The sequence below is a fragment of the Klebsiella sp. HC6 genome (assembly GCF_022605325.1).
GTDB classification, from domain to species: Bacteria; Pseudomonadota; Gammaproteobacteria; order Enterobacterales; family Enterobacteriaceae; genus Klebsiella; species Klebsiella terrigena.
On sequence record NZ_CP093276.1, the window covers coordinates 4,660,564 to 4,717,473 of the forward strand.

Here is a 56,910-nt window from a genome sequence, read left to right on the forward strand (position 1 = left end):
CCGCAGCGACGCCAGACCTATTTAATTGTTCATTTTAATGGAGAACATTCATGCACTCTCATGGTACTGAATCTAAAGTCGATTCATCATCGCAGACGCACCACGCCGCTCATCATCGAGGTAGCAATATTTCTCAAGCGCGAGCGGTTGCCGCCATACTCGCATTGAGCATGGGCTGCTTTACCTTTGTCAGCACCGAACTCATGCCTGTCGGCGTATTGCCGGCAATGGCTGAGGGTTTGCATGTATCGCTCGGAGCAGCGGGCTATCTTGTGACGATATTTGCCTTCATGGTGGCCCTCACGGCCGCGCCGCTCACCAGCATATTGGCTGGATTCAACCGTAAAGCGCTAATGGCCGGTTTGCTGGCCGCGTGCTGCGTCGGCAACCTGGTCACCTTTCTGGCGCCGGGCTACTTTGTCGTCTTTCTGGGGCGTATTCTTGTCGCAGCCGCGATTGGGGTATTTTGGTCTACCGCTGTTGTCACGGCGGTACATATGGTTTCTGCCCGTCATGCAGTGAGGGCCACTGCCATCGTTTTTGGCGGCGTCTCTCTGGCAGCAGTGCTCGGGGTTCCTGTCGGGACGATGTTGGGCGATCTGTATAATTGGCGCGCAGTATTCGCCGCGCTCTCCGCGCTGAGCCTGTTAGTTTTCACGCTTATTGTCTGGTCGGTACCCGCCGTTCGCATTTCCAAAGCCGCCAGGCGTGGTGCAATGTCGTCCGTGCTGAAAAACGGGCCGCTGCTTGCCGTATTCGCTATCACCGCCCTGGTCGTGACCGGCAATTTCCTGGCATATACCTACATCTCGCCCTACCTGGAGCAGATCGCAGGACAAAGCCCTGCGCAGATCGGCATGCTGCTTCTCATCTACGGCGCTGCTGGCGTGGTCACCAACTTTGCCATCGGTCCCTTTGCCTCCAGCGCCCCGCGTACAAGCCTTGGCCTGGTCACGGCCCTCTTCATGCTGAGTCTGGCATGTCTGAATTCGGCTGCGGCCAGCACGGCCGCGTTGTTTATTACATTGGCGGCATGGGGAGCCGCATATGGGGCACTGCCCGTTCTGCTGCAAACGCTGGTGTTCCGGGAAGCGTCCCGGATTCCGGGAGCCGCTGACGCCGCGACCTCCATCAATGTCTCGGTATTCAACGCAGCGATCGGTCTCGGCTCTTTGCTTGGCGGAATGTTGATTAACCTGGCCGGTCCGCATCCCATTCCCTATCTGTCTGCATGCTTTGGCCTGGCAGGATTAGGGGCCATTTTTATCAGCCGTGAAGGCAGGTCACGCCAGCATTAAGTTAATCGCATCGAGCGAAGAAAAGAGGATGAATATCAACGTACCGGGGGGAAGTGCGAGGGGAAAACGCTAGCAGAATTGGGTGGGGGCCCTGCCAGCTACATCCCGGCACACACGTCGTCTGCTCTGGCTGCTTCCTTCCGGATCTGACCTGGTAAACAGAGTAGCGTTGCGGGAGAACCAACAGAGCCCCCATTGAGAGCGTTGTTAACCAACGCGCCGGCGCATTATCCCCACTGCGGCGCTGAATTGCAAGCTGGCGTCGCTCGGATGCTGGTTTATTGCGCAAAGCCGCCAATAAGCTGGCTAAAAGCCGCCGTCGTGCGGGCTGTTAATTTTCGAAACAATCCTTCCGGGACAATACGAGGGATTGCGAGCGCCGTCGCGGCAGGATGCTTCATGCTCATCCATACTTTATCAGATACCGAAGCCCTCTTTTTAATCAATATCTTATCAGTATGGGGAATCCATGAGTGAATCACCGCGTTTGACGTCAACTCTGGCGATGCCGGCGATTGACGGCGTGACCGTATCCTTCAAGGGCTTGCACTACCTGCGCCCGGAGCTGGTGCTGGATTTTATCACCATCAGCAGCGGCACGATGCTGGCGGTGACGCCGGTTGCGCTGCTCTACTCCACCGTCGGCGTGCTGCAAAGCGTCGAGTTACGCAGGCTGCCTATCGCGGTCTGCGGGCGCGTGGTTTACCCCATCACCTCGCAGAAGCTCCCTGCCCTGCGCGCAAAGCTGATTATTAACGCTCAGTCGCGGCGGCTTAAGTTTCTCGAAAGCCTGATGGCTTTGACTCCGCATGACAACATACACGGGATGCAGACCCTCGGCCTGGCGCTGGAATTTACCCTTGCGCATTCCGCTTAAACCGCGGGCTGTACAGCCCGTTATCCAGCGCTTATCCTGAACCTTTCCCGGCAACAGGGCGCCTCATGGATCCTCAAGACACATTTCCTCAGCGGGTATGGCAGATTATCGCCTCTATACCGGAAGGCTATGTCGCCACCTACGGCGACGTCGCGCTGCTGGCAGGCTCGCCGCGCGCGGCCCGCCAGGTGGGCGGCGTGCTCAAGCGTCTGCCGGAAGGCTCCGCTCTGCCGTGGCATCGGGTGGTGAATCGGCACGGCGATATTTCCCTGACCGGGCCGGACCTGCAGCGTCAGCGCCAGGCGCTGCTGGCCGAGGGGGTACAGGTCTCCGGCAGCGGGCATATCGACCTGCAGCACTATCGATGGATTTATTAAAAAAAATGCCCCTGAACAGGGGCATGTGAGGTCTTATTGCGCGACGGCCGGCGTGTTCGCCGCTGCGCCATCGCCGGCGACAGGTACCGCGGTTTGCTGTACCGGTACCAGCAGCAGATCGGCACGACTGCCGCCACCGTTGACCACCGTCTGGACCGTATCGGTGATAAACATCAGCTGCCCATTGACCGTAATGGCCGAGCTCAGCAGGATACGCGCGTTAGGCTTTATATCCGCCTGGTTGTACGGCAGAACAAAGTTATACGGCGGCTGCTGGCCTTCGGTACGTACGGCTTTCTGCGCCAGCACGCGCGACGGCGCGTCGGCCAGTGAAGCATCAGACAAGGTCACGGTCAGTACCGCATCCGGCGGCAGGGCAACTTTCTGCCGAATAGAGATAGTCCCGGAAACGTTAGGCTGTTGCTGCGAGGACGTCAGTGACGCGATGCCGTAAGGATCGGCGGCAGCCGCGTTATTTTTCGCACTGTCGCTGTGATTATTGGCACAGGCGGTCAATGCGGTGGCAACGGCTAAAGCACTTAACATATAGGCAAATTTCATGTTGTTCTCCTTTTCATCCCTATATACACAGGAGCATGTCCTACCGACTGAATGGCATGAACATTTGTATCGTGCATAAGTGTGGCACAGATCTCAGATCTCTTCCTGCAAACGACCCCTTATTCAGATTATTACACCCATCGGACCACTTGCGATTCCAGGTTATACTTTGCCTCAATACGCGCCGCGAGAAGCGGTTATCACCGATTGAGGGTAAATATGAGTCAGGCACTAACCAATCTGCTGGCATTGTTAAATCTGGAAAAAATTGAAGAGGGGCTGTTCCGCGGGCAGAGCGAAGATCTGGGGCTGCGTCAGGTTTTTGGCGGCCAGGTCGTCGGCCAGGCGCTGTACGCGGCGAAAGAAACCGTGCCTGCCGAGCGTCTGATCCACTCGTTCCATAGCTACTTCCTGCGCCCCGGCGATAGCCAGAAGCCGATAATTTATGACGTCGAAGTCCTGCGCGATGGCAACAGCTTCAGCGCGCGCCGGGTGGCCGCGATTCAAAACGGCAAGCCGATTTTCTATATGACCGCCTCTTTCCAGGCCCCGGAGCCGGGCTACGAGCATCAAAAAACGATGCCAGCGGCCCCGGCGCCGGACTCTCTGCCTTCAGAGACCGATATTGCCCGTAAGCTGGCGCACCTGCTGCCGCCGCAGGTCAAAGATAAGTTCCTCTGCGATAAGCCGCTGGAGATCCGCCCGGTTGAGTTCCATAACCCGCTAAAAGGCCACGCCGCGGAGCCGACCCGCCAGGTATGGATCCGCGCCAACGGCGCCGTCCCGCAGGACATCCGCATCCATCAATACCTGCTGGGCTACGCCTCGGACTTTAACTTCCTGCCGGTCGCGCTGCAGCCGCACGGCGTGGGCTTCCTTGAGCCCGGAATGCAGGTGGCCACGATCGATCACTCGATGTGGTTCCATCGTCCGTTCAACATTAATGAGTGGCTGCTGTACAGCGTTGAGAGCACCTCAGCCTCCAGCGCCAGAGGATTCGTGCGCGGCGAGTTCTATACCCAGGACGGCATCCTGGTGGCCTCAACGGTGCAGGAAGGCGTGATGCGCAACCGCAATGCATAGGGCGTAACGGCATAAAAAAAGCCTCCCGAGGGAGGCTTTGCTGCTACTGGAGATAACACAAGGATTCAGGCGTTGTAGGCGTTTTCGCCGTGGCTGTTGACGTCCAGACCTTCGCGCTCCTGCTCTTCCGGTACGCGCAGACCGACGGTCATATCAGCAACTTTATAGCCGATCCAGGCGACGATGCCGGACCAGACGATGGTGATGCCGATACTTTCCAGCTGCACCAGCAGCTGATGCCCCATGGTGACGCCTTCTGCGTAACCCACACCGCCCAGAGAAGTCGCGGCAAAGATGCCGGTCAGGATACAGCCGACAATCCCACAGACGCCGTGCACGCCGAACACATCGCACGGGTCGTCAACGCGCAGCCAGCGCTTCAGGACGGTCACGCCCCACAGACCCGCCAGACCGGCAGCAAGACCGACAATCAGTGAACCACCCACGCCGACGTAACCACAGGCTGGCGTAATGCCGACCAGACCGGCAATCGCCCCGGAGCAGGCGCCCAGCAGGGACGGCTTACCGCGGGTCACCCATTCGCCGAAGGTCCAGGCCAGAATCGCAGCGGCAGTCGCCACGACGGTATTCACAAATGCCAGGGCCGCAATTTCGTTCGCCGCGCTCGCAGAACCGGCGTTGAAGCCAAACCAGCCAACGTACAGGATCGCGGTGCCGGTGAAGACCATCGGCAGGTTATGCGGTTTGAACGCCTCTTTGCCAAAGCCCACGCGTTTGCCCATCATGTAGGCACCCACCAGCCCGGCAACCGCGGCGTTGATATGCACGACGGTACCGCCGGCAAAATCCAGCGCGCCGTGCGTCGCCAGCAGACCGCCGCCCCATACCATATGGGCAATCGGGACATAGGAGAGCGTCATCCACACCACCACGAAGATCAGCACCGCGGAGAAGCGAATACGCTCCGCCAGCGCGCCGACGATGAGGCCGACGGTGATACAGGCGAAGGAGCCCTGGAAAGCAACGTGAATGTACTGATAGAAGGAGCCCATCAGCGCTTTCAGCTCAATATTCTTCAATAATACCCAGTCAAAGTTGCCGAAGAAGCTGCCGCCGGTGCCGAACGCCAGCGTGTAGCCGTAGACCACCCACAGAACGCACACCAGAGCAAAGGTGACAATCACCTGAGTCAGCATCGAAAGCACGTTTTTGCCGCGAATCAGGCCGCCGTAAAACAGCGCGATGCCCGGAATAGTCATAAACAGCACCAGCGCGGTGCAAATCATCATAAAGGCGTTGTCGGCTTTATCCGCCACCGCCGGTGCGGCCATGGCCAATCCCGGGAGAAGCGCCAGCGCACCCAGACCTGTTTTCATTGTTGTTGCTATTTTCATCTTCTCAATCCCCATCACTGTGTGGTCTGGTCGTTACAGTGCCGCTTCGTCGGCTTCGCCGGTGCGGATGCGAATAACGCGCTGCAGCTCGGCGACAAAAATTTTGCCATCGCCAATTTTCCCGGTGTATGCCGCTTTACTGATGACGTCGACGACCTCATCCAGCTGATCGTCGGCAATCGCCACGTCAATTTTTACCTTCGGCAAAAAGTTAACGCTGTATTCGGCGCCACGGTACAGCTCAGCATGGCCTTTCTGGCGGCCAAACCCTTTCACTTCAGTGACCGTCAGGCCCTGAATGCCGATGGAAGATAACGCTTCGCGAACGTCTTCCAGTTTAAACGGTTTGATTACCACGGTAACCAGCTTCATAAGTCCCCTCCGATCAGAATTCGTAATGGCAGCAGCTAACACACAGGGAATAAAGCAAAGGCTATGCCAGAAATGAAAAAGGACCGCTAAGCGGCCCTTTTGATGGAGAAAAGCGAGAAACGCCCCGGGAACGCGGGGGAAAGCGCCCGGGAGCGGCTAAAAACGCACCATTTTAGTGCGTGAGAGGTTGCATTTTTGCACCACGCTATATCGCCGCAGAATCACTGCCTGCTTATAGTGCATCAGGCAATCAGGGACTCTTCCTGCGAACTGGCCGCCAGCTCCTCGCCGGCCAGCTGCAGCTGGTACATCTGCCAGTAGCGCCCTTTTGCCGCCAGCAGCTGCTGATGGTTGCCGCGCTCAACCGCCTGGCCGCGATGAAGCACCAGAATCGTATCCGCTTCGACTATCGTCGACAGGCGGTGGGCAATCACAATCAGCGTGGTGTTCTGACGAACCTTTGCCAGCGCCTGCTGGATCGCCTGCTCGGTGCCGGAGTCAATATTGGCCGTCGCCTCGTCGAGGATCAGTATCTGCGGCGTATCGACCAGCACCCTGGCCAGCGCCAGCAGCTGCTTCTGGCCCACCGAGAGGTTGTTGCCCTGCTCGCCCAGCTGGGTATAAAGCCCGCCCTCCATGCCGCGTGCCAGCTCGGCCAGCTGAACGGCTTCCAGCGCGTCCCAGACCTGCGCCTCGCTAATATCGCGGCCGAGAGTGACGTTGGCGTAGAAGGTATCGGCCAGCACCACCGGATCCTGCTGCACCATTGCGACGCCCTGGCGTAATGCGCTGTGGCTTAAAGAAGAGAGCGGCCGGCCGTCAATACGGATCTCGCCTTTGCTCAGCGGGTAGTAGCCCATCATCAGGCTGGCAAGCGTACTTTTACCGCTGCCGGTATGGCCAACCAGCGCCACAAAGCTGCGGGACGGAATTTCAAGGTTGATATCCTGCAGCACCAGCCGATCGCCGCGGTAGGCGAAAGAGAGATCCTCGATCGATACCGTCCCGCTGCGCAGCGGGGCATCGTCCTGCCCCCACGCCTGCCGCGGCCGATCCATCAGCTCGAAGACCCGCTCGCCGGCCACCACCGCCTGCTGCAGCATCGACTGCTGCGTAGTCAGCTCAATCAGCGGCTCGTTCAGCCGACCGAGATAGCTGATAAAGGCGTACAGCACCCCCACCTCAATGGTTCCCGAGGCGCTGAAGCCAAAGAGCATCAGCAGCCCGCACAGCACCAGCGTCGAGAAGAGGCTGAGCAGCGGACGCAGCAGGAAGCCGTCGAGACGCAGCGTTTGCATGCGCGCCAAATAGTGGGCATAGCTGGCCTCGCGCATCCGCTCGCCGAACCGCGCCTGCTGGCGGAACTGCTGGATAACGCCCATACCGTTAATCACTTCATTAAAGCCGTCGTTGATATCCGCCAGCCAGGCGCGCACCCGCCGGACGATAGGCGTGCTGTAGCGCTGATAGATCATCATGACGATCAGCACCGCCGGGAAAATCGCCAGCGCCACCAGCGCCATGCGCCAGTCGAGGCTGAACATCGCCACCAGCATGGCGCCAATCAGCGCCGCGCTGCGCAGCACCGTCGCCACCACGGTAACGTAGAGATCGCGGATCACCTCGGTGTCGTTAGTCACCCGGGAGATAAGCTGCCCGACCGGCTGCGTATCAAATTCGCTCAGCGGCTGGCGCAGCGCGGCATCCATCACGTCGCTACGCAGCTGCTGAACGACGCCGACGGCGGCGCGGTTAAACAGCAGTGACTGGTTGTAGTGCAGCGTCGCCGCGAGGATCTGCAGGCCAAGATAGGCCACCGCGAGCCCGCTAACCAGCTTCAGCGGCAGCGAATTCTTCGCCACCATATTGTCGATAAAGTAGCTGATCAGCAGCGGGCCGCTGACTTCAGCGGCGGCCGCAACCCACATCATTCCGACCGCAATCAGCAGCGGCCTGCGCCACGGCGAGCCGTAGGCCAGCAGGCGTTTTAAGGTCGGCCAGAGTTCGGTAAAACTACGCATCGGCAGCCTCCTCAAGTTCATGAGGGGCATCATCCAGCGCCGCCTCCAGCTGCTGATAGCGGTACATATCGCGATACCAGCCCGGCTGCGCTGCCAGCACGTCATGGCGGCCGCGCTGGGCAATATGGCCATGCTGCATCACCAGAATTTCGCTGGCTTCCGTCAACGCCGATAGACGATGGGCGCTGATGATTACCGTCCGGCCTTCTCCCCACTGCCGCAGGTTATAGAGTATCTGGTGCTCAGTGCGGCCATCTACCGCCGACAGGGCATCGTCAAGAATCAGGATCTCCGCCTCCAGCAGCAGCGCGCGGGCAATGGAGATGCGCTGTTTCTGTCCACCGGAGAGCATCACGCCGCGTTCGCCCACCTCGGTCTCGTAGCCCTGAGGCAGGCGCAGAATATCCTCGTGAACGCTGGCAAGGCGCGCCACCCGCTCAATTTGCTCGGCCGTCGCGTCGGGCCTGCCGAGCGCGATGTTGTTTGCCACGGTGTCGGAAAACAGGAACGGCGTCTGATTGACCACCGCCAGCCGGCCGCGCCAGCTGTCGAGCTGTAGCCGGGTTAGAGGAATATCGTGAAAACGAATATCTCCCTGGGTGACGTCGAAGTGGCGCTGTATCAGCGCCAGAATCGTGCTTTTCCCCGAGCCGGTTGGCCCGCAGATGCCGAGCATTTGCCCCGGCTGCAGCACAAAATTGACCTTCTCCAGCGACGCTTTGTTGGCCTGAGGATAGATAAATTCGCGCACGGCGACGCTAAGCGTTCCGCGCCCTTCCGGCGCCGCTTCGCTGCCGTCTTTGACCGCCGGCGCCTCTTCCAGCATCGTGCGAATTCGGCTGTAGGCCGCGCTGCCGCGCTCAACGATATTAAACATCCACGCCAGCGCCAGCATCGGCCAAATCATCAGCCCCAGATACATGACAAAGCTGGTGAGCTGGCCCAGGGTCATGCTGCCCTGCAGCACCATCCAGCTCCCGCCGCCGATCGCCAGCAGGTTGGCGGTGCCGATAGCGATATAAATCGTCGGGTCAAAGCGCGCGTCGATGCGCGCCACGCGCATGTTTTTCTTACCGGTATCCTGCGCATCGGCCGCGAACTGCGCCGACTGCCGGTCTTCCAGGCCAAAGGCTTTAATCATGCGGATACTGGTCAGGCTTTCCTGGGTTCGGTCGTTGAGGCTTGAGAACGCCGCCTGCGCCACGCGAAAACGCTCGTGCAGCGCATCGCCGTTGCGCTTAATCACCAGCGCCATCACCGGCATCGGCAGCAGCGCCAGCAGCGTGAGCTGCCAGCTGATTTGCGTTGACATGACGATCAGCACCGCGCAGCCCATCACCAGCGAGTCCACCAGCGTCAGCACGCCCTCCCCCGCCGCGAAGACCACCCGGTCAACGTCGTTGGTGGCGCGGGCGATCAGGTCGCCGGTGCGATGGCGCAGGTAGAAGGCCGGATGCTGGCGGCTCAGCTGGCGATAGAAATCTTCCCGCAGCTCAACGGCCAGCTGATAAGAGGCGCCAAACAGCAGCACGCGCCAGACGTAGCGCAGCAGGTAAACCATTATCGCGATAAGTACCAGCACGCCAATCCACATCCACACCTTTTCCGCGGTGTAATGTTCTTTGGTGACGCCATCAACCACAATCCCCACCACCTTAGGTGGGATCAGCTGTAGGACGGCGATAATGGCCAGCAGAGCAATAGCGCCGAGATAACGGCGCCACTCCCGGCGGAAGTACCAGCTAAGTTGAGCAAATAATCGCAAGCAGTTAAATCCTGAGTGTATAAATCGTCGCGGCAAACGCCGTTAATCAATCGGTAAGGCCGTGGTGTATTTTATCTGTTCCATGGCAAAACTCGAAGTCACATCGGAGAGTCCCGGAACGCTGTTCACCAGCCGTTTATAAAAATCGTCGTAGCGCTTCATATCCGCGACCTGGACCCGCAGCAGGTAATCATACTCCCCCGCCATGCGCCAGAAGCCGAGAACTTCCGCCATTTGCGTCACCTCGCTTACGAAGCGGCAGTACCAGTCGCTGCTGTGATGCTGGGTCTTGATCAGCACGAAGGCCGTCAGGCTAAGACCGAGCTTTTCGGCATCAAGCAGCGCGACCCGCTCGCGCAGGATACCCTCATCTTCCAGCCGCTTCAGCCGTTTCCAGCAGGGCGTGGTGGTCAGATTAACGGCATCAGCCAACGCCTGCAAAGAGAGGGTGCAGTCCCTCTGCAGTAAAGAAAGCAGCTTGCGGTCAATTTTATCTAACATAGGTCACCAATAGAGAAAATTTTACTCCTTTTATTGTAATTCAAAGGCTAAATAGCAACAATTTTTCCTTCGACTTCCTTTAAGCTGGGCACAAAATGACAAACAGGAAATGAAGATGAACAGCGCCTGGGTAAAACACGCCATTAGCGAAATCAACGCCGACTATCAGCGCTCCGCCGACACGCACCTTATTCGCCTTGCGCTGCCCGGGTTCCCAGGGATCCAGATCTACCTGAAGGATGAAAGTACCCATCCCACCGGCAGCCTGAAGCATCGCCTGGCGCGCTCGCTCTTCCTTTATGGTCTGTGCAACGGCTGGATTAAAGAAGGGACGACGATTATCGAGTCGTCTTCGGGCTCCACCGCGGTGTCCGAGGCCTACTTCGCGCGCCTGCTGGGCCTGCCGTTTATTGCCGTGATGCCTTCCTGCACGGCGAAGCGCAAAATCGAGCAGATCGAGTTTTACGGCGGTCGCTGCCATTTCGTGGACAGCGCCTGCGAAATCTACGCCGCCTCCGAAACCCTGGCTCGCGAACTGAACGGCCACTATATGGATCAGTTTACCTTTGCCGAGCGGGCGACCGACTGGCGAGGAAACAATAATATTGCCGACAGCATCTTCCGTCAGATGACCCATGAGCCGCATCCGCAGCCGTCGTATATCGTGATGAGCGCGGGAACCGGCGGGACCTCGGCAACCATCGGCCGCTATATCCGCAGCCAGGGCTACGATACTCAGCTGATGGTGGTTGACCCGCAAAACTCGGTGTTTCTCGACTACTGGCAGAGCCGCGACGCCGGCCTGCGCAGTCCGGTCGGCAGCAAAATAGAAGGTATCGGCCGCCCGCGCGTCGAGCCGTCATTTATTCCGGATGTGGTTGATGAAATGCTGCGCGTGCCCGATGCCGCCAGCGTCGCAACCGCCCTGTGGCTGGAGACGCTGCTGGGCCGTAAGGTCGGAGCCTCAACCGGTACCAATATGTGGGGCGTGCTGGAGCTTGCCGTCCGCATGCGCGCCGAAGGGCGGACCGGCTCGATTGTGACCCTGCTCTGCGACAGCGGCGAGCGCTACCTCGAAAGCTATTACAATCCGCAGTGGGTAACGGCCAATATCGGCGACATCGCGCCGTGGCAGGCGCAAATTGCGGCAAGAGTGGCAAGAGTGGCAGCGCAATAAAAAAAGCCAGGCTTAATGCATCATCGCGATGCCCGGCCTGGCTTGCTGGAATGGTCTGATTATTCGGGGGAATAAGGAAGATCGGGTGTATCCAGCCAATGCGTTAAAAAGTGGGAAACGGCCTGGTTGCGGCAGTCTCCGATAACCGGTAAATGCGGCAGTTCAGCCTTGAGCTGCGCCATTGCATTGCCCATAATCACCCCGCGCCCGACGCTGCCCAGCATCTCGCGGTCGTTCATCGCGTCACCAAACGCCATACAATCCTGCAGCGTCAGGCCAAGATGCTGGCTAAGCACCGCCAGCGCCGCGCCCTTATTACAGCCGTTCGGCAGCACTTCCAGGCACTCAATGGCCGAGAAGCATATATGCGCGCGATCGCCCAGGGCTTCAGTAAGCTGGACTTTCAGCCGCTGGAGATCCTGATAATCGCCGCAGAAGCACACTTTAGTGACCTCGTGCGCCGACATGCGTTTTAAATCACGGATGTGGTAGCGGAAGCCGCTAAAGATATGCGCCTGCAGCAGCTCGGGGATCGCCTGCCCGGTAAACCAACCGCCGTCGTTAAATACGTGCATGCTGGCCGCCGTATCCCAGGCGCCGTGCAGGACGAGTTCAGCGACGCCCGGATCGAGATCGCATTGATGCAGAACCTCCCCCTCCAGGGAGTGGATGCGCGTGCCGTTGCCGGTGATCAGGAACGCGTCGAGCGCGAACTCGCCGATCACGTGGCGCATTTCCAGAGCATGGCGCCCGGTGGCAAAGGTCAGGGTTATATCGCGCTCGCGCAGACGTTTCAGGGCCGAAAGCGTGCGCTCTCCCAGACGATGGTCCGGCATTAACAGCGTACCGTCCATATCAAATGCAGCGAGTCTTGCCATGTTTTGCTCCCGGAGGTGAGGTGGGTTTTGCTTGTGTTCCAGTATTGCCTGAGATATACGGAAGTAATAGTGAATAGATATTTTTTGTTGTTCCGGGTTTATAAGCGGCGCATGAGCTGGCCTCAAACGGACGCAATGCAGCCACTACAAGCGCCAGTGATTGTCTTGTCAGGTAAAGTAGGTATACACAAAATCATTCGACCTGCATCAAGGCGGCAAGTGCGCGAATCCCCGGGAGCTTACACCAGTAAGTGCCTGGGGTGAGCAAGCGCGGCCAACTCAAGCAACTCAAGAAACTCAAGCAACACAGAGACAGCCTTGTCAGGTGAGGTGGATATACACAAAATCATTCGACCTGCATCAAGGCGGCAAGGGCGCGAATCCCCAGGAGCTTACGCCAGTAAGTGACTGGGGTGAGCAAGCGCGGCCAACGCAGAGGCAGGTTGAAGGATGAAGTGTATATGAGATTACTGAACAGGCTGAACCAGTACCAGCGCCTCTGGCTGCCTTCTTCCGGCGCTCCGCAGCAGGTTACCGTGGGCGAGCTGGCTGAGCGCTGTTTTTGCAGCGAACGTCATATCCGCACGCTGTTACGCCAGGCGCAGGAGGCCGGCTGGCTGAGCTGGCAGGCCAGTTCCGGTCGCGGCAAGCGCGGCACTCTTCTTTTTCACACTTCGCCTGAGATGCTGCGTAATGAGATGATGGAGCTGGCGCTCAATAGCGGGCAGCAGAAAAATGCGCTGGAGCTGGCCCAGCTGGCGCCGGTCGATCTTAAAGCGCTGCTGTCGCCGTTCCTCGGCGGTCAGTGGCAGAACAATACGCCGACCCTGCGGATCCCCTACTATCGCCCGCTCGAACCGCTGCGGCCCGGCTTTTTACCCGGCCGGGCGGAGCAGCACCTCGCCGGGCAGATATTTTCCGGCCTGCTGCGTTTTGATGCGCAAAGTACCTGCCCGATGGGGGACCTGGCCCACCACTGGCAGGTCTCGTCGGACGGATTACGCTGGCATTTTTACATCCGCTCGACGCTGTTCTGGCACAACGGCGACCCGATAGAGACGCCTCAGCTACGCCAGCGTCTGCTGATGCTGCTCACTATACCGGCGCTGCGTACGCTCTTCGCCAGCATCAGCCGGATTGATGTTACCCACGCCCAGCGTCTGACTATTACGCTGCATCGTCCGGACTACTGGCTGCCGTTTCGCCTTGCCAGCTATTGCAGCGTCCTCGCGCATCCAGACGATCCGACGATCGGCAGCGGCCCGTTTCGCCTCAAGCTGTTGAGCCCCGAGCTGGTGCGGCTGGAGAATCATCCCCGTTATCATCTGAATCATCCGCTCATCCAGGCCGTCGAATATTGGATAACCCCGCAGCTTTTCGAGCAGGATTTAGGCACCAGCTGCCGTCATCCGGTGCAGATAACGATTGGCGATGCCGACGAGCTGGCCCATCTTCGTCAGGTCAGCAATAGCATTAGCCTCGGCTTTTGCTACCTGACGCTGCGCCAAAGCCCTCGTCTAAGCAAAGCTCAGGCCCAGCGGCTGGTGGCGCTTATTCACCGCTCTTCGCTGCTGGAAACGCTGCCGCTCGACGAAGATCTGATTACTCCCAGCAACGAAGTGCTTCCCGGATGGTCAATTCCGCAGGAGCCTGAAGATCGGCAGGTAGCGCTGCCCGAGCGGCTAACCCTGCTCTACCATCTGCCGGTTGAGCTGCATACCATGGCCGAACAGCTACGGCAGCGGCTAAGCGAGCTCGGCTGTTGCCTGACGCTTATTTTTCACGATGCCAAAAACTGGGACGGCTGCCAGGCACTGGCGCAGGCAGATTTGATCATGGGCGATCGCCTGATCGGCGAGGCGCCGGAATATACTCTTGAGCAGTGGCTACGCTGCGACGCCATGTGGCCAAATTTACTGACCGGGGCACAGTATGCTCATCTGCAGGCCACGCTTGATGCGGTCCAAACGCAGCCGGATGAGCGCAGCCGCAACGATGCCCTGCGTAACGTATTCAACAGGTTGATGGACGACGCCATCATGACGCCGCTGTTCAATTATAATTATCGCATTAGCGCCCCGCCGGGAGTTAACGGCCTGCGCCTTAACGCGCGCGGCTGGTTTGATTTCGCCAGCGCCTGGCTGCCGGCCTCATCGCCGTGATGAAGCTGGTCGCCGCGCCCATCAAGCGCTACCATACTGCTTTCATTTTAATAGCCAGGAATGACCATGAAACGCGCCGTAGTTGTCTTCAGCGGAGGACAAGATTCAACGACCTGTCTGGTGCAGGCTCTGAAACAGTATGATGAAGTGCACTGCGTCACTTTTGACTATGGGCAGCGCCACCGCGCAGAGATCGACGTCGCTCGCGAGCTGGCGCTAAAGCTGGGCGCCGTGGCCCATAAGGTGCTCGACGTCACCCTGCTTAACGAACTTGCGGTGAGCAGCCTGACCCGCGACAGCATTCCGGTTCCGGACTACGAACCGGACGCCAGCGGGATTCCGAATACCTTCGTTCCCGGGCGTAATATCCTCTTTTTAACCCTGACGGCGATCTACGCTTATCAGGTTAAAGCCGAAGCGATTATCACCGGCGTTTGCGAGACCGACTTCTCCGGCTATCCAGACTGTCGGGACGAGTTCGTGAAAGCGCTCAACCACGCCGTTAATCTGGGCATGGCAAAAGATATCCGCTTTGAAACGCCGCTGATGTGGCTCAACAAGGCTGAGACCTGGGCGCTGGCCGACTACTGGGGCCAGCTGGAGCTGATCCGTACCGAAACCCTGACCTGCTATAACGGAATTAAGGGTGACGGCTGCGGGCAGTGTGCCTCCTGTAACCTGCGCGCCAACGGCCTGCATCAGTACCTGGCCGATAAGGTCGGCATCATGGCCCTGATGAAGCAGAAAACGGGATTGCGCTAAGCATCGCCGGGCGCTTGCCCCGTCCGCGCTTCGCGTAGCGGGGAAAGTGCCCTGGTATGGGTGGGGCGTGGCGGAAAATATGGCCGCCTGCCCTTTCCGCTACAGCTCCATCTGCTCGAGCTTCTCGCGCAGCTCACCGTCCAGCGGCAGCGCCTTCTGAGTTTTCAAATCGATACAGACAAAGGTAATCATCGCATCGGCGACCACTTCCCCTTCGAGATTCAGGGTTACCGTCTGGCTTAAGGTGCCGCTTTTGCCGTTCAGCTGCTGCAGGTGGCTGGTGACGGTTAACACGTCTCCAAGGACCGCCGGACGGCGATAGTTAATATTGATGTTCACCACCACGAAGGCGATATTGCGGGCGGTCATCCAGTGGAACGCCGCGCTGTTTTCCAGGCCATCCCAGCGCGCCTCCTCGAGGAACTCAAGATAGCGGGCATTATTAACGTGCTGATAAACGTCCAGGTGATAGCCGCGAACTTTAATTTGTGTCTGCATAGCGCAAGTGCCTTTGTCTTATTATCGTTGATGAGGTAAGAGGTCACACCACTAGTGTGACCTCTTTAGTCTGGCAAAGATTTACGCTGCTGCAAGCCCCCGGCGCAAAATTACAGGGTGAGGTGCGCCAGGTTTCGCTCTACCAGCGCATGACCCATTCCGGGAACCTGCTTGAGATCGTCGATGGTCTTAAACGGCCCAAACTCTTCGCGATAGCTCACAATCCCCTGCGCTTTCTTCAGGCCTACGCCGTTCAGCGCCTCCATCAGGTCCTGCGCGCTGGCGCTATTGATGCTGACCTTTGTCGTCCCCGACTCCCCCACTTTGGCTGAGTCGGGCGCTTTAGCCCGCACGCTCTCCCTACCTGTCGACACCGACGACTTGCCTGTCGCCACCTGCACCTTGCCCTCGGCAGGCGCTCCCAGTGCCACAGGGCTTCCCGCAGCGCAAAGTAATGCGGCGGCAGCTACGATCGCTTTCACTCTTGGTTTCATGCTGTGTTCTCCTTTTTTGTAGACAGCAGAGCCACGATAGCGAGCGGAGAAAAAGAGGACAAAAGGCGAATGCCAGAAATGGAAAAGGCCGCGAAAGCGGCCTTTGGGGATGACATTACGTTACTTGCTTTTGCGAGTATGCGCGAAATTACTGCTGCTGGTCGATGATATCGCCGAGCTTAATTTTCGCTGATTTACGCAGGCTGCTCATCAGCGCTTCGAAAGCAATCTGAGCGTTGTTTTGCGTAATACCCTGCACCATGGCCTGTTTCTGCTCAGCCGGCATGTCGCCTGCTTTAACGGCATCCAGAGCCAGCAGTACCACGTTACCGTTCGCATCGCTGCCCACGCCGTAGCTTGCTTTACCTTCCTGCGGCAGCGGCAGAGCGAACGCGGCCTGGCTCAGCGGATCCTGACCGGTACGCGCCAGCGTCTGCGCCGCACCAAAGCTTAAGCCCGCGGCCTTCATCGCGTCATCGCCTTTGCCGTCTTTCAGGGCAGCCAGCAGTTTGTCCGCATCGAGCTTAGCCTGCTGCTCAGCTTTGGTGTGCTTAACGATATCCGTCACCTGCGCTTTGACTTCCGCCAGCGGCTTAACGGCCTGCGCTTTATGCTCGCTAATGCGCACAACAAAGGCGCGATCGCCATCAACGGTGATGATATCGGAGTTGCTGCCCGGTGCGCCGTTTTCACCCACCAGACCACCGTTAAAGATAGCGTCGGAGACCGGCTTAAAGTTCAGCTCCTCCGGCAGGTTGTCGTGTCCGAACCAGCCGGTTTCAACAACCTTAACGTCTGCGACCTGTGCTGCACCGGCCAGAGATTCGTTATCGTTGCTGGCGGCATCGCTCACCTTCTGCTGCAGCGCGTAGTACGCATCGAGGGCTTTTTCCTGCTTCACCTTCGCTGCGATATCCGCGCGAACGTCGGCGAGCGGTTTCACCTGCGCAGGCTGAACGTCAACCAGGCGTACGACCAGGAAACCGACGGAAGATTTGATCACGCCGGAGAGCTGGCCTTTTTCTTTCAGCCCGGCCTCTTTCAGCTCGGGAACCGTTGCCGCATCTTCCAGCCAGCCCATATCGCCGCCGTTGCGGGCAGAGATAATGTCGGTAGATTTTTCTTTCGCCAGCGTCGCGAAATCGGCGCCTTTTTTCAGTTCGTCCAGTACGGCCTGCGCATCAGCTTCGGTCTTCGTCTGAATCACGCTGTAGCGGTTACGCTGCGGCTGAGTGAACTGATCCTGATGCTGGTCGTACCAGGACTGAATTTCCGCGTCAGAAGCGTTCTCCTGCATGCTCGCTGCATCCATTTTGATGTAGCTCACGCGGAACTGCTCCGGCGCCATGAAGCGCGCCTGGTTCTGCTGGTAGTAGGCCTCAACTTCCGCGTCGGTCACCGTCTGCTTCACCGCCAGCGCGTTGACGTCAATCGTTGCTTCACGCACCACCCGCTGCTGAGAAACCAGCGCCGCCAGCTGGTCGGATTCGCCCGGCAGCATGAAGTCGGTACCGGCAACGGCGTTAATCAGCTGCTGAGTCGTCAGCTGGTTGCGCAATGCCTGAGCGTACTGGTCGGTGGTCATGCCCATCTGATTAACGATGCTGCCAAAACGTTCGTTATCAAATTTACCGTTAGACTGGAAGGCCTGGGTCTGGAAGATGGCCTGCTTCACCTGGGCATCGCTGACGCTAAGGCCGAGTTCACGCGCGTACTGGTCAAGCAGCGATTCGTCGATCAGGCGGTTCAGCACCTGCTGGCGCATGGTTTTCATGTAGTTTTCGTTGGCCGCCAGTTCAGAGAACTGGTCGCCGAGCTGCTGCTGCATGCGATTACGTTCGCTGGCAACGGCATTTTCAAACTGTGAGCGACCAATTTCCTGGTCATTAACTTTCGCGGCATAATTGCTGCTGCCGCCAATCAGGTAACCACTCACCCCGGTCAAAATGAACGAGACAATGATGATACCGAAAATAATCTTGAGCACGACGCTGTTGGCGGCCGTGCGTAGGTTGTCCATCATGGTGTAACAACGCTCCGCTGTAGATGACTTTAGCTCGCGCAGCATAGCACGTGATGGCCGCCGCGCGTGAGGACCTATTTTGACAACAAAATGGGGTGATTGTCAGCCCACAAGTGTCCGCAAACACACATAAAGTCGCTTTCTGGACAAATAAAAAAGGCACATCTCTCGATGCGCCCTTGTACTTCGTCAAATTCCCTGACGGGAAGCCGATCAGTTGACCGCGTCTTTCAGCGCTTTACCAGCACGGAAACCCGGAACTTTAGCAGCGGCAATAGTAATTTCTTTACCTGTTTGCGGGTTGCGACCGGTACGGGCAGCACGCTCTTTAACAGCAAAAGTACCAAAACCTACCAGCGCAACGTCATCCCCAGCCTGCAGAGATTCAGTAACAGAAGCAATTAAAGCATCTAACGCACGTCCGGCTGCAGCTTTAGAAATGTCCGCACCCGCAGCAATTTTGTCAATCAGTTGAGATTTATTCACTGTTCTCTTCCTCTCTTTATAATTTATATCGCACCAGAATCCTTCGTGGTGCGACCGCGCAGCAGTTATATCAGGACTGTCATGCCCTTACAACAGAGTTGTAGATGACCCCCTGCCAGCGATCTAAGTTAGCTACACAAAAAAAGGCTGGCAAGCACGAATTTACTTACCAGCCCTACTTTTCTTAGCGCAATTTGCGCGAAATCACTATTTCGCCGTGACGACCTGCATGCCGAACGGCTCATTCTGCAGCGCAAGTGCCAGAACTTCTTCGATTCGTTTCACCGGATGGATATCCAAATCGGCGATAACGTTATCTGGAATTTCTTCAAGGTCACGTTTGTTTTCGTCAGGAATCAGAACAGTCTTAATGCCGCCGCGGTGCGCCGCCAGCAGTTTTTCCTTCAGACCACCGATTGGCAGCACCTGGCCACGCAGGGTAATTTCCCCGGTCATGGCGACATCGGCGCGTACCGGATTGCCCGTCAGACAGGAGACCAGCGCGGTACACATTGCAATACCGGCGCTTGGGCCATCTTTCGGCGTCGCCCCTTCCGGAACGTGGACGTGGATATCACGTTTTTCGTAGAAATCTGAGTTAATACCCAGCTTATCCGCACGAGAACGCACCACGGTCAGCGCTGCCTGAATGGACTCCTGCATCACTTCGCCGAGCGAACCGGTGTAGGTGAGCTTGCCTTTACCCGGAACGCAGGCGGTTTCGATGGTCAGCAGATCGCCGCCCACTTCCGTCCACGCCAGGCCGGTCACCTGACCTACGCGGTTTTCGCTATCCGCACGACCGTAGTCAAAGCGCTGAACGCCGAGGAAGTCGTGCAGGTTATCGCCGTTGATGGTGATGTGCTTGAGCGATTTATCCAGCAGCAGCTGTTTAACCGCCTTACGGCACAGTTTGGAGATTTCACGCTCCAGGCCACGCACGCCCGCTTCGCGGGTGTAATAGCGAATAATGCCGACGATCGCGCTGTCTTCAACGGTCAACTCGCCTTTTTTCAGCGCGTTACGCTCGATTTGCTTCGACAGCAGGTGCTGTTTAGCGATGTTCAGCTTTTCATCTTCGGTATAGCCGGAGAGACGAATAACTTCCATACGGTCCAGCAGCGGCGCCGGGATATTCATGGAGTTAGAGGTCGCCACGAACATCACGTCGCTCAGATCGTAGTCCACTTCCAGATAGTGGTCGTTAAAGGCCACGTTCTGTTCAGGATCCAGCACTTCCAGCAGAGCTGACGCCGGATCGCCGCGCATGTCGGAGGACATTTTGTCGATCTCATCAAGCAGGAACAGCGGGTTTTTAACCCCCACTTTCGCCATTTTCTGGATCAGTTTACCCGGCATTGAGCCGATGTAGGTCCGGCGGTGACCGCGGATTTCCGCTTCATCACGCACGCCGCCCAGCGCCATACGCACGTATTTACGTCCGGTGGCTTTGGCGATGGATTGACCCAGAGAGGTTTTACCTACCCCCGGCGGCCCAACCAGGCACAGGATCGGCCCTTTGAGCTTATTCACGCGGCTCTGCACTGCGAGGTACTCAAGAATACGATCCTTCACGCGTTCCAGACCGTAGTGGTCGGTATCGAGGATCTCCTGCGCCTGGCGCAGATCTTTTTTGACCTTGCTGCGGGCGTTCCACGGCACCTGCACCATCCAGTCGATGTAGCCGCGCACGACGGTGGCTTCCGCCGACATCGGCGACATCATCTTCAGCTTTTGCAGTTCCGCTTCGGTTTTTTCTTTCGCCTCTTTCGGCATTTTCGCGGCGTCGATTTTACGCTTCAACGCTTCGTTTTCGTCCGGGGCATCGTCCATCTCGCCGAGCTCTTTCTGGATGGCCTTCATCTGCTCATTCAGATAGTACTCACGCTGGGACTTTTCCATCTGCTTTTTAACGCGGTTGCGAATGCGTTTCTCAACCTGCAGCAGATCGATTTCTGATTCCATCATCGCCATCAGATACTCCAGACGTTCGTTAACGTCGGACATCTCCAGCACGGACTGTTTGTCCGCCAGCTTCAGCGGCATGTGCGCCGCGATGGTGTCCGCCAGACGCGCGGGATCGTCGATGCTATTCAGCGACGTCAGCACTTCCGGGGGGATTTTTTTGTTCAGCTTGATGTAGCCTTCAAACTGACCGATAGCCGTGCGAACCAGGACTTCCTGCTCGCGCTCTTCAATAGCAGGCGATTCAAGGTACTCCGCTTTCGCTGAAAAATGCTCGCCGTCATCGGATAACGCGGAAATACGCGCCCGCTGCAGGCCTTCAACCAGCACTTTTACCGTGCCATCAGGCAGCTTCAGCATCTGTAAAATTGACGCCACGGTCCCGACGGTGAAAAGATCATTTACACCCGGCTCATCCGTTGAAGCTTCTTTCTGCGCAACCAGCATGATTTTTTTATCATGGTCCATAGCCGCTTCAAGACAACGGATAGATTTTTCCCGCCCTACAAACAGGGGTATGACCATGTGCGGATAAACCACCACATCGCGCAACGGCAATACGGGGATTTCAATGCGTTCAGAACGCTCAGGATTCATAGAGCTCTCTCTTAGTTTAAAGTCCGCCAGGTAGCCAGCGGCACGACTCTCGATCGCGTCGCCGTTAATATGTAATCCAGTATATGGGGATGTAATCCACACATTCAACGGCAGGAATGCAGGAAAAATAAAAGGGGAGATAAAATCCCCCCTTTTTGGTTAACTGCTTGAGCGAGTTGGCTAATTATTCACCAGACGCCTGCTGCGCTTCCGGTTTCCCGTAAATCAGCAGCGGCTTGCTTTGTCCGTCGATAACCGAGGCGTCGATCACCACTTTTTCGACGTCTTCCATCGACGGAAGGTCGTACATGGTATCGAGCAGCGCCGCTTCTACGATAGAACGCAGGCCGCGGGCGCCGGTTTTACGCGCCATCGCTTTCTTGGCGATAGCGTCCAGCGCTTCATCACGGAACTCCAGCTCAGCGCCTTCAAGATTGAACAGCGCCTGATACTGCTTGGTCAGGGCGTTTTTCGGCTCTTTCAGGATCTGAATCAGCGCGTCTTCGCTCAGCTCGTTGAGGGTCGCCACCACCGGCAGACGGCCGATAAACTCGGGGATCAGACCAAACTTGATCAGATCTTCCGGCTCAACCTGGGACAGCAGCTCGCCTTCGCTGGCCTTGTCGGATTTCGCTTTTACCGTCGCGCCGAAACCAATTCCGGAACCGGTCTCTACGCGATGAGAAATCACTTTATCCAGGCCGGCAAACGCACCGCCGCAGATAAACAGAATCTTGGAGGTATCAACCTGCAAGAACTCCTGCTGCGGATGCTTGCGCCCGCCCTGAGGCGGAACGGCGGCAATGGTGCCTTCGATAAGCTTCAGCAGCGCCTGCTGCACGCCTTCACCGGAAACATCGCGGGTAATCGACGGGTTATCCGATTTACGGGAAATTTTGTCGATTTCATCGATATAAACGATGCCGCGCTGCGCTTTCTGCACGTCGTAGTCGCATTTCTGCAGCAGTTTCTGAATGATGTTTTCGACGTCCTCACCCACATAACCGGCTTCGGTCAGGGTGGTGGCATCAGCCATGGTGAACGGTACATCCAGCAGGCGAGCCAGCGTTTCCGCCAGCAGAGTCTTACCGGAGCCCGTCGGCCCAATCAGCAGAATGTTGCTTTTACCCAGCTCCACGCCGTTGCTGGTATCGCCATTGCGCAGGCGCTTGTAGTGGTTGTATACCGCAACTGCCAGCACTTTTTTCGCCGGTTCCTGGCCGATAACGTAATCGTCAAGATGGTGGCGAATCTCGTGCGGAGTCGGCAGCGCGCTGCGCTCGCGATGCGGCGCCACTTCTTTAATCTCTTCGCGAATGATGTCGTTACATAAATCAACGCATTCGTCGCAGATATACACGGATGGCCCGGCGATCAGCTTACGCACTTCATGCTGGCTTTTGCCGCAAAAAGAGCAATACAACAATTTGCCCGATCCATCTTTGCGTTTATCTGTCATGAGTCCAAACCTCTTATTAAGTTCTTTGTGCCGCACACGACGACGCAAATGCCATTCTCAGGCGCAAGCCGCTGTTAAGCGTTGTGCCGCCCTACTTCAGACAAGTATAGCGGCACCCTTGCGCCAGGGGCATCAATTACGATGGGTCAAAATGGAATCGACCAGGCCGTATTCCACCGCTTCTGATGCAGACAGGAAGCGGTCACGCTCGGTGTCGCGCTCAATCTGCTCAAGGGATTGACCCGTATGGTGTGCCATCAGTTCATTCATGCGCCCCTTCACTTTCAGAATTTCACGGGCGTGAATTTCGATATCCGTTGCCTGACCCTGATAGCCGCCCAGCGGCTGGTGGATCATCACGCGGGAATTCGGCAGGCAGAAACGCTTGCCTTTTGCCCCTGCGGTCAGCAGGAACGCGCCCATCGACGCCGCCTGGCCCATACAAATGGTGCTCACGTCAGGCTTGATGAACTGCATGGTGTCATAAATCGACATCCCGGCGGTAATCACCCCGCCCGGAGAGTTAATGTACAGGTAAATGTCTTTTTCCGGGTTTTCTGCTTCCAGAAAAAGCATCTGCGCCACGATCAGGTTCGCCATGTGGTCTTCCACCTGGCCGGTCAGAAAAATGACGCGCTCCTTGAGCAGACGGGAATAGATATCAAAAGAACGTTCACCGCGCGAGGTCTGTTCAATGACCATCGGCACCAGGGCCATATGGGGTGCAAAGTTATCTCGTTCGCCACTGTATGACATTTCCGTCTCCTGGATTAATTTTGAATAAACCTGCTGCACTGATTGTAACCTTATGGACGGATTATCAGCCAGAGTCTTCTGCCCGTCATCATTCGAATTACCGCTGCTTAAGCTGAATTCCTGCGTCCTCAATGATGGCGGCCAGACACGCTTCGTCATTATGCATGATTTCACGCGTGCAGTTACGTTCCCCGGTAATGGGGGCGTTGTCGCCATAATTCAAGCATAACAATCTTTTGTCGTAACGCTATCACTGAAATCGGCTTTTCGCACTCGTCCTAACGCCATCATTGTTCTAAAAAAAAACCCGCAGCCTCTCGGCAACGGGTTTTGCTCGAACCTTAAACCGCCGGGCGAAATTACGCCTGCTGGTTCATCAGCTCGCTGAAGGAGGTCGCTTTCTCGGAAACTTTAGCTTTCGCCAGTACCGCTTCAACAGCCTGCTCTTCCAGAGCTACGTTACGCATGTTGTCCATCAGTTCGTTGTTTTTGCTGTAGAACTCAACAACTTCAGTCGGATCTTCGTAAGCAGAAGCCATCTCTTCGATCAGGCCTTTCACGCGGTCTTCGTCAGCTTTCAGCTCGTTGGTACGAATCACTTCGCCCAGCAGCAGGCCAACAACAACGCGGCGTTTAGCCTGCTCTTCGAACAGCTCACGCGGCAGTTCCAGAGCCTGGTTTTCGTTACCACCAAAGCGCTGAGCAGCCTGACGACGCAGAACGTCGATTTCGCTGTCGATCAGTGCCGCAGGAACGTCGATTTCGTTAGCCTTCACCAGACCTTCGATAGCCTGAGTCTTCACGCGGTTACGCACGGCGCCTTTCAGCTCGCGATCCATGTTTTTACGCACTTCAGCGCGCAGACCTTCTACGGAACCATCTTCAACGCCGAAACGTTTGATGAATTCTGCGGTCAGTTCCGGCAGTTCGCGCTCTTCAACTTTCTTCAGGTTAATAACGAACTTAGCCGCTTTACCTTTCAGAGTTTCTGCGTGGTACTCTTCCGGGAAGGTCACTTCGATAGTGAACTCTTCGCCAGCTTTGTGGCCTTTGATACCGTCTTCAAAGCCCGGAATCATACGACCCTGGCCCATCGCCAGTACGAAGTCAGACGCTTTGCCGCCTTCGAACTCTTCGCCGTCAACGGAACCGCTGAAGTCGATGGTTACGCGGTCTTCTGCATCAACAGCGCCGTCTTTGTCTTTCCAGTTCGCCTGCTGCTTGCGCAGGGTGTCCAGCATGGTATCGACGTCAGCGTCGGTCACTTCAACAACCGGTTTTTCAACTTCGATCGCGTCCAGACCCTGCAGCTCAACTTCCGGATAAACTTCGAATTCTACCGCGTAGGTGAAGTCTTCACCCAGCTTGTATTCGCCCGGAACATAGTTCGGTGCGCCAGCCGGATTGATTTTCTCTTTGATGATCGCGTCAACGAAGTGACGGCTCATCAGGTCACCCAGCACGTCCTGGCGAACGGATGCGCCATAACGCTGAGCGACAACATTCATCGGCACTTTACCCTTGCGGAAGCCGTCAATGCGAACTTTTTTCGCTACGTTGACCAGCTCGCTTTTGACAGCATTCTCGATGCTGTCAGCAGCGATAGTAATCGTTACACGGCGCCCAAGGCCCTGAGTGGTTTCAACTGAAACTTGCATCTTGTTACCTCAAAAAAATCACAGTGCTCGGTCAACTCTGGAAGCGCGTGTAGGTTGCTTCGCAGAACCGGGATGCCCTCTTCACTTCAGAAACACATTCCCTGTCGTCAGAATCATCCCGAAGACATTCATATAAGACGCGGCATTATAGCGGCATCACTTTTGTGAGTCGAGAACGGTTGTCGCCCACTGCTGCGGCATTTTTCACATTTCTCGTGCAAATTTACCTGTAAAAGTGTCCATAGCGCACATTTTCCAGGCAAAATAAAACGGCCCGTAGGCCGTTTTCTGATAAATCTTCACGCAACATACTGGAAAAGCTCCGGCGGTTGCAAATAGGATTTCTACGCGATGCTTCCAGCCCCGCGACAGGCAGGGGAGGCAAAGACGGTGTCCTGGAGTCCTTCCCACTCTTTAATCGTATAGGTATGCAGCGCCAGCGCGTGCACGGGGCCAGACAGCTCCTCGGTCAACGTACCGTAAATCATACGGTGACGGCTGAGAAAACGCTCGCCGGTGAAACGATCGCTCACCAACACCACTTTAAAATGACTTTCGGAGCCCGCGGGAACATTGTGGCGATAACTTTCATCCACGACTTCGAGATACACGGGGTCGAACGCTGCCCTAAGTTTTGCTTCGATCTGTTCACGTATCATCATGAATTTTCTCCTCCGACAACGCTGAGATGCCGCCATTCCTTTTAAATGTTAGCCGCTTTTACCGTTTCCATTACCGGAAAACAACAAAAAATTAGCATTTCTCTGATATTTTCATTCAAAAGTATCAAGTTTACTGGCTCTGCCTGGCGTAATGTCCGTGCGGATCGCCATAAAAATGGGAAGACGGCCAGAAAACGCACAGCGAGATGAATTTACATACGTTGCCACTTCCCCTCGCCGTTGGCGATGTTATGATGACGGCAATTTTCCTCATAACAACACCATGCCTTGAGACCCCTGAACATGTTTAAGAAAATTCTTTTCCCACTGGTCGCAATGTTTATGCTGGCAGGATGCGCCACACCGCCGACCACTATTGATGTCTCGCCGAAAATGTCCCTGCCTCAGCAGGATCCGAGCCTGATGGGCGTTACCGTCAGCATTAACGGCGCCGATCAGCGTCCGGACCAGGCCCTGGCCAAAGTGACCCGCGATAATCAGCAGGTCACCCTGACCGCCTCCCGCGATCTCCGCTTCCTGCTGCAGGAAGTGCTGGAGAAACAGATGACCGCCCGCGGCTATATGATTGGGCCGAACGGCGCCGTCGATCTGCAAATCATCGTGAATAAACTGTACGCCGACGTTTCCCAGGGCAACGTGCGTTACAACATCGCCACCAAGGCGGATATCGCCATCATCGCCACCGCGGCGAACGGCACGAAGATGACCAAAAACTACCGCGCCAGCTACTCCGTGGAAGGCGCATTCCAGGCTACCAATAAGAATATTGCCAATGCGGTGAACAGCGTTCTGACCGACACTATCGCCGACATGGCGCAGGACACCAGCATCCACGACTTCATCAAGCAAAACGCGCGTTAATAAAATCACGAACCCGGCCAGCGGTCGGGTTCGTGCTACAGGCCCATGTCCAGTCACTACTTACGTATTTTTCAGCAGCCTAAATCAGCTATTTTGCTGATCCTCGGCTTTGCTTCCGGTTTGCCTCTCGCCCTCACCTCCGGCACGCTGCAGGCGTGGATGACCGTCGAGAATATCGATCTGAAAACCATCGGTTTCTTTTCGCTTGTTGGCCAGGCCTACGTCTTCAAATTCCTGTGGTCACCGGTCATGGACCGCTACACGCCGCCGTTTCTCGGCAGGCGCCGCGGCTGGCTGCTGCTGACGCAGTTTCTGCTGCTTATCGCCATCGCGGCCATGGGCTTCCTTGAACCCTCGACGCAGCTGCGCTGGATGGCGGCGCTGGCGGTGGTTATTGCCTTCTGTTCCGCATCGCAGGATATCGTCTTCGACGCGTGGAAAACCGACATTCTGGCCGCCGAGGAGCGCGGAGCCGGCGCCGCGGTTAGCGTGCTGGGCTACCGTCTGGGGATGCTGGTTTCCGGTGGCCTGGCGCTATGGCTGGCCGACCGCTGGCTGGGCTGGCAGGGCATGTACTGGCTGATGGCCGCGCTGCTGGTTCCGTGCATCATCGCCACCCTGCTGGCGCCGGAACCCAGCGACGCGATCCCGGTACCGAAAAGCCTTGAGCAGGCCGTCGCGGAACCGCTTCGCGATTTCTTCGGCCGCAACAACGCCTGGCTGATCCTGCTGTTAATCGTCCTTTATAAGCTCGGCGACGCTTTTGCGATGAGCCTGACCACCACTTTTCTGATCCGCGGCGTCGGTTTTGACGCCGGCGAGGTGGGGATGGTGAATAAAACGCTGGGGCTGTTTGCCACGATCGTCGGCGCCCTGTACGGCGGCGTATTGATGCAGCGCCTGACCCTGTTTCGCGCCCTGCTGATTTTCGGCCTGCTGCAGGGGGTCTCCAACGCCGGCTACTGGCTGCTGTCGATTACCGATAAGCATATCTACTCGATGGCCACGGCGGTATTTTTTGAAAACCTGTGCGGCGGGATGGGGACCGCGGCGTTTGTCGCGCTATTAATGACGCTGTGCAATAAATCGTTCTCCGCCACCCAGTTTGCGCTGCTGTCGGCGCTCTCCGCCGTGGGTCGCGTGTACGTCGGGCCGATTGCCGGCTGGTTTGTTGAAGCCCACGGCTGGCCGACGTTTTATCTCTTCTCGGTCGTGGCGGCCGTTCCCGGCATCGTACTGCTGCTTATCTGCCGGCGTACCCTGGAACATACCCAGCGCACGGAGACGTTTATGCCGCGCACGCATTATCGGCAGGCCTATTCCCTGGCCCTGATCGTGTTGGCTATCGGCTGCACCATGCTGGCGGTCTGGCTGCTGCTGCTGGTGCTGAACGCCCTCGATTACACCGCTTTCTCCTTCTTAACCGGCCTGCTGGAGATTGCGGCGCTGACCGCCATTGGCGGCATTTTGCTCGGCAGCCTGCTGGACTATCTGGCGCTGCGCAAAACGGAGCTGGCTTAGGTTACCGCGTTCTGCGGGGCCCAGCGCGCCTGGGCCCGCGTCTGTCGGCGGTGGGAATAAGCCGTTTTAATCACTAAACGTAATTATAACGGCTTATTAACGATTTTATATTTTCCTTTTTTCATTTGTTGTTTTGTGCGCTTTACATTTTGGGAAATTATTGACAACTTTTATTCAATTCATTAAATAATTTAAACGATTCAGCAAAGGCCGTTTATTTCCTCTTGCCGTCGATGTCTTTTATTTGATAATTAAATGTTAATTAGTTGTGCTATTTTCTCGATAGTTATACCCATTACCCCATAAGCAACTTCATTCTTATCCCTTTCGTTATAGATCCAGCGCAAATCAGGCTTTGCAAGCGACAGCGTCACACTCGGTTACATATGTGACAAAGCAAGCAGAACCCACTAACACGGAACTGACACAGCTCCAATCATGTTTACAGTAATGCAACCTTCCCGTAAAATGCCCGCACACTTTAAGCGCCACCAGATTCCGTGGAATTGAGGTCGTTCAATGAGACTTAGGAAATACAATAAAAGTTTGGGATGGATGTCATTAATCGCAGGTACTGTATTACTCAGTGGTTGTGATTCTGCGCTCCTTGACCCAAAAGGACAGATTGGACTGGAGCAACGTTCTTTGATACTGACGGCCTTTGGCCTGATGATGATTGTCGTTATTCCCGCCGTCTTAATGGCAGTAGGATTTGCCTGGAAGTATCGCGCGAGCAATAAAGATGCGAAGTATAGCCCGAACTGGTCACACTCCAACAAAGTTGAAGCTGTGGTCTGGACGGTTCCTATCCTGATCATCCTGTTCCTGGCCGTTCTGACCTGGAAAACCACTCACGCATTAGAGCCAAGCAAACCGCTAGCTCACGAAGAGAATCCGATCGTCATCGAAGTTGTTTCGATGGACTGGAAATGGTTCTTTATTTATCCGGAACAGGGTATTGCTACCGTCAACGAAATCGCCTTCCCGGCGAACGTACCGGTACACTTCAAAGTGACCTCTAATTCCGTGATGAACTCGTTCTTTATCCCACGTTTAGGCAGCCAGATTTACGCAATGGCCGGGATGCAGACTCAGCTGCACCTCATCGCGAACGAAACTGGTACTTATGACGGTATCTCCGCAAGCTATAGCGGCCCGGGCTTCTCAGGAATGAAGTTCAAAGCTCTCGCCACGCCGGATCGTGCATCCTTCGATCAGTGGGTAGCGAAAGTAAAACAGTCTTCGAACACCATGGACTCCATGGCTGCCTTCGAAAAAGTGGCTGCGCCTAGCGAATACAACAAAGTGGAATACTTCTCTAACGTGAAGCCAGATTTGTTTAAAGACGTTATCGGCAAATTCATGTCTCACGGCAAGAGCATGGACATGTCCCAACCTGAAGGCGAGCACGCAGCGCACGAAGGAATGGAAGGCATGGACATGAGCCACGCGGAAACCGCTCACTAAGGGACCGAGGAAGAAAACGATGTTCGGAAAACTAACACTGGATGCAGTGCCCTATCACGAACCTATTATCGTGATTACGGTAGCTGCAATCATCATCGGGGGACTGGCGCTTCTGGCGGCAATCACTTACTTCGGTAAGTGGTCCTACCTATGGAAAGAGTGGCTGACTTCGGTTGACCACAAACGACTCGGTATCATGTACGTCATCGTAGCAATCGTTATGCTGCTGCGTGGCTTTGCTGACGCCGTCATGATGCGTAGCCAGCAGGTGCTGGCCTCGGCCGGGGATGCGGGCTTCCTGCCTCCTCACCACTACGATCAGATCTTTACCGCCCACGGCGTTATCATGATCTTCTTCGTAGCGATGCCGTTTGTTATCGGTCTGATGAACCTCGTTGTTCCGCTGCAGCTCGGCGCGCGCGACGTGGCGTTCCCGTTCCTTAACAACCTGAGCTTCTGGTTCACCGTTGTTGGCGTGATTCTGGTTAACCTCTCTCTGGGCGTCGGTGAGTTCGCGCAGACCGGTTGGCTGGCCTACCCGCCGCTATCGGGAATCGAGTACAGTCCGGGCGTTGGGGTCGATTACTGGATCTGGGCTCTCCAGCTGTCCGGTATCGGGACAACCTTAACCGGTATTAACTTCTTTGTGACCATTATCAAGATGCGTGCCCCTGGCATGACGATGTTCAAGATGCCCGTGTTCGCCTGGGCTTCTCTGTGCGCCAACATCCTGATTATTGCTTCCTTCCCAATTCTGACCGTCACCGTCGCGCTGCTGACCCTGGACCGCTACCTGGGCACCCATTTCTTTACCAACGATATGGGTGGCAACATGATGATGTACATCAACCTGATTTGGGCCTGGGGCCACCCGGAAGTGTACATTCTGGTTCTGCCGGTATTCGGCGTGTTCTCCGAAATCGCGGCAACCTTCTCGCGTAAGCGTCTGTTCGGCTATACCTCGCTGGTATGGGCAACCATTTGTATTACCGTTCTGTCGTTCATCGTTTGGCTGCACCACTTCTTCACCATGGGTGCCGGTGCGAACGTCAACGCCTTCTTCGGTATTACAACCATGATTATCGCCATCCCGACCGGGGTGAAGATCTTCAACTGGCTGTTCACTATGTACCAGGGACGTATCGTCCTGAACTCTGCCATGCTGTGGACTATCGGCTTCATCGTCACCTTCTCCGTAGGCGGCATGACCGGCGTACTGCTGGCGGTTCCGGGCGCGGACTTCGTTCTGCACAACAGCCTGTTCCTGATTGCCCACTTCCATAACGTTATTATCGGTGGTGTGGTCTTCGGCTGCTTCGCCGGTCTGACCTACTGGTGGCCAAAAGCATTCGGCTTCACGCTGAACGAAACCTGGGGCGTACGCGCGTTCTGGTTCTGGATCATCGGCTTCTTCGTGGCGTTTATGCCGCTGTACGTGCTGGGCTTCATGGGGATGACTCGTCGTCTGAGCCAGCAAATCGATCCGCAGTTCCACCCGATGCTGGTTGTTGCAGCCTGCGGCGCGGCGCTGATCGCTTGCGGTATCCTCTGCCAGCTGATTCAGTTCTACGTCTCCATCCGCGATCGCGAGCAAAACCGCGACCTGACCGGTGACCCGTGGGGCGGCCGTACTCTGGAGTGGGCAACCTCTTCACCTCCGCCGTTCTATAACTTTGCTATCGTTCCGAACGTCCACGAGCGCGATGCGTTCTGGGAAATGAAAGAAAAAGGCGAAGCGTACAAGAAACCTGCAGGCTATGAAGAGATTCATATGCCGAAAAACAGCGGCGCCGGCATCGTTATTGCTGCCTTCGCTACGGTGTTTGGTTTCGCGATGATCTGGCATATCTGGTGGATGGCGATTGTTGGCTTTGTCGGCATCGTTGTTACCTGGATTATTAAGAGCTTTGACGAAGACGTGGATTACTACGTGCCTGTTGCAGAAGTCGAAAAACTGGAAGGTCAGCATTTCGATGAAATTAACAAAGCGGGGCTGAAAAATGGCAACTGATACTCTTGCGCATAACGCCCACGGACACGACCACGGGCATCACGATACAGGGCCGATGAAGGTATTCGGCTTCTGGATCTACCTGATGAGCGACTGCATTATCTTCGCCACCCTGTTCGCTACCTATGCCGTTCTGGTGAACGGCACGGCGGGCGGCCCGACCGGTAAAGATATTTTCGAACTGCCGTTCGTTCTGGTTGAAACTGCTCTGCTGCTGTTCAGCTCCATCACCTACGGCATGGCGGCTATCGCCATGTACAAAAACAACAAGAGCCAGGTCGTTTCCTGGCTGGCGCTGACCTTCCTCTTCGGGGCAGGGTTCATCGCGATGGAACTCTATGAATTCCATCACCTGATTGTTGAAGGTATGGGTCCGGATCGCAGCGGCTTCCTGTCAGCGTTCTTCGCGCTGGTAGGCACGCACGGTCTGCACGTCACCTCCGGTCTGATCTGGATGGCGGTGCTGATGTTCCAGGTTTCGCGTCGCGGCCTGACACCAACTAACCGTACCCGTATCATGTGCCTGAGCCTGTTCTGGCACTTCCTGGACGTGGTGTGGATCTGCGTGTTCTCTGTTGTTTATCTGATGGGGGCAATGTAATGAGTCATTCTACCGATCATAACGGCGCTTCTCACGGCAGCGTTAAGAGCTACATGACAGGATTTATCCTGTCGATCATTCTGACGGCCATTCCGTTTGCTATGGTTATGAGTGGCTCCGCATCGCATGCGGCTATTCTGGGAACTATCCTGGTCACTGCTGTTGTGCAGATCGTGGTACACCTGGTGTACTTCCTGCATATGAACAGCAAATCTGACGAAGGTTGGAACCTGACCGCGTTTATCTTCACCGTAATCATCATTGCTATCGTTGTTATCGGCTCCATCTGGATTATGTGGAACCTGAACTACAACATGATGATGCACTAAGAGCGGCGAGTATGTTTAAGCAATACCTGCAAGTAACGAAACCTGGCATCATTTTCGGCAACCTGATCTCGGTGATCGGCGGTTTCCTGCTGGCCTCTAAGGGCCACATCGACTATCCGCTGTTCGCCTGGACGCTCCTTGGCGTGTCCCTGGTGGTCGCCTCGGGTTGTGTATTCAACAACTACATCGACCGTGATATCGATCGCAAGATGGAACGGACGAAAAACCGGGTGCTGGTCAAAGGGCTGATCTCGCCAGGAGCTTCGCTGGTATACGCCACCTTGCTGGGTATTGCTGGCTTCATGCTCCTGTGGTTTGGCGCTAATCCCCTGGCCTGCTGGCTGGGGGTGATGGGGTTCGTGGTTTATGTCGGCGTCTACAGCCTGTACATGAAGCGCCACTCCGTTTACGGCACGCTGATTGGTTCTCTCTCCGGCGCTGCGCCGCCGGTGATTGGCTACTGTGCGGTTACCGGTAATTTCGATAGCGGTGCCGCCATTCTGCTGGCTATCTTTAGCCTGTGGCAGATGCCTCACTCCTATGCCATCGCGATTTTCCGCTTCAAGGATTATCAGGCGGCGAATATTCCGGTTCTGCCGGTAGTGAAAGGTATCTCGGTTGCCAAGAACCATATCACCGTCTACATCATTGCTTTCGCCGTCGCGACGCTGATGCTCTCTCTGGGTGGCTACGCCGGGTATAAATACCTGGTCGTGGCGGCCGCGGTGAGCGTCTGGTGGCTGGGTATGGCGCTGCGCGGTTACAAAGTGGCCGATGATAAAGTCTGGGCGCGCAAGCTGTTCGTCTTTTCCATCGTCGCTATTACCGCACTGTCGGTGATGATGTCCGTCGACTTTATGGTGCCGAACTCGCACAATCTGCTGGCCTACGTCGGATAAGATTGGCTCTGTGACAAACCCCGCTTCGGCGGGGTTTTTTATTTGTACCGCTAGCTAATCAGCATCGTCTGCACCTCCCTGCTTATCTCACGCCCGCCGGAGGTGTCGCCCCGTATCGCCCGGCAAATAGCCTTCTCTTTCCTCTCCTCCCCTGCCCTTCATTTCTTCACGGATATCGCCATTTTTCGATCGCCCTCGCACAAACGAAAAATAAATTTCAAATTTATAATAAAATGAAATAAACAATTCCATAATGTGGATGCCGAAATATGCCCCGTCGACGGCGTAAGCGGCAGGAATCACTCAACGTCCCCTCTGACACCCGTGTTTTTGAAAGGAGAGCTCCATGTTAAACGGCATGAAACCCCTGCCCCGTTCCCTGCGCTGGGGGATGGTCGGCGGCGGCGGCACCAGCCAGATTGGCTACAGCCACCGCTCTGCGGCGCTGCGCGACAACGTATTCACCCTGCTGGCGGGCGCGCTCGATATCGATGCCGAACGCGGGCGCCGGTTTGGCCAGCAGCTCGGCATCGCGCCAGAGCGCTGCTACGCCGATTATCAAACCCTGTTCCGCGAGGAGGCGCTGCGTCCCGATGGCGTCGAGGCGGTGTCGGTCACCACGCCAAACAATACCCACTTTGCGATCGCCAAAGCCGCGCTGGAGGCCGGGCTGCACGTTATCTGCGAAAAGCCGCTGTGCTTCACCGCCGACGAAGCCAACGAGCTGCTGGCGCTGAGCCGCCGACAGAAAAAAATCGTCGGCGTCACCTACGGCTATGCCGGATATCAGATGGTCCAGCAGGCGCGGCAGATGATCGCCGAAGGGCTGCTCGGCCAGATTCGGGTGATCACCATGCAGTTCGCCCACGGTTTTCATAACGAGGCGGTCGAGCTGCAGGCAGAATCGACCCGCTGGCGGGTGACGCCGGAGTACGCGGGCCCGAGCTACGTGCTGGGCGATCTCGCAACGCACCCGCTGTTTATCGCCGAAACCATGGTGCCGCAAATCAACATTAAGCGCCTGATGTGCGCCCGCCAGAGTTTCGTTAAGTCCAGGGCGCCGCTGGAAGATAACGCCTTCGTGCTGATGGAGTACGACAACGGTGCGGTCGGTTCGATGTGGACCAGCGCGGTCAACAGCGGCGCCATGCATTCGCAAAAGGTGCGCGTGGTCGGGGAAAAGGCCAGTATCGAATGGTGGGATGAGCGCCCCAACCAGCTCAGCTACGAGGTGCAGGGCGAACCGGCACGGATCCTTGAGCGCGGAATGCCCTACCTTAGCCGCGAGGCGCTGGCGGACGATCGCATCGGCGGCGGCCATCCTGAGGGCCTGTTCGAAGCCTGGGCAAACCTCTACCGCCGCTTCGCTATTGCCATGGATGCAACGGATCGCGGTGACGCTGAGCTGCTGGCAGACTTCTGGTACCCGAACGTCGAGGCCGGCCTGCACGGCGTCTACTGGGTTGAACAATGCGTCAAATCCGCCGACGCCGGCGGCCAGTGGGTTGACTTTAATTTACAATAAATGCTGCATCCCGGTGGGGCTTCCTCCACCGGTTTCTTTATTTCTACCGCACTTACCTCGCCGCGCAACAGACCGGTAATATCTGTTAAACAAACATTTATTTACGCTTCCGGCTCCCCCCACTACACTAGGCGCAGTTTTTAGATTGAGGTGGTAATGAACGATAACAAAATGACGCCAGGCGAACTGCGCGCGACCTGGGGTTTGGGAACCGTATTCTCGCTGCGTATGCTCGGCATGTTTATGGTTCTGCCGGTTCTAACCACCTACGGTATGGCATTACAGGGCGCCAGCGAGGCGCTTATCGGTCTGGCGATTGGTATTTATGGACTGGCCCAGGCCCTGTTTCAGATCCCGTTCGGCCTGCTTTCCGACCGTATCGGCCGCAAGCCGCTGATCGTAGGCGGCCTGCTGATCTTCGTTATCGGCAGCGTTATCGCCGCGCTCAGCGACTCCATCTGGGGCATTATTCTCGGCCGGGCGCTGCAGGGCTCCGGGGCGATTGCCGCCGCGGTCATGGCGCTCCTTTCCGATTTAACCCGCGAGCAGAACCGTACCAAAGCGATGGCCTTTATTGGCGTCAGCTTCGGCGTAACCTTTGCTATCGCCATGGTGCTGGGGCCGATAGTCACCCACCAGCTGGGCCTGCACGCCCTGTTCTGGATGATCGCCGGACTGGCGTCAATCGGCATTCTACTCACCCTGTGGGTGGTGCCCAACAGCCATAATCACGTCCTGAACCGCGAATCAGGCATGGTAAAAGACTGCTTTAGCAAAGTCCTCGCCGAGCCAAAGCTGCTGAAGCTCAATTTCGGCATTATGTGCCTGCACATCATGCTGATGTCGACATTCGTCGCCCTTCCCGGCCAGTTGGAGGCCGCAGGTTTCCCCGCCGCTGAGCACTGGAAGATTTATCTGGTGACCATGCTTATCTCCTTTGTCTCGGTCGTGCCGTTTATCATCTATGCCGAAGTGAAGCGCAAGATGAAGCAGGTCTTCGTGTTCTGCGTTGCGCTGCTGCTGGTCGCCGAAATCGTCCTGTGGGGCGCGGGCGGATACTTCTGGGAGCTGGTCGCGGGGGTTCAGCTGTTCTTCCTCGCCTTTAACCTGCTGGAAGCACTGCTGCCGTCGCTGATTAGCAAAGAGTCGCCGGCCGGGTATAAAGGCACCGCGATGGGCATCTACTCCACCAGCCAGTTTCTCGGCGTGGCGATTGGCGGCGCGCTCGGCGGCTGGGTTGACGGCTTCTTCGATTCGCAGACCGTGTTCCTGCTCGGCGCGCTGCTGGCGATGCTGTGGCTGCTGGTTGCCGGAACGATGAGCGAGCCGCCGTACGTCAGCAGCCTGAGAATTGAAATCCCGGGTGAGGTGGCCGTAGATGATTCGCTGCAGACGCGTCTGCTGACCCTTGACGGGGTGAAGCAGGCGCTGGTGGTGGCCGAAGAGCGTTCGGTCTACGTCAAAATCGACAGCAAGCTGACCAATCGCTTCGAGGTTGAGCAGGCGATAAAAGGCAGTTAAAAAAAGCGGGGATAACCCGCTTTTTTATTAGTCGCGGAAGTTCTTGAACTGGAACGGCTGGCCTAAATCGCCGCCGCGCACCAGCGCCATTACCGCCTGCAGATCGTCACGCGCCTTGCCGGTCACGCGGATCTCTTCGCCCTGAATCTGCGCCTGCACCTTCAGCTTGCTGTCTTTGATGAGCTTAACGATTTTTTTCTGCATCGTGCTCTCAATGCCCTGCTTCAGTTTGGCATCGACAAACCAGGTTTTACCGCTGTGCACGAACTCTTCCGGCACCTCGAGAGAGCTGCCCTCGATGCCGCGCTTCAGCAGCTTAGCGCGCAGAATATCCAGCAGCTGGTTAATCTGGAAATCAGACTCGCTGAGAACCTTGATGGTCTCATTTTTTTCGTTCAGCTCAAAGCTGGCTTCCACGTTGCGAAAATCAAAACGCGATTCAACTTCACGGGTCGCGTTCTCTACGGCGTTTCGAACTTCCTGAAGATCGACTTCAGAGACAATATCGAAAGATGGCATCTTTTCCTCTCCTTTCGTTTCTTTTGCGTTGCATAATACCTGCAACACGGCATAACTCAACTGGTTATCCCGCAAGCATAGCTGACGGCGCTATGCTCCAGGTTTTTCCAGCCGCGGCGGCATTGGCTGCAGCAGGAAGGACAACGAGTATATACTTTAGCTATGAGTGCCTGGGATTGTCGCAGGTGAGGAGGATTAATGAAGGTAACCGTACTCGGATGCGGTGCGCTTGGGCAGCTATGGCTGACCGCGCTGTGTAAACGTGGACACGAAGTCCAGGGGTGGTTGCGCGTCCCACAGCCTTTCTGCAGCGTCAATCTGGTCGAGAGTGACGGCAGCATTTTCAACGAATCGTTAACCGCTAACGATCCCGATTTTCTCGCCAGCAGCGACCTGCTGCTGGTTACCCTGAAGGCCTGGCAGGTCTCTACGGCGGTAAAGAACCTCGCCGAGCGCCTGCCCGCCTCCTCCCCGATACTGCTTATCCATAACGGCATGGGCACCGTCGACGAGCTCAAAGGCGTCACCCAGCCCCTGCTGCTGGCGTCAACTACCCAGGCCGCGCGGCGCGACGGCAACGTTATCGTCCACGTGGCGAACGGCACCACCCATATTGGCCCGGCGAAAGCCTATCCGCAGGACTACAGCGCGCTTGCCGATACGCTGCAAAACGTCCTGCCCGACGTGGCCTGGCACAATAATATCCAGCCGGCCCTCTGGAGCAAGCTGGCGGTCAACTGCGTGATTAATCCGCTGACGGCGCTACGAAACTGTAAAAATGGCGATCTGCGCGATGCGGCGGGGGAAGTAGAGACTATCTGCCGGGAAGTTGCCGCGGTGATGGAGCGCGAAGGCATACATACATCGCCGGAAAATCTGCTATTTTATGTCCATCAGGTAATTGAAAGTACGGCAGAAAATATCTCTTCGATGTTGCAGGACATCCGCGCTCAGCGTCATACTGAAATCGACTATATCACCGGTTTTCTGCTCAAGCGCGCCCGCGCCCACGGCCTTGCCGTACCGGAAAACGCCCGTATGTTTGAACTGGTCAAGCGTAAGGAGAATGAATATGAGCGCGTCGGCACTGATTTGCCTCGCCCCTGGTAGCGAAGAGACGGAAGCGGTCACCGCTATCGATTTATTAGTACGCGGCGGCGTGCAGGTCACCACCGCCAGCGTCGCCGGCGACGGCAGCCTGACCGTTGTCTGCTCGCGCGGCGTTAAGCTGCTGGCCGATGCGCCGCTGGTCGAAGTTGCCGACGGCGACTATGACATTATCGTTCTGCCCGGCGGCATCAAAGGCGCGGAATACTTCCGCGATAGCCCGCTGCTGGTCGAAACGGTCCGGCAGTTCCATCTCTCCGGGCGGATCGTCGCCGCCATCTGCGCCGCTGCCGCCACGGTGCTGGTCCCGCACAACCTTTTCCCCATCGGCAACATGACCGGCTTTCCGGCGCTGAAGGAGCAAATTCCCGTCGGGCAGTGGCAGGATAAGCGCGTGGTCTGGGATCCGCGGGTTAACCTGCTCACCAGCCAGGGGCCGGGAACGGCGATTGATTTTGCGCTCAAGATGATCGATCTGCTGGTCAGTCGTGAAAAGGCGTACGAGGTCGCTTCACAGCTGATAATACCGGCGGGAATATATAACTACTACGAAGCCTGATCCGCTACGGGTCAGGCTCGGTCGCCCGGATAAGGCATCGCTGCCGCTATCCGGGACTTCCCCCGCTCGCGCCGGGCGGCGCTTAACGGGGTGACCGTCACGCTTCGCGGGCTACGGACGATAGACCTTCACGTTCTCAAAGCCCTGCTCGCGCAGATAGAGCGCCTGCAGGCGACTCATTACGCCACGCTCGCACCACAGCAGCCAGGTTTTGCTCTGGTCGAGGTTGCCGAACTGGGTGCTCAGCTTGTAGAACGGCAGCGAAACCACGTCGACGCCTTCCACCTTCAGCGGTTTTTCATCCTGCTCGTCAACCGAGCGAATATCCAGAATCACGTCGTTGGGGCCAAAACCGCTGACGGTTTCAACTTCAACCACTTCCTGCTGAGTCTGCTGGGCGATCTCGCGAATATCGACGTTATTGGCTTCCGTCACCACCTTCTCAAGGATGCTGAAATCGAAGTTCTGCTCTTCCGCTTCAATCTTCGCCTTCACCGCCTTCACGGTCGGGCTCTTCGAGATCACGCCGCAGTATTCCGGCATGGTGCGGGCAAAGTCTTCGGTACCGATTTCGCGCGCCAGGTTGATGATGTGCTCTTTATCGTGAGAGATCAGCGGACGCAGGATCAGCGTATCGGAGACGTTATCGATCAGCCGCAGGTTGGTCAGCGTCTGGCTGGATACCTGGCCCAGCGCTTCGCCGGTCACCAGCGCCTGCACGCCGTAGCGTTCGGCTACCTGAGAGGCGGCGCGCACCATCATGCGCTTAAGCACGACGCCCATCTGACCATCGTCAACTTTTTCGAGGATCTCACCGACTACCGGCTCGAAGTTAATCGCCACAAAACGCACGCGGTGGGAGCTGCCAAAGCGGTTCCACAGGTAGTGCGCAACCTGACGAACGCCGATTTCGTGCGCCGCGCCGCCGAGGTTAAAGAAGCAGTAGTGTACGCGACAGCCGCGACGCATCAGCATGTAGCTGGAAACACCGGAGTCGAAGCCGCCGGAGATCAGCGACAGCACGTCTTCCTGGGTGCCGATGGGGAAACCGCCGATGCCTTCATAGCGACCCTTCACCAGCAGCAGGCGATCGTTTTCGATCTCCAGATTGACGGTGATATCCGGGTTGGTCAGCTTAACGCGGGCGGTCTCGATATGCTGGTTGAGGCCGCCACCGACGTAGCGTTCCACTTCGATAGAGGTAAACTCATGCTTACCGCGACGCTTCACGCGCACGCAGAAGGTTTTGCCTTCCAGCGTCTCGCGCCACAGCGGCAGCGTTTGCTCGAAAATATCGTGCAGCGAAGTGAAAGGGACGTCTTCGACTTCGAGAATATGGTGAATACCGGGAATTCGGGTCAGCGCATCGCGAATAGCCGGACGCTGATTTTCGTCTTTCGCGCGAACTTCGATATGATCCCAATGACGAACGACGGCGAGCGTCTCATCATAGTTTTTGAGAACGTTACGAATGTTCCCGGTTAAGATTTTAATGAAGCGCAATCGCACAGATTGGCTTTTGATGGTGATTTCCGGGAACAATTTAATGATAAACTTCATGGCGACAATAGTTCGTTGGCAAGCCCGACAGGGCTTTAAGCAAAAGATGTACTGCAGTGCACCGCGGTGCCTGCATCCAGGGCGCGAAGTATACCACTAATGGAAGCTTTTCACCTGGCATTGCGTGTTTTACGCTAAATCATCTGCCGCAGCCGGGACGACAGGTTCGCCGGGAGCGCATCGGGCTTAGGCCGGCGCCGCTTGCCGGATAAGGCGCATATTTGCTTAACCACGTGACTTCGTTACCATACTGCTGTCGCGACATAACAAGAGTCTATATTCACTATGCCAAAGAAAAATGAGGCCCCGGCCAGCTTTGAAACCGCCCTGAGCGAGCTGGAGCAGATCGTCAATCGTCTGGAAAGCGGCGCTCTGCCGTTAGAAGAAGCGCTCGGTGAGTTTGAGCGCGGCGTGCAGCTGGCGCGTCAGGGACAGGCAAAGCTGCAGCAGGCCGAGCAGCGCGTACAAATTCTGCTGGCAGAGAGCGAAGATACGCCGCTGACGCCTTTTACACCGGACGCTGAATAGATGGATTTCCCGCAACAGCTTCAGGCCTGCGTTGAGCAGGCCAACGACGCGCTGCGCCGTTTTCTTGCGCCGCTGCCGTTTCAGAACACTCCGCTGGTTGAAGCCATGCAGTACGGCGCATTATTAGGCGGCAAGCGCCTGCGCCCCTTCCTGGTGTACGCCACCGGCGACATGTTTGGCGTCAGCCGCGCAACCCTGGACGCGCCGGCCGCGGCCGTTGAATGCATCCACGCCTATTCGCTGATGCATGACGATCTGCCGGCCATGGACGATGACGATCTGCGTCGCGGCCTGCCTACCTGCCATATTAAATTTGGCGAAGCCAACGCAATTCTTGCCGGAGACGCCCTACAAACGCTGGCGTTTTCTATACTAAGTGATGCGGCGATGCCGGAAGTACCGGATCGCGACCGGTTGGCGATGGTTTCCGAACTGGCTCAGGCCAGCGGCGTTGCCGGGATGTGCGGTGGTCAGGCGCTGGATCTCGAAGCCGAAGGCCATCAGGTTGACCTTGAGGCGCTCAAGCGCATTCATCGCCATAAGACCGGGGCGCTGATTCGTGCGGCGGTGCGCATGGGCGCCCTGAGCGCCGGCGAACGCGGCCGTGCGGCGCTGCCGGCGCTCGATCGCTATGCGGAAAATATCGGTCTCGCCTTCCAGGTCCAGGATGACATTCTTGACGTGGTAGGGGATACTGCGACCCTTGGCAAACGTCAGGGAGCCGATCAGCAGCTGGGCAAAAGTACCTACCCCGCGCTTCTGGGTCTTGAGCAAGCCCGGAACAAAGCACACGGCCTGATTGAAGACGCCCGCCAGTCGTTAAATGAGCTGGCCGCGCAATCTCTGGATACCACGGCACTGGAAGCGCTCGCGAATTACATAATTCAGCGTGATAAATAAACAATAAATGAGTCTCTGATGAGTTTTGATATTGCCAAATACCCGACCCTGGCGCTGGTAGATTCCACCCAGGAGCTGCGTTTGTTGCCGAAAGATAGCCTGCCGAAGCTGTGCGACGAACTTCGGCGCTATCTGCTGGACAGCGTCAGCCGTTCCAGCGGGCATTTTGCCTCCGGCCTCGGCACGGTCGAACTGACCGTGGCGCTTCACTACGTCTATAACACCCCTTTCGACCGCCTGATTTGGGACGTTGGCCACCAGGCCTACCCGCATAAAATTCTGACCGGCCGCCGTGACAAAATCGGCACTATTCGGCAGAAAGGCGGGCTGCATCCGTTCCCGTGGCGCGGCGAAAGTGAATATGACGTGCTGAGCGTCGGACACTCATCGACCTCCATTTCTGCGGGCATTGGCGTCGCCATTGCCGCCGCGAAGGAAGACAAGCAGCGGCGTGCGGTCTGCGTCATTGGCGACGGGGCGATCACCGCCGGGATGGCGTTTGAGGCCATGAACCACGCGGGCGATATCAAACCCGACCTGCTGGTGGTGCTGAACGACAACGAAATGTCGATTTCTGAGAACGTCGGTGCGCTGAATAATCATCTCGCGCAGCTGCTTTCCGGCAAGCTGTACTCGACCCTGCGCGAAGGCGGCAAGAAGGTCTTCTCAGGCGTTCCGCCGATTAAAGAGCTGCTCAAACGCACCGAAGAACATATCAAAGGCATGGTGGTTCCCGGGACCCTGTTTGAAGAGCTGGGCTTTAACTACATCGGGCCGGTGGACGGTCACGACGTGCTCGGGCTGGTCAATACGCTGAAGAACATGCGCGATCTGAAAGGGCCGCAGTTCCTGCATATTATGACCAAAAAAGGCCGCGGCTATGAGCCGGCGGAAAAAGACCCGATCACCTTCCACGCGGTGCCGAAATTTGACCATACCAGCGGGGTGCTACCAAAAAGCAGCGGCGGCCTGCCCTCTTATTCGAAAATTTTCGGCGACTGGCTGTGCGAAACCGCGGCGAAAGATAGCAGGCTGATGGCCGTGACGCCGGCCATGCGCGAAGGCTCGGGGATGGTCGAATTTTCGAAAAAATTCCCGGATCAGTATTTCGATGTGGCTATCGCCGAGCAGCACGCGGTGACCTTTGCCGCCGGGCTGGCAATCGGCGACTATAAGCCGGTGGTGGCCATTTACTCCACCTTCCTGCAGCGCGCCTACGATCAGGTGATTCACGACGTCGCGATCCAGAAGCTGCCGGTGCTGTTTGCCATCGACCGGGCCGGCATCGTCGGCGCCGACGGGCAGACGCACCAGGGCGCCTTCGACCTCTCCTTCCTGCGCTGTATTCCGGAGATGGTCATCATGACGCCGAGCGACGAGAACGAATGTCGCCAGATGCTGTATACCGGCTATCACTACGGCGACGGCCCAAGCGCGGTGCGCTATCCGCGCGGAACGGGTACCGGGGCAACGCTGGAGCCGCTGGCTTTGCTGCCGATCGGCAAGGGCGTGGTGAAGCGCGAAGGCGAGAAAATTGCGATCCTTAACTTCGGTACCATGCTGAAGGAAGCCGCGCAGGTGGCGGACAAGCTCAACGCCACGCTGGTGGATATGCGCTTTGTGAAACCGCTTGATAACGCGCTGATTTTGCAGCTGGCCGCCGGACACGAGGCGCTGGTCACGCTGGAAGAGAACGCGATCATGGGCGGCGCGGGCAGCGGCGTTAATGAGCTGCTGATGGCGCATCGCCGCGCGGTGCCGGTGCTGAATATCGGTCTGCCGGACTTCTTTATTCCCCAGGGAACCCAGGAAGAAGTTCACGCCGACCTCGGCCTCGATGCCGCCGGTATCGAAGCTAAAATCACCGCCTGGCTCGCATAACCCTCCGAACGGCTCCTGCTATGCTTAAAAGAAACCCTTTTTAGCGCATAGCAGGAGTATATCAATGCAATATATCACCCCTGAAGCAACCAACCTGCGGGTTTCCCGACTGTGTCTCGGCTGCATGACCTTCGGCGAGCCGGACCGGGGCAAACACGCCTGGACGCTACCGGAAGAGAGCAGCCGCCCGCTGATCCAGCGCGCTCTGGAAGGCGGCATCAACTTTTTTGATACCGCCAACAGCTACTCCGAAGGCAGCAGCGAAGAGATCGTTGGCCGCGCCCTGCGCGACTTTGCCCGCCGCGACGAAGTGGTGGTTGCCACCAAGGTTTACCACCAGGTGGGGGACCTGCCGGAAGGCCTCTCCCGCGCGCAAATTCTCCGCTCTATCGACGACAGCCTGCGGCGCCTGGGCATGGAGTATGTTGACCTGCTGCAAATCCACCGCTGGGATTACGCCACGCCCATTGAAGAGACCCTCGAGGCGTTGAACGAGGTGGTTAAGGCGGGTAAGGCACGCTATATCGGCGCTTCATCGATGCATGCCCGCCAGTTTGCCCAGGCCCTGGAGCTGCAGGAGCGTAACGGCTGGGCGCGCTTCGTCACCATGCAGGATCATTACAACCTGATTTACCGCGAAGAAGAGAACGAGATGCTGCCGCTGTGCAATCGCGCAGGGGTCTCGGTCATCCCCTGGAGCCCGCTGGCGCGCGGCCGTCTCACCCGCCCGTGGGGAGAAACCACCGCGCGGCTGGTTTCCGACGAGTTTGGCCAGTCGCTGTACAGCGCCAGCGATAGCAACGATGAGCTGATCGCGGCGAATCTCGCGGAGGTGGCGGAGGAGTTGGGTGTCGGACGGGCGCAGGTGGCGCTGGCGTGGCTGCTGAGCAAGCCCGGCGTCGCCGCGCCGATTATCGGCGCCTCGCGTCAGGATCAGCTGGATGAGCTGCTGAACGCCGTCGATTTAACGCTGACGCCGGAGCAGGTAGAAAAACTGGAAGCGCCGTACAGGCCGCATCCGGTGGTCGGATTCAAATAGCCCGCCGGCGGCGTTAAGCCAGAACCCCGGCAGTCAGCGCGCCGCCGGGGTTTTAGCGTCAGATAAGGCCTATCGGCCAGTGATGGCCGATGACGTAGAGCACGCCCGCCGAAATCACGCCGGCGACGATATCATCGACCATGATCCCCATTCCGCCGTGAATATTACGGTCGAACCAGCGAATCGGCCACGGCTTCCACATATCGAAAATGCGGAAAATGACGAATCCGCCGGCCACCCACTGCCAGTCAAGAGTCGGCAGCGCCATCAGGGTTATCCACATCCCGACAAACTCATCCCAGACGATGCTGCCGTGATCGTGAGTGCCCATATCTTTGGCCGTGCGGTGGCAGATATAGACCCCAATACAGATGCTCATCATCACCACCAGCGAATAGAGCTGCCAGGGCAGAAACGTCATCAGGTACCAAAACGGAATCGACGCCAGCGACCCCATAGTCCCGGGGACGATGGGGCTTAGCCCGCTGCCGAAGCCGGTCGCCAGCAGATGCCAGGGGTTAAGCAGGTTCAGCCGACTTTTTGCGATATCTTTACTGCGCGCCAAAATGATCGTACCCCTTTAAATCAAGCTTCACCGGCTTGCCCCCCTGCAGAAACTGCAGGCCGTCGGCTTCAGCGCAAACCTGCCCGATGCAGGTAAATCGCGCCCCGAGCTGGCCGATAGCCACGTCGAGCGCGCCGCGATTGAGCTCCGGTACGGTAAAGCACAGCTCATAATCTTCGCCGCCGGCAAGCGCCCAGCGCAGGGCCGTCTCCGGCTCAACCTGGCGCTGCATCGCCTCGGATAGCGGCATCGCGTCAAGGTCGATGCGCGCCCCGCAGCCGCTGGCTTTGAGGATATGGCCCAGATCGGAGACCAGGCCGTCGGAAAGATCGATAGCCGAGCTCGCCAGATCGCGCAGCGCCTGCCCCTGCAGCACGCGCGGCATCGGGCGCAGATGGCGCGCCAGCAGATAGTCGGCGTCGGCGGCGTCATCTACCGCCAGCCGCTCCTGCAGTATTGCCAGCCCCGCGGCGCTGTCGCCGGGCGTACCGGTCACGTAAATCCAGTCGCCGGGCTTCGCCCCGGAGCGCTTCAGGGCGCGTCCCGGCGGCACAAAACCGTGGATACCCAGCGTCATCGACAGCGGACCGCGGGTGGTATCACCGCCGATCAGCTGCATGTCGTAATAGTTGAGCAGCATAAACAGGCTATCGCTGAAGGACTCCAGCCACGCCTCGTCCACCTCCGGCAGCGTCAGCGCCAGCGTTAGCCACGCCGGCTCCGCGCCCATCGCCGCGAGGTCGCTCAGATTAACGGCCAGCGCTTTATAGGCCAGATCGGCAGGATCGATATCAGGTAAGAAATGGTTGCCCGCCACCAGGGTGTCGGTGCTGATTGCCAGCGTTTTTTTCTCGGGAATATTCAGGAGTGCGCAGTCGTCGCCAATGCCGGTTTCCACATCGAGACGCATGCTTTTTACGCGATCAAAATAACGGGCAATCAGGGAGAATTCGCCGCATGCCATACGTTATGCCTCAGCAAAAGAAAAAAATGAGAGCCTACCGAAATAGGCTCTAAGGCCAGGTTCACGAGGATGAGTCCTGCAAAGCCCGACCTGGAGTTTACTTTTTGTTGGGACGAATTGCCGGAGCTGCTTTATCCAGCACGCCGTTGACAAACTTGTGACTATCTTCAGCGCCGAAGGTTTTCGCCAGCTCAATGGCTTCATTGATGGCGACTTTGTACGGCACATCGTCACGTTTTGACAGTTCGAACAGCGCGATACGCAGTACCGCCTTCTCAACCTGGCCCAGCTCTTCAAGCAGGCGGGACAGGTACGGCTTCATCAGGCCGTCGAGGTATGCGCTGTTAGTCGCCACTCCGGACAGCAGTTCGCGAAAATACGGAACGTCGACATCTTTAACGTCCTGTTCCGCCAGGAACTGGTATTCAACATCAGAGATGTCGTTTTTCGACAACTGCCAGGAGTAAAGCGCCTGGACAGCACACTCACGGGCGCGGCGACGAGCAGCAGGTTTCACGGAATTCCCCTTACAAAAAAATTCAGGCCTTGATGGCTTTCAATACGTTAATCATTTCCAGCGCGGTCAGCGCAGCTTCTGCGCCCTTGTTACCGGCTTTGGTGCCAGCGCGTTCGATGGCTTGCTCAATGCTTTCGGTGGTCAGAACACCAAAGGCTACCGGAACCTCGCTTTCCTGGGCGACGTGTGCCAGGCCATTGCTTGCTCCGCCAGCCACATATTCAAAGTGCGCGGTACCGCCACGGATCACCGTACCCAGCGCAATTATCGCGTCATATTTACCGGTTTTTGCCAGTGCGCCAGCCGCCAGCGGCAGCTCATACGCGCCTGGAACCCAAACAACGGTAATATTGTCATCTTTTACCTGACCGATGCGCTTCAGGGCGTCGATAGCACCTTCCAGCAGGCTGTCATTGATAAAGTTGTTGAAACGCGCAATGGTGATGGCGACGCGAGCGTCCGGGGTAGCAACGTTAGCTTCAATAATGTTCATACTCTTCCTTCGGGTTCATTTGGCCCCGCAAGGGGGGCGGATTCTACCATAATATTTTATACACTTCATCCTGCAAACTGCTCTGACGTGAGCTGCGGCTGACCCGGCCTCTCTTCAGGCTGCGTCCCTCGCTGACCGTCTCGTCGCATGCTGAATAACCAGGCGTAGCGGCGCGGTTTCCCCGTCTGGCAGGGCAATCATGCGCTGACTAAATGCAGGCAAACGTCCGGGCCTACATGACGTATCTCGTTGAATTTGAAATGGGGAGCGTCGGCCAGCTTCTCAAGCCCCGGCAGCGCGCAGAGCCCGCGCGCGTCGCTTCCTAACAGTTTAGGCGCAATGTAGAGGATAAGCTCGTCCACCAGCCCCGCCTGCAGCAGCGCCCCGGCCAGAGCAGGACCGGCCTCCACCCAGATGCTGTTAACCTGCTGCTTGCCCAGCTGCATCATCAGCACCACCAGATCGAGATGGCCTTTATGCTCCGGGATCTGCAGAGTGCGCACGTTCTCAGGCCACTCGCGGGAGTCCTGACGGGTGCGGGCAAACAGCGTTTCTCCCGCCTGCTGCACGATGCGGTGCTGCGGCGTTACGCGGTTTTGGCTGTCGATGACAATACGCAGCGGCTGGCGCAGATTCTCCTGCGGATAGCGCGCCTGAATATCAGGAGTGAGCTCGTCCCAGCGCACGGTCAGCGCCGGATCGTCTGCGAGGACGGTGGCGCTGCTGGTGAGGATCGCATGGCTTTGCGCGCGCAGGCGCTGTACGTCGCGTCGCGCCTGCGGGGAGGTGATCCACTGGCTTTCGCCGCTGACCATTGCCGTGCGGCCGTCAAGCGAGGCGCCCATTTTTAGCTGAATATAGGGAAAGCCGGTGCGCATCCGCTTCAGGAAGCCCTTATTCAGCGCTTCTGCCTCGCCCATCATCAGGCCGTGGCTGACGTCGATACCTTCCTGCTGTAGGCGATACAGACCGCGCCCGGCCACCTGCGGGTTGGGGTCCTGCATCGCGGCCACCACCCGCACGACGCCTGCGGCAATCAGGGCATCGCAGCATGGCGGCGTGCGCCCGTGATGGCTGCAGGGCTCCAGGGTGACGTAGGCGGTGGCGCCTTTGGCCCTTTCACCGGCCATGCGCAGCGCGTGCACTTCGGCATGCGGCTCGCCGGCGCGGTAGTGGAAACCTTCGCCAACAATTTCGCCGTCTTTAACAATGACGCAGCCGACGTTCGGGTTTGGATGGGTGGTGAAGCGACCGCGCGCGGCGAGCCTGAGCGCGCGTGCCATGTATATTTCGTCACGCATGGCTTAATCCTGTAAGCGGGCGATCTCTTCGCCGAATTCTTTGATGTCTTCAAAACTGCGATAGACGGAAGCGAAGCGGATGTAGGCGACTTTATCGAGCTTCTTTAGCTGCTCCATCACCAGGTTACCGATCATTTTGCTGGGAACTTCGCGTTCACCGGTGCCGCGCAGATGCGTTTTGATGTGGTTGAGCGCCATTTCTACATCGTCGGCGCTGACCGGACGCTTTTCTAACGCTTTGAGCATCCCGCTGCGCAGCTTATCTTCGTTGAAGGGTTCGCGAACGTCGTTGCTTTTTACCACTCGCGGCATCACCAGCTCGGCCACTTCGAAGGTGGTAAAGCGTTCATTGCAGACCAGGCACTGCCGACGACGACGTACAGAAGAGCCCTCCCCCACCAGGCGAGAGTCGATCACTTTAGTATCTACGGCGAAACAGAAAGGGCAGTGCATAGCGCGTCCTGGCATCAAGTTAAACTGGCAGGTAGTTTACCGCGAAGTGACCCGACTACAAAGAAAGAGCTTTTGAGACAAAGGATCTATAGTGCGCTTATGCAAACGATCTACCATTAAGCATCCCTCTGTTAACGGAATCCCGACCATGACAAGACGTTATTTGCAGCTGGCGATTGTGGGTAGCCTTTTTACGCTCAGCGCCTGTGCTCAGCAAAGCGAAGTTCGCCAGATGAATCAGAGCGTGAGCACGTTGAGCAAGGAGATGACCCAGCTCAATCAGCAAACGGTGAAAATTACCCAGCAAAACGCCCTTAACGCGAAGTCCAGCAGCGGCGTTTACCTGCTGCCCGGCGCGAAAACCCCGGCGCGGCTGAACAGCCAGATAGGCACCCTGCGGATGTCGCTGCGCGATATCGCTCCCGACGGCGACGGCACCCGCCTGACGCTGCGTATCCAGGGCGAATCAAACGATCCGCTGCCGGCGTTTAGCGCAACCGTGGCCTCCGGGCAGATCAGCGGCACCACCGAGAGCTACCGGGAGGTCAACGTCCGCGACCAGCTGATTAGCGCCCCCGCCAGCATTCTGGCACCGAGCGACGTCGATATTCCGCTACGCCTCAGCGGCGTCACGCCGGAGCAGCTAGGCTTCGTACGCATCCACGATATTCAGCCCGCAGACGCGCAGTAAGCTCCCCGCCGGGCGTTTCTGACGCCCGGTTTTCCCCGCCAAAATCCACTTACAATTTTTCGCAACAGTTCAGAAAAAATGGGCATCAGTGATGAATTTCAGTGGCATTCTGTCAAGAAATGCATAGAATCGTGAACGCAATCGATTACGCATGTTTTCGATCTGTGAAACAACACATATTTTTGTGAGCAATGATTCCTATAATAGACGCCACAGAAATACGAAATATTTAGATACGCTTCGGCAAATTTCTTCACGCCTTTCGGCTCAATTTAAACAGTGGCATCAATATGAAAAAAACATTACTGGCAGCAAGCGCCGTCGTGGCGCTCTCCGCATCTTTCACTGCCGGCGCGGCAGAAAACGACAAACCGCAGTACCTGTCTGATTGGTGGCACCAGAGTGTAAACGTGGTGGGTAGCTACCACACCCGTTTTGGGCCACAAATCCGTAACGATACCTACCTGGAATACGAAGCCTTTGCCAAGAAAGACTGGTTTGATTTCTATGGTTACATGGATGCACCGGTATTCTTCGGCGGTAACACCAACGCGAAAGGTATCTGGAACCACGGTTCCCCGCTGTTTATGGAAATTGAGCCGCGTTTCTCTATCGATAAGCTGACCAATACCGACCTGAGCTTCGGTCCGTTTAAAGAGTGGTATTTCGCTAACAACTACATCTACGACATGGGCCGCAACGCGTCCGGTCGCCAGAGCACCTGGTATATGGGTCTCGGTACCGACATCGATACCGGCCTGCCGATGAGCCTCTCCCTGAACGTCTACGCCAAATACCAGTGGCAGAACTACGGCGCATCCAACGAAAACGAGTGGGATGGCTACCGCTTCAAGGTGAAATACTTTGTTCCGCTGACCGACCTGTGGGGCGGCTCGCTGAGCTACATCGGCTTCACCAACTTTGACTGGGGCTCCGATCTGGGCGATGACAACTTCTACGACCAGAACGGCAAACACGCGCGCACCAGCAACTCCATCGCTTCCAGCCACATCCTGGCGCTGAACTACGCACACTGGCACTACTCGGTAGTGGCTCGTTACTTCCATAACGGCGGTCAGTGGGCTAACGACGCGAAGCTGAACTTCGGTGACGGCGACTTCAACGTTCGCTCTACCGGCTGGGGTGGTTACTTCGTGGTGGGTTACAACTTCTAATCCTGCACGATGGTCCCCGGCCTCTGCGCCGGGGATATCGATTGAGCCGCATTACGCTTCGCGATCTTCGCACCTCACCTTACGCAGAAAATCACTCAATGAACGGTCTGCCCGCTCGCTGAAAAGGCGCCCGGTAGCCGCCACTTCCAGACAGCGGTCGAGACGAAAGCAGCGGTAATCATCGCGCAGCTCGCACCAGCTCACCAGCAGCCAGCGCTCGCCCCAGAAGAAGAGCCCCAGCGGCAGCACTTCACGCTGCGACACCTTTCCTGCTTCGTCGCGATAGTGCAGCGCCAGCACCCGCTGACCGGAAACCGCCCGATGCACCAGATCGAACTGCGTCTTGCTGTAGCCCTGAACGCCAAAGTCCGGCGCAAACAGCCGCGACTGCTCGGCCTTGCGCCGGCTCTCCTCAGGCAAAATCGCCAGCACCTTTTCCTGAGCCGACTCCAGCGCCTGGGACAGCGATTCGCCTCCCCAGGTTTGCAGCAGCCGAATGGCGGCCACCAGCGCTTCCGACTCCTGGGTCGTCAGCATTAGCGGCGGCAAGCTGTAGCCGGCCAGCAGGCGATATCCGCTGCCGGCCTCGCCCTCCACCGGCACGCCGGAGAGCGACAGGTCGCGGATATCCCGGTAGATGGTGCGCTCCGATACGCCGAGCCGCTCCGCCAGCAGTCCGGCGGTGGTCAGCCTTCTTCCCCGCAGGATCTGCACGATTTGAAAAAGGCGGTCGGCGCGTCGGCTCATTCTCTTTTCTCTTATTGTTTAGGGCCTGTCCCGCAGGCCTCACTGAGCATCACCGGGACAGGTTCTTCGGCTGATGCAGGCCAATCCGATTACCTTCGCTGTCAATAAACAGCGCGATGGCGCCAATATCGTTCGACAGCTCAAGCGGGCCAAAGACGCAGCTGCCGCCGGCAGAGCTTACGCGGTCGAGCGTCGCGGACAGATTGTCGGTATGCAGATAGATAATACATCCCTGAGCAGCAGGTTTAACCCCGTCAAATTTTGCCAGCGCACCGCCGGGAGCCGGGTCCTGGTACGGGAACACGGCCATTTCAGCACCATCCATATTTTCCCGACGCAGCGTCACCTGCAGCACCGGCTCGTAAAACGCCACCGCGCGATCCATATCGGCAACCGGAATTTCAAACCAGTTAATTACGTTGTTCATACATCCTCCTGTCCATTGTTTGGCTTCAGGAGAAGTCTACGACAGGGCTACTGACAGCGTAGTGTCAGCAGCGTTCGGCTTCCACGGCGGTTAACCCGCCGTGCAGGCCGTGCCGGAGGATCGGTTGGGGAGTGCGAAGAGGGTTACGACGACCCCGGGCGTTACTCCATGTCACAACGTGCGGATAATGGAGAGTAGCCAAAACTGGCGACGCTGTAATAAAAAAATCCCGGCCTTGCGACCGGGATTGCGTTATCAGAACGGGACTGCCTTACGGCAGAATTGACGGCTGATCCGCCCCTTCTTTCTCCACTTTCTGCTGCAGCATATGCTCGCGCTTCATGCCCAGCTTCAGCGCCAGCGCGGACGCCACGTAGATAGAAGAGGCCGTACCGATGGAGACACCGATCAGCATCGTCAGCGAGAAGCCTTCGAGAACCGGACCGCCAAAGAGATACAGCATCAGGATCACCACTAACGTGGTCCCGGAAGTGATCAAGGTACGGTGCAGCGTCTGGGTCAACGACACGTTGAAGATCTCGTACGGCGTACCGCGGCGGATCTTACGGAAGTTTTCACGAATACGGTCAGATACCACGATACTGTCGTTCAGCGAGTAGCCGATAACCGACATCAGCGAGGCAACGATGGTCAGGTCAATCTCGATATGGAACAGCGAGAGGATACCCATCGTAATGACCACATCGTGCGCCAGGGCGATGACCACCCCGGCGGCAAGACGCCATTCGAAACGGAAGCCGACGTATACCAGGATACAGATCAGCGCCGCCAGCAGCGCCATCGCACCGCTTTGCGCAAGATCGGCCCCGACGCTCGGCCCCACGAACTCGATTCGTTTAACCGTCGCGTCCTGGCTGGTCGATTGGTTAATCACGCTCACGACCTTGCTGCCCAGCTCCTGGCTGACGTTGGTATCATGTACCGGCGGCATACGTACCATGATGTCGCGGCTGCTGCCGAAGTTCTGCAGCTGCGGCTCTTCAAAGCCCGCCTTCTGCAGCGCTTCGCGCATCTGGTCCAGATCCGCGGGTTTTTCGAGGGTAATTTCAATCACCGTACCGCCGGTGAAATCGAGACCCCAGTTAAACCCACGCACGCCCATAACGACAATGGCGGCAATCAGCAGAAAACCGGAAATGCCGAAAGCCCAGTAGTCCCAGCGCATAAAGTCATAGACTTTACGGCCGTGGTTCAATTGTTCAACAGTATATTCCTGTGCCACAACGCACTCCTCAGATAGACAGCTTTTTAACGCGCTTGCCGCCGTACAGCAGGTTCACGATGGCACGGGTGCCGACGATAGCGGTAAACATCGAGGTTGCCACACCGATACCGGTGGTAATAGCAAACCCTTTAATTGCACCGGTACCGACCGCGTACAGGATGATAACTTTGATCAACGTCGTAATGTTCGCATCGAAGATCGAGCTGAATGCGCCCCTGTAACCTTCATCAATCGCCTGCTGAACGGAACGTCCGTTGCTCAACTCTTCTTTAATACGCTCGTTGATGAGAACGTTCGCATCGACCGCCACCGCAAGGGTTAAGACGATACCCGCAATCCCCGGCATGCTCAGCGTCGCCCCAGGCAGCAGGGACATGATACCGACGATCAGCACCAGGTTAGCCACCAGCGCGGAGGTCGCAATCAGGCCGAATTTCTTATAGAAGAAGATCATGAACAGGATAGACACCACCAGACCGGCCAGACACGCTTCCAGGCCCTGCTTGATGTTCTGCATACCCAGGGTCGGGCCGATAGTCCGTTCTTCAACGATCTGAATCGGCGCGATCAGCGCACCGGCACGCAGCAGCAGAGAGAGCTGACGCGCTTCGTTCGGGTTGCTGATACCGGTAATACGGAAGCTGTTACCCAGGCGAGACTGGATATTGGCGATGTTAATCACCTCTTCCTCTTTCGCCAGAATGGCGCGACCGTTGGCATCTTTCTTACCGCTGTCTTTGTACTCCACAAACAGGGTCGCCATCGGCTTACCGATGTTGTCCTTGGTGAAGTTAGACATGATGTTACCACCGGCGCTGTCGAGCGAGATGTTAACCTGCGGCTGGTTGAACTCGTCCATGCTGGAAGTGGAGTCGGTGATATGGTCACCGGTCAGAATCACGCGCTTGTACAGCACAACCGGCTGACCTTCACGCGTACTTTTCACTTCAGAGTCGCCAGGAACACGGCCGGAAGCGGCTGCGGAGCTGTCAACGTTGCTGTTAACCAGACGGAATTCCAGGGTCGCGGTGGCGCCAAGAATCTCTTTCGCGCGCGCGGTATCCTGAATACCCGGAAGCTCAACCACGATGCGGTCGGCACCCTGACGCTGAACCAGCGGCTCGGCAACGCCCAGCTGGTTTACACGGTTACGCAGAATGTTGATGTTCTGCTGCACGGCGTATTCGCGGGCTTCTTTCAGACGCTCGTCGGTCATCACCGCTTTCAGGCCGGTGCTGCCCTGAGTGGAGATAACCAGGTCGCGGTGACGCGGGCTAAGATAAGAGATAGCCTGATCGCGCGCGGTAGCGTCACGGAAAGCGATGCTCAGACCAAAATTGTCTTCTTTACGCACGGTGGAGTAAGGAATGCCTTTATCACGCAGCTCGCTGCGCAGGCTGTCGATATTTTGTTCCTGCAGTTTGCCCAGCGCGGTGTCCATATCGACTTCCATCAGGAAGTGGACGCCGCCGCGAAGGTCAAGACCCAGCTTCATCGGCTCGGCATGGATGGCCGCCAGCCAGCGCGGGGTTGCCGGAGCAAGGTTCAGCGCCACGACGTATTTATCACCCAACACGTCCACCAGCACTTCGCGTGCGCGGAGCTGGACATCGGTGGTGTCGAAGCGCGCAAGAATTGCGCCCTCTTCCAGTGCCACAGACTTAGCGGTAATTTTTTCTTCTTGTAACGTTTTCTGGACCTGGATCAGCGTTTGCTCACTGGCGGCGACGCCGCGCGCGCCAGTGATTTGAACGGCCGGATCCTCACCATACAGGTTGGGGAGCGCATACAGCAGGCCGACGACAATGACGACGACCAGCATGACGTACTTCCACAAAGGATAACGGTTTAACACGGCAGTTCCCTTAGGGAAAAGTGGATTACAGCGCCTTCATGGTGCCTTTCGGCAGAACGGCGGCTACGAAGTCACGTTTGATAACCACTTCAGTGGTGTCGTTCAGTGCGATAGCGATGTATCCGCTTTCGGCAACTTTAGTGACGCGACCAACCAGGCCACCATTCGTCAGCACTTCATCACCTTTGGCGATGGAGCTCATCAGATTTTTATGTTCTTTGCTGCGTTTCTGCTGTGGGCGCAGGATCATGAAGTAAAAAATCAGACCAAACACCACCAGCATCAGGATCAGAGACATCGGGCTGCTCTGCGCTGCGCCACCGGTTGCTGCTGCCGCATCAGAAATGAAAAAGCTCATTGAAATTCCCTCATTATTAAAATTAATCAACGTTCAAAGGAGGAACGGTTCGTCCCTGACGTTGGTAAAAATCGGCCACGAAGCTCTCTAATTTACCCTCTTCAATAGCCTTGCGTAAACCAGCCATTAAGCGCTGATAATAACGCAGGTTATGAATGGTGTTGAGGCGCGCGCCCAATATTTCGTTGCAACGATCGAGATGATGCAAGTAAGCGCGTGAATAATTGCGACATGTATAGCAATCACATTCGGCATCCAGCGTCGCCGTATCGCTTTTATGCTTCGCATTACGGATTTTTACGACGCCATCGGTGACGAACAGGTGACCGTTACGCGCGTTACGCGTAGGCATAACGCAGTCGAACATATCGATACCGCGACGTACCCCTTCAACCAGATCTTCCGGCTTGCCGACGCCCATCAAATATCGCGGCTTGTCGGCCGGGATCTGCGGGCAGACGTGCTCGAGAATACGGTGCATGTCCTCTTTCGGCTCGCCGACTGCCAAACCGCCGACAGCGTAGCCATCAAAGCCGATATCTACCAGACCTTTAACGGAGATATCACGTAAATCTTCGTAAACGCTGCCCTGAATGATGCCGAAGAGCGCGTTTTTGTTGCCCAGGCCGTCAAAGCGGTCACGGCTGCGCTGCGCCCAGCGCAGGGACATCTCCATCGAGCGTTTGGCATAGTCCCAGTCCGCCGGATACGGCGTACATTCGTCGAAGATCATCACGATATCGGAACCGAGATCGAACTGAATCTCCATCGATTTTTCCGGATCGAGGAAGATGGGATCGCCGTTGATGGGGTTGCGGAAGTGTACGCCCTGCTCGGTTATCTTGCGGATATCGCCGAGGCTGAAGACCTGAAAACCGCCGGAATCGGTGAGAATCGGCCCTTTCCACTGCATAAAGTCGTGCAGGTCGCCGTGCAGCTTCATGATCTCCTGACCAGGACGCAGCCACAGGTGGAACGTGTTGCCCAGAATGATCTGCGCGCCGGTGGCTTCAACTTCCTCCGGCGTCATTCCTTTAACGGTACCGTAGGTCCCGACGGGCATAAATGCAGGCGTTTCAACCACGCCGCGCTCAAACACCAGGCGACCGCGGCGGGCGCGACCGTCGGTGGTATCCAGTTCAAATTTCATTATCACTCCTGCGTCAGAAAAACAGTCTGACGTTAAACACTCATGTCGCGGAGTTATTCCCCGACACGCTCAAAAATAGCCCGCGGATTGTACGTGATAAACATCGCGTCCCCGTAGCTAAAAAAGCGATATTTTTGTTCTACCGCAGCCTTATAGGCGTTCATGGTGTGCTGATAGCCGGCAAACGCCGAAACCAGCATAATCAGAGTAGATTCAGGCAGATGGAAATTGGTGACCAGCGCATCCACCGCTTTGTACTGATATCCCGGATAGATAAAAATCTTCGTGTCGCCGAAGAAAGGTTCGATCAGATCGTTTTTTGCCGCCTGGGC

57 protein-coding genes and 1 other RNA gene (1 of these 58 only partly in view) are annotated in these 56,910 nt (G+C 57.0%); 24 read left to right on the forward strand and 34 right to left on the reverse strand.

Annotation, left to right across the window (positions count from 1 at the left end):
- Positions 1-50 precede the first annotated feature (50 nt).
- On the forward strand, positions 51-1,298 hold the full coding sequence (locus tag MMW58_RS22565) for an MFS transporter (RefSeq protein WP_241722147.1): 1,248 nt from the start codon (positions 51-53) through the stop codon (positions 1,296-1,298).
- Positions 1,299-1,387: 89 nt separating this feature from the next.
- On the opposite strand, the gene ffs is transcribed toward MMW58_RS22565, so the two are convergent.
- Both ffs and MMW58_RS30215 read right to left on the reverse strand, forming a co-directional pair.
- Positions 1,388-1,484, reverse strand: an RNA gene (ffs, locus tag MMW58_RS22570) — signal recognition particle sRNA small type.
- 92 nt (positions 1,485-1,576) lie between these two features.
- Positions 1,577-1,699, reverse strand: coding sequence for a hypothetical protein (locus MMW58_RS30215; protein ID WP_256464571.1), 123 nt, complete (start codon positions 1,697-1,699; stop codon positions 1,577-1,579).
- A 68-nt stretch (positions 1,700-1,767) separates the two neighbouring features.
- On the opposite strand from MMW58_RS30215, the gene MMW58_RS22575 reads away from it, so the two are divergent.
- Both MMW58_RS22575 and MMW58_RS22580 read left to right on the forward strand, forming a co-directional pair.
- Positions 1,768-2,175: a hypothetical protein gene (locus tag MMW58_RS22575; protein WP_045854230.1), complete on the forward strand. Its 408-nt coding sequence runs from the start codon at positions 1,768-1,770 to the stop codon at positions 2,173-2,175.
- Between the two features lie 65 nt (positions 2,176-2,240).
- Positions 2,241-2,552, forward strand: coding sequence for an MGMT family protein (locus MMW58_RS22580; RefSeq protein WP_041144334.1), 312 nt, complete (start codon positions 2,241-2,243; stop codon positions 2,550-2,552).
- Between the two features lie 33 nt (positions 2,553-2,585).
- Here MMW58_RS22580 and MMW58_RS22585 read toward each other — a convergent pair whose 3' ends face one another.
- A complete protein-coding gene (locus MMW58_RS22585; protein WP_041144333.1) occupies positions 2,586-3,113 on the reverse strand; it encodes a YbaY family lipoprotein in 528 nt (175 codons plus the stop codon).
- Positions 3,114-3,332: 219 nt separating this feature from the next.
- Between MMW58_RS22585 and tesB the strand changes: the two genes are divergently transcribed.
- Entirely contained in the window at positions 3,333-4,196 is an 864-nt protein-coding gene (tesB, locus tag MMW58_RS22590) for an acyl-CoA thioesterase II (protein ID WP_133596431.1), read from the forward strand.
- A 65-nt stretch (positions 4,197-4,261) separates the two neighbouring features.
- Here the strand turns inward: tesB and amtB are convergent, their stop codons facing one another.
- The 5 genes from amtB to MMW58_RS22615 all read right to left on the reverse strand — a co-directional run bounded on the left by amtB (position 4,262) and on the right by MMW58_RS22615 (position 10,210).
- Complete coding sequence (amtB, locus tag MMW58_RS22595) at positions 4,262-5,551, reverse strand: ammonium transporter AmtB (RefSeq protein WP_166646108.1); 1,290 nt, start codon at positions 5,549-5,551, stop codon at positions 4,262-4,264.
- Between the two features lie 33 nt (positions 5,552-5,584).
- Complete coding sequence (glnK, locus tag MMW58_RS22600) at positions 5,585-5,923, reverse strand: P-II family nitrogen regulator (RefSeq protein WP_004858743.1); 339 nt, start codon at positions 5,921-5,923, stop codon at positions 5,585-5,587.
- Between the two features lie 242 nt (positions 5,924-6,165).
- Positions 6,166-7,944: a SmdB family multidrug efflux ABC transporter permease/ATP-binding protein gene (locus tag MMW58_RS22605; protein ID WP_241722148.1), complete on the reverse strand. Its 1,779-nt coding sequence runs from the start codon at positions 7,942-7,944 to the stop codon at positions 6,166-6,168.
- Complete coding sequence (locus MMW58_RS22610; RefSeq protein ID WP_133596426.1) at positions 7,937-9,709, reverse strand: SmdA family multidrug ABC transporter permease/ATP-binding protein; 1,773 nt, start codon at positions 9,707-9,709, stop codon at positions 7,937-7,939. The genes MMW58_RS22605 and MMW58_RS22610 overlap by 8 nt, the downstream gene beginning before the upstream one ends.
- 42 nt (positions 9,710-9,751) lie before the next feature.
- Positions 9,752-10,210 carry an Lrp/AsnC family transcriptional regulator gene (locus MMW58_RS22615; protein ID WP_133596424.1) on the reverse strand — a complete coding sequence of 153 codons (459 nt, stop codon included), beginning with the start codon at positions 10,208-10,210 and terminating at the stop codon, positions 9,752-9,754.
- 115 nt (positions 10,211-10,325) lie between these two features.
- Between MMW58_RS22615 and MMW58_RS22620 the strand changes: the two genes are divergently transcribed.
- Complete coding sequence (locus MMW58_RS22620) at positions 10,326-11,387, forward strand: PLP-dependent cysteine synthase family protein (protein ID WP_241722149.1); 1,062 nt, start codon at positions 10,326-10,328, stop codon at positions 11,385-11,387.
- A 59-nt stretch (positions 11,388-11,446) separates the two neighbouring features.
- Here MMW58_RS22620 and cof read toward each other — a convergent pair whose 3' ends face one another.
- Positions 11,447-12,265, reverse strand: a complete 819-nt coding sequence (gene cof, locus MMW58_RS22625) for an HMP-PP phosphatase (protein ID WP_133596420.1) — start codon at positions 12,263-12,265, stop codon at positions 11,447-11,449.
- Positions 12,266-12,726: 461 nt separating this feature from the next.
- On the opposite strand from cof, the gene MMW58_RS22630 reads away from it, so the two are divergent.
- Positions 12,727-14,427: an SgrR family transcriptional regulator gene (locus tag MMW58_RS22630; protein ID WP_241722150.1), complete on the forward strand. Its 1,701-nt coding sequence runs from the start codon at positions 12,727-12,729 to the stop codon at positions 14,425-14,427.
- 66 nt (positions 14,428-14,493) lie between these two features.
- A complete protein-coding gene (gene queC, locus MMW58_RS22635) occupies positions 14,494-15,189 on the forward strand; it encodes a 7-cyano-7-deazaguanine synthase QueC (RefSeq protein ID WP_241722151.1) in 696 nt (231 codons plus the stop codon).
- 99 nt (positions 15,190-15,288) lie between these two features.
- On the opposite strand, the gene MMW58_RS22640 is transcribed toward queC, so the two are convergent.
- From MMW58_RS22640 to bolA, 9 genes are all read right to left on the reverse strand, one after another.
- The gene (locus tag MMW58_RS22640) at positions 15,289-15,687 is read right to left on the reverse strand and encodes a YbgC/FadM family acyl-CoA thioesterase (protein WP_241722152.1); all 399 of its coding nucleotides are present in this window, start codon (positions 15,685-15,687) and stop codon (positions 15,289-15,291) included.
- Positions 15,688-15,797: 110 nt separating this feature from the next.
- The gene (locus tag MMW58_RS22645; protein WP_241722153.1) at positions 15,798-16,181 is read right to left on the reverse strand and encodes a ComEA family DNA-binding protein; all 384 of its coding nucleotides are present in this window, start codon (positions 16,179-16,181) and stop codon (positions 15,798-15,800) included.
- 148 nt (positions 16,182-16,329) lie between these two features.
- Complete coding sequence (gene ppiD / locus MMW58_RS22650) at positions 16,330-18,204, reverse strand: peptidylprolyl isomerase (RefSeq protein ID WP_241722154.1); 1,875 nt, start codon at positions 18,202-18,204, stop codon at positions 16,330-16,332.
- A 213-nt stretch (positions 18,205-18,417) separates the two neighbouring features.
- A complete protein-coding gene (hupB, locus tag MMW58_RS22655; RefSeq protein WP_002444653.1) occupies positions 18,418-18,690 on the reverse strand; it encodes a nucleoid-associated protein HU-beta in 273 nt (90 codons plus the stop codon).
- A gap of 207 nt (positions 18,691-18,897) precedes the next feature.
- Positions 18,898-21,252, reverse strand: a complete 2,355-nt coding sequence (gene lon, locus MMW58_RS22660) for an endopeptidase La (protein ID WP_045854219.1) — start codon at positions 21,250-21,252, stop codon at positions 18,898-18,900.
- 184 nt (positions 21,253-21,436) lie between these two features.
- A complete protein-coding gene (gene clpX, locus MMW58_RS22665; protein ID WP_041144319.1) occupies positions 21,437-22,711 on the reverse strand; it encodes an ATP-dependent protease ATP-binding subunit ClpX in 1,275 nt (424 codons plus the stop codon).
- 132 nt (positions 22,712-22,843) lie between these two features.
- Positions 22,844-23,467: an ATP-dependent Clp endopeptidase proteolytic subunit ClpP gene (gene clpP, locus MMW58_RS22670; protein WP_003021624.1), complete on the reverse strand. Its 624-nt coding sequence runs from the start codon at positions 23,465-23,467 to the stop codon at positions 22,844-22,846.
- A gap of 359 nt (positions 23,468-23,826) precedes the next feature.
- Positions 23,827-25,125 carry a trigger factor gene (tig, locus tag MMW58_RS22675; protein ID WP_133596409.1) on the reverse strand — a complete coding sequence of 433 codons (1,299 nt, stop codon included), beginning with the start codon at positions 25,123-25,125 and terminating at the stop codon, positions 23,827-23,829.
- Between the two features lie 344 nt (positions 25,126-25,469).
- Positions 25,470-25,787 (reverse strand): transcriptional regulator BolA, encoded by a 318-nt coding sequence (bolA, locus tag MMW58_RS22680; protein WP_041144317.1) that lies wholly within the window; start codon positions 25,785-25,787, stop codon positions 25,470-25,472.
- A 303-nt stretch (positions 25,788-26,090) separates the two neighbouring features.
- Here bolA and MMW58_RS22685 point away from each other — a divergent pair, with 303 nt between their 5' ends.
- The 7 genes from MMW58_RS22685 (at position 26,091) to cyoE (ending at position 33,497) form a co-directional block, all read left to right on the forward strand.
- Positions 26,091-26,669, forward strand: coding sequence for a lipoprotein (locus MMW58_RS22685; RefSeq protein WP_123706769.1), 579 nt, complete (start codon positions 26,091-26,093; stop codon positions 26,667-26,669).
- Positions 26,670-26,714: 45 nt separating this feature from the next.
- Positions 26,715-28,190: a muropeptide MFS transporter AmpG gene (ampG, locus tag MMW58_RS22690; protein WP_241722155.1), complete on the forward strand. Its 1,476-nt coding sequence runs from the start codon at positions 26,715-26,717 to the stop codon at positions 28,188-28,190.
- Between the two features lie 519 nt (positions 28,191-28,709).
- Positions 28,710-29,657 (forward strand): cytochrome o ubiquinol oxidase subunit II, encoded by a 948-nt coding sequence (gene cyoA, locus MMW58_RS22695; RefSeq protein WP_041144314.1) that lies wholly within the window; start codon positions 28,710-28,712, stop codon positions 29,655-29,657.
- A gap of 19 nt (positions 29,658-29,676) precedes the next feature.
- On the forward strand, positions 29,677-31,668 hold the full coding sequence (cyoB, locus tag MMW58_RS22700) for a cytochrome o ubiquinol oxidase subunit I (RefSeq protein ID WP_041144313.1): 1,992 nt from the start codon (positions 29,677-29,679) through the stop codon (positions 31,666-31,668).
- Positions 31,658-32,269 carry a cytochrome o ubiquinol oxidase subunit III gene (locus MMW58_RS22705; protein ID WP_041144312.1) on the forward strand — a complete coding sequence of 204 codons (612 nt, stop codon included), beginning with the start codon at positions 31,658-31,660 and terminating at the stop codon, positions 32,267-32,269. The genes cyoB and MMW58_RS22705 overlap by 11 nt, the downstream gene beginning before the upstream one ends.
- Positions 32,269-32,598, forward strand: a complete 330-nt coding sequence (locus MMW58_RS22710; RefSeq protein ID WP_045854213.1) for a cytochrome o ubiquinol oxidase subunit IV — start codon at positions 32,269-32,271, stop codon at positions 32,596-32,598. Before MMW58_RS22705 ends, MMW58_RS22710 begins: the two co-directional genes overlap by 1 nt.
- Before the next feature lie 11 nt (positions 32,599-32,609).
- Complete coding sequence (cyoE, locus tag MMW58_RS22715; RefSeq protein ID WP_045854212.1) at positions 32,610-33,497, forward strand: heme o synthase; 888 nt, start codon at positions 32,610-32,612, stop codon at positions 33,495-33,497.
- An 87-nt stretch (positions 33,498-33,584) separates the two neighbouring features.
- On the opposite strand, the gene MMW58_RS22720 is transcribed toward cyoE, so the two are convergent.
- The gene (locus MMW58_RS22720) at positions 33,585-33,800 is read right to left on the reverse strand and encodes a hypothetical protein (RefSeq protein ID WP_241722156.1); all 216 of its coding nucleotides are present in this window, start codon (positions 33,798-33,800) and stop codon (positions 33,585-33,587) included.
- 43 nt (positions 33,801-33,843) lie between these two features.
- Between MMW58_RS22720 and MMW58_RS22725 the strand changes: the two genes are divergently transcribed.
- Both MMW58_RS22725 and MMW58_RS22730 read left to right on the forward strand, forming a co-directional pair.
- Entirely contained in the window at positions 33,844-35,022 is a 1,179-nt protein-coding gene (locus MMW58_RS22725; RefSeq protein WP_241722157.1) for a Gfo/Idh/MocA family protein, read from the forward strand.
- 156 nt (positions 35,023-35,178) lie between these two features.
- On the forward strand, positions 35,179-36,543 hold the full coding sequence (locus MMW58_RS22730; RefSeq protein ID WP_241722158.1) for an MFS transporter: 1,365 nt from the start codon (positions 35,179-35,181) through the stop codon (positions 36,541-36,543).
- 27 nt (positions 36,544-36,570) lie between these two features.
- On the opposite strand, the gene MMW58_RS22735 is transcribed toward MMW58_RS22730, so the two are convergent.
- A complete protein-coding gene (locus MMW58_RS22735) occupies positions 36,571-37,062 on the reverse strand; it encodes a YajQ family cyclic di-GMP-binding protein (RefSeq protein ID WP_041144301.1) in 492 nt (163 codons plus the stop codon).
- Positions 37,063-37,260: 198 nt separating this feature from the next.
- Here MMW58_RS22735 and panE point away from each other — a divergent pair, with 198 nt between their 5' ends.
- Both panE and yajL read left to right on the forward strand, forming a co-directional pair.
- On the forward strand, positions 37,261-38,172 hold the full coding sequence (gene panE, locus MMW58_RS22740; RefSeq protein WP_133596402.1) for a 2-dehydropantoate 2-reductase: 912 nt from the start codon (positions 37,261-37,263) through the stop codon (positions 38,170-38,172).
- Positions 38,135-38,728, forward strand: a complete 594-nt coding sequence (gene yajL / locus MMW58_RS22745; RefSeq protein ID WP_159235907.1) for a protein deglycase YajL — start codon at positions 38,135-38,137, stop codon at positions 38,726-38,728. Before panE ends, yajL begins: the two co-directional genes overlap by 38 nt.
- 111 nt (positions 38,729-38,839) lie before the next feature.
- Here the strand turns inward: yajL and thiI are convergent, their stop codons facing one another.
- On the reverse strand, positions 38,840-40,288 hold the full coding sequence (thiI, locus tag MMW58_RS22750) for a tRNA uracil 4-sulfurtransferase ThiI (protein ID WP_241722159.1): 1,449 nt from the start codon (positions 40,286-40,288) through the stop codon (positions 38,840-38,842).
- Between the two features lie 285 nt (positions 40,289-40,573).
- Here thiI and xseB point away from each other — a divergent pair, with 285 nt between their 5' ends.
- From xseB to MMW58_RS22770, 4 genes are all read left to right on the forward strand, one after another.
- On the forward strand, positions 40,574-40,816 hold the full coding sequence (xseB, locus tag MMW58_RS22755; RefSeq protein WP_041144297.1) for an exodeoxyribonuclease VII small subunit: 243 nt from the start codon (positions 40,574-40,576) through the stop codon (positions 40,814-40,816).
- Positions 40,817-41,716: a (2E,6E)-farnesyl diphosphate synthase gene (gene ispA, locus MMW58_RS22760; RefSeq protein ID WP_045854206.1), complete on the forward strand. Its 900-nt coding sequence runs from the start codon at positions 40,817-40,819 to the stop codon at positions 41,714-41,716.
- Positions 41,717-41,734: 18 nt separating this feature from the next.
- Positions 41,735-43,597 (forward strand): 1-deoxy-D-xylulose-5-phosphate synthase, encoded by a 1,863-nt coding sequence (gene dxs, locus MMW58_RS22765; RefSeq protein WP_241722160.1) that lies wholly within the window; start codon positions 41,735-41,737, stop codon positions 43,595-43,597.
- A 64-nt stretch (positions 43,598-43,661) separates the two neighbouring features.
- On the forward strand, positions 43,662-44,636 hold the full coding sequence (locus MMW58_RS22770; protein WP_133596394.1) for an aldo/keto reductase: 975 nt from the start codon (positions 43,662-43,664) through the stop codon (positions 44,634-44,636).
- Positions 44,637-44,694: 58 nt separating this feature from the next.
- Here MMW58_RS22770 and pgpA read toward each other — a convergent pair whose 3' ends face one another.
- From pgpA to nrdR, 6 genes are all read right to left on the reverse strand, one after another.
- Entirely contained in the window at positions 44,695-45,207 is a 513-nt protein-coding gene (gene pgpA / locus MMW58_RS22775) for a phosphatidylglycerophosphatase A (protein ID WP_166646127.1), read from the reverse strand.
- A complete protein-coding gene (gene thiL, locus MMW58_RS22780) occupies positions 45,188-46,165 on the reverse strand; it encodes a thiamine-phosphate kinase (protein ID WP_241722161.1) in 978 nt (325 codons plus the stop codon). The genes pgpA and thiL overlap by 20 nt, the downstream gene beginning before the upstream one ends.
- 97 nt (positions 46,166-46,262) lie before the next feature.
- Entirely contained in the window at positions 46,263-46,682 is a 420-nt protein-coding gene (gene nusB, locus MMW58_RS22785; RefSeq protein WP_041144291.1) for a transcription antitermination factor NusB, read from the reverse strand.
- A gap of 22 nt (positions 46,683-46,704) precedes the next feature.
- Entirely contained in the window at positions 46,705-47,175 is a 471-nt protein-coding gene (ribH, locus tag MMW58_RS22790) for a 6,7-dimethyl-8-ribityllumazine synthase (protein ID WP_041144290.1), read from the reverse strand.
- A 197-nt stretch (positions 47,176-47,372) separates the two neighbouring features.
- Positions 47,373-48,476 (reverse strand): bifunctional diaminohydroxyphosphoribosylaminopyrimidine deaminase/5-amino-6-(5-phosphoribosylamino)uracil reductase RibD, encoded by a 1,104-nt coding sequence (gene ribD / locus MMW58_RS22795; RefSeq protein ID WP_241722162.1) that lies wholly within the window; start codon positions 48,474-48,476, stop codon positions 47,373-47,375.
- A gap of 3 nt (positions 48,477-48,479) precedes the next feature.
- Positions 48,480-48,929 (reverse strand): transcriptional regulator NrdR, encoded by a 450-nt coding sequence (nrdR, locus tag MMW58_RS22800; protein WP_004858609.1) that lies wholly within the window; start codon positions 48,927-48,929, stop codon positions 48,480-48,482.
- A gap of 148 nt (positions 48,930-49,077) precedes the next feature.
- On the opposite strand from nrdR, the gene MMW58_RS22805 reads away from it, so the two are divergent.
- Together MMW58_RS22805 and MMW58_RS22810 are read left to right on the forward strand one after the other, a co-directional pair.
- Positions 49,078-49,620 (forward strand): SadB/YajI family lipoprotein, encoded by a 543-nt coding sequence (locus MMW58_RS22805; protein ID WP_076944655.1) that lies wholly within the window; start codon positions 49,078-49,080, stop codon positions 49,618-49,620.
- Between the two features lie 290 nt (positions 49,621-49,910).
- Complete coding sequence (locus MMW58_RS22810) at positions 49,911-50,795, forward strand: nucleoside-specific channel-forming protein Tsx (protein WP_045854198.1); 885 nt, start codon at positions 49,911-49,913, stop codon at positions 50,793-50,795.
- A 51-nt stretch (positions 50,796-50,846) separates the two neighbouring features.
- Here MMW58_RS22810 and MMW58_RS22815 read toward each other — a convergent pair whose 3' ends face one another.
- The 7 genes from MMW58_RS22815 to queA all read right to left on the reverse strand — a co-directional run.
- Complete coding sequence (locus MMW58_RS22815) at positions 50,847-51,542, reverse strand: helix-turn-helix transcriptional regulator (RefSeq protein WP_128878946.1); 696 nt, start codon at positions 51,540-51,542, stop codon at positions 50,847-50,849.
- Between the two features lie 49 nt (positions 51,543-51,591).
- Positions 51,592-51,969, reverse strand: coding sequence for a VOC family protein (locus tag MMW58_RS22820; protein WP_241722163.1), 378 nt, complete (start codon positions 51,967-51,969; stop codon positions 51,592-51,594).
- 271 nt (positions 51,970-52,240) lie between these two features.
- A complete protein-coding gene (secF, locus tag MMW58_RS22825) occupies positions 52,241-53,212 on the reverse strand; it encodes a protein translocase subunit SecF (protein WP_045854195.1) in 972 nt (323 codons plus the stop codon).
- A gap of 10 nt (positions 53,213-53,222) precedes the next feature.
- Positions 53,223-55,070 (reverse strand): protein translocase subunit SecD, encoded by a 1,848-nt coding sequence (gene secD / locus MMW58_RS22830; RefSeq protein ID WP_072051773.1) that lies wholly within the window; start codon positions 55,068-55,070, stop codon positions 53,223-53,225.
- A 25-nt stretch (positions 55,071-55,095) separates the two neighbouring features.
- Positions 55,096-55,428 carry a preprotein translocase subunit YajC gene (yajC, locus tag MMW58_RS22835; RefSeq protein ID WP_041144282.1) on the reverse strand — a complete coding sequence of 111 codons (333 nt, stop codon included), beginning with the start codon at positions 55,426-55,428 and terminating at the stop codon, positions 55,096-55,098.
- Between the two features lie 22 nt (positions 55,429-55,450).
- Complete coding sequence (gene tgt / locus MMW58_RS22840; RefSeq protein ID WP_041144281.1) at positions 55,451-56,578, reverse strand: tRNA guanosine(34) transglycosylase Tgt; 1,128 nt, start codon at positions 56,576-56,578, stop codon at positions 55,451-55,453.
- A 53-nt stretch (positions 56,579-56,631) separates the two neighbouring features.
- Positions 56,632-56,910, reverse strand: partial view of a tRNA preQ1(34) S-adenosylmethionine ribosyltransferase-isomerase QueA gene (queA, locus tag MMW58_RS22845; protein ID WP_133596385.1) — the final stretch only. The gene runs 792 nt beyond the window's last position; only the last 279 of its 1,071 coding nucleotides appear in the window; the start codon falls outside the window, past its right edge — the gene reads right to left on this strand; its stop codon occupies positions 56,632-56,634.

Coding starts and splice junctions, on each gene's coding strand:
- MMW58_RS22565 (WP_241722147.1), top strand. CDS start 51: ATGCACTCTCATGGTACTGAATCTAAAGTCGATTCATCATCGCAGACG.
- MMW58_RS30215 (WP_256464571.1), bottom strand. CDS start 1,699: ATGAAGCATCCTGCCGCGACGGCGCTCGCAATCCCTCGTATTGTCCCG.
- MMW58_RS22575 (WP_045854230.1), top strand. CDS start 1,768: ATGAGTGAATCACCGCGTTTGACGTCAACTCTGGCGATGCCGGCGATT.
- MMW58_RS22580 (WP_041144334.1), top strand. CDS start 2,241: ATGGATCCTCAAGACACATTTCCTCAGCGGGTATGGCAGATTATCGCC.
- MMW58_RS22585 (WP_041144333.1), bottom strand. CDS start 3,113: ATGAAATTTGCCTATATGTTAAGTGCTTTAGCCGTTGCCACCGCATTG.
- tesB (WP_133596431.1), top strand. CDS start 3,333: ATGAGTCAGGCACTAACCAATCTGCTGGCATTGTTAAATCTGGAAAAA.
- amtB (WP_166646108.1), bottom strand. CDS start 5,551: ATGAAAATAGCAACAACAATGAAAACAGGTCTGGGTGCGCTGGCGCTT.
- glnK (WP_004858743.1), bottom strand. CDS start 5,923: ATGAAGCTGGTTACCGTGGTAATCAAACCGTTTAAACTGGAAGACGTT.
- MMW58_RS22605 (WP_241722148.1), bottom strand. CDS start 7,944: ATGCGTAGTTTTACCGAACTCTGGCCGACCTTAAAACGCCTGCTGGCC.
- MMW58_RS22615 (WP_133596424.1), bottom strand. CDS start 10,210: ATGTTAGATAAAATTGACCGCAAGCTGCTTTCTTTACTGCAGAGGGAC.
- MMW58_RS22620 (WP_241722149.1), top strand. CDS start 10,326: ATGAACAGCGCCTGGGTAAAACACGCCATTAGCGAAATCAACGCCGAC.
- cof (WP_133596420.1), bottom strand. CDS start 12,265: ATGGCAAGACTCGCTGCATTTGATATGGACGGTACGCTGTTAATGCCG.
- MMW58_RS22630 (WP_241722150.1), top strand. CDS start 12,727: ATGAGATTACTGAACAGGCTGAACCAGTACCAGCGCCTCTGGCTGCCT.
- queC (WP_241722151.1), top strand. CDS start 14,494: ATGAAACGCGCCGTAGTTGTCTTCAGCGGAGGACAAGATTCAACGACC.
- MMW58_RS22640 (WP_241722152.1), bottom strand. CDS start 15,687: ATGCAGACACAAATTAAAGTTCGCGGCTATCACCTGGACGTTTATCAG.
- MMW58_RS22645 (WP_241722153.1), bottom strand. CDS start 16,181: ATGAAACCAAGAGTGAAAGCGATCGTAGCTGCCGCCGCATTACTTTGC.
- ppiD (WP_241722154.1), bottom strand. CDS start 18,204: ATGATGGACAACCTACGCACGGCCGCCAACAGCGTCGTGCTCAAGATT.
- lon (WP_045854219.1), bottom strand. CDS start 21,252: ATGAATCCTGAGCGTTCTGAACGCATTGAAATCCCCGTATTGCCGTTG.
- clpX (WP_041144319.1), bottom strand. CDS start 22,711: ATGACAGATAAACGCAAAGATGGATCGGGCAAATTGTTGTATTGCTCT.
- clpP (WP_003021624.1), bottom strand. CDS start 23,467: ATGTCATACAGTGGCGAACGAGATAACTTTGCACCCCATATGGCCCTG.
- tig (WP_133596409.1), bottom strand. CDS start 25,125: ATGCAAGTTTCAGTTGAAACCACTCAGGGCCTTGGGCGCCGTGTAACG.
- bolA (WP_041144317.1), bottom strand. CDS start 25,787: ATGATGATACGTGAACAGATCGAAGCAAAACTTAGGGCAGCGTTCGAC.
- MMW58_RS22685 (WP_123706769.1), top strand. CDS start 26,091: ATGTTTAAGAAAATTCTTTTCCCACTGGTCGCAATGTTTATGCTGGCA.
- ampG (WP_241722155.1), top strand. CDS start 26,715: ATGTCCAGTCACTACTTACGTATTTTTCAGCAGCCTAAATCAGCTATT.
- cyoA (WP_041144314.1), top strand. CDS start 28,710: ATGAGACTTAGGAAATACAATAAAAGTTTGGGATGGATGTCATTAATC.
- cyoB (WP_041144313.1), top strand. CDS start 29,677: ATGTTCGGAAAACTAACACTGGATGCAGTGCCCTATCACGAACCTATT.
- MMW58_RS22705 (WP_041144312.1), top strand. CDS start 31,658: ATGGCAACTGATACTCTTGCGCATAACGCCCACGGACACGACCACGGG.
- MMW58_RS22710 (WP_045854213.1), top strand. CDS start 32,269: ATGAGTCATTCTACCGATCATAACGGCGCTTCTCACGGCAGCGTTAAG.
- cyoE (WP_045854212.1), top strand. CDS start 32,610: ATGTTTAAGCAATACCTGCAAGTAACGAAACCTGGCATCATTTTCGGC.
- MMW58_RS22725 (WP_241722157.1), top strand. CDS start 33,844: ATGTTAAACGGCATGAAACCCCTGCCCCGTTCCCTGCGCTGGGGGATG.
- MMW58_RS22730 (WP_241722158.1), top strand. CDS start 35,179: ATGAACGATAACAAAATGACGCCAGGCGAACTGCGCGCGACCTGGGGT.
- MMW58_RS22735 (WP_041144301.1), bottom strand. CDS start 37,062: ATGCCATCTTTCGATATTGTCTCTGAAGTCGATCTTCAGGAAGTTCGA.
- panE (WP_133596402.1), top strand. CDS start 37,261: ATGAAGGTAACCGTACTCGGATGCGGTGCGCTTGGGCAGCTATGGCTG.
- yajL (WP_159235907.1), top strand. CDS start 38,135: ATGAGCGCGTCGGCACTGATTTGCCTCGCCCCTGGTAGCGAAGAGACG.
- thiI (WP_241722159.1), bottom strand. CDS start 40,288: ATGAAGTTTATCATTAAATTGTTCCCGGAAATCACCATCAAAAGCCAA.
- xseB (WP_041144297.1), top strand. CDS start 40,574: ATGCCAAAGAAAAATGAGGCCCCGGCCAGCTTTGAAACCGCCCTGAGC.
- ispA (WP_045854206.1), top strand. CDS start 40,817: ATGGATTTCCCGCAACAGCTTCAGGCCTGCGTTGAGCAGGCCAACGAC.
- dxs (WP_241722160.1), top strand. CDS start 41,735: ATGAGTTTTGATATTGCCAAATACCCGACCCTGGCGCTGGTAGATTCC.
- MMW58_RS22770 (WP_133596394.1), top strand. CDS start 43,662: ATGCAATATATCACCCCTGAAGCAACCAACCTGCGGGTTTCCCGACTG.
- thiL (WP_241722161.1), bottom strand. CDS start 46,165: ATGGCATGCGGCGAATTCTCCCTGATTGCCCGTTATTTTGATCGCGTA.
- ribH (WP_041144290.1), bottom strand. CDS start 47,175: ATGAACATTATTGAAGCTAACGTTGCTACCCCGGACGCTCGCGTCGCC.
- ribD (WP_241722162.1), bottom strand. CDS start 48,476: ATGCGTGACGAAATATACATGGCACGCGCGCTCAGGCTCGCCGCGCGC.
- nrdR (WP_004858609.1), bottom strand. CDS start 48,929: ATGCACTGCCCTTTCTGTTTCGCCGTAGATACTAAAGTGATCGACTCT.
- MMW58_RS22805 (WP_076944655.1), top strand. CDS start 49,078: ATGACAAGACGTTATTTGCAGCTGGCGATTGTGGGTAGCCTTTTTACG.
- MMW58_RS22810 (WP_045854198.1), top strand. CDS start 49,911: ATGAAAAAAACATTACTGGCAGCAAGCGCCGTCGTGGCGCTCTCCGCA.
- MMW58_RS22815 (WP_128878946.1), bottom strand. CDS start 51,542: ATGAGCCGACGCGCCGACCGCCTTTTTCAAATCGTGCAGATCCTGCGG.
- MMW58_RS22820 (WP_241722163.1), bottom strand. CDS start 51,969: ATGAACAACGTAATTAACTGGTTTGAAATTCCGGTTGCCGATATGGAT.
- yajC (WP_041144282.1), bottom strand. CDS start 55,428: ATGAGCTTTTTCATTTCTGATGCGGCAGCAGCAACCGGTGGCGCAGCG.
- tgt (WP_041144281.1), bottom strand. CDS start 56,578: ATGAAATTTGAACTGGATACCACCGACGGTCGCGCCCGCCGCGGTCGC.